The organism is Pseudoduganella sp. UC29_106, from assembly GCF_044055365.1.
In the GTDB taxonomy this organism is placed as follows: domain Bacteria; phylum Pseudomonadota; class Gammaproteobacteria; order Burkholderiales; family Burkholderiaceae_D; genus Rugamonas.
Genome location: NZ_CP171977.1, coordinates 5,506,929 through 5,561,545 on the forward strand (window position 1 = coordinate 5,506,929; position 54,617 = coordinate 5,561,545).

The 54,617-nt window shown below is 62.8% G+C and carries 52 protein-coding genes, 1 tRNA gene and 7 pseudogenes (2 of these 60 cut by a window edge); 30 read left to right on the plus strand and 30 right to left on the minus strand.

The features are described 5' to 3' along the window. The 11 genes from ACHMW6_RS27545 to ACHMW6_RS27595 all read left to right on the plus strand — a co-directional run. Positions 1-442: the 3' end of a bifunctional riboflavin kinase/FAD synthetase gene (locus ACHMW6_RS27545; RefSeq protein ID WP_395401689.1), read on the plus strand. It extends 515 nt beyond the left edge of the window; 442 of the gene's 957 nt are visible here — the last part of the coding sequence; its start codon lies off the left edge, out of view; its stop codon occupies positions 440-442. Between the two features lie 11 nt (positions 443-453). Next, on the plus strand, positions 454-3,318 hold the full coding sequence (ileS, locus tag ACHMW6_RS27550; protein WP_395401691.1) for an isoleucine--tRNA ligase: 2,865 nt from the start codon (positions 454-456) through the stop codon (positions 3,316-3,318). Between the two features lie 85 nt (positions 3,319-3,403). After that, entirely contained in the window at positions 3,404-3,916 is a 513-nt protein-coding gene (gene lspA / locus ACHMW6_RS27555) for a signal peptidase II (RefSeq protein WP_395401693.1), read from the plus strand. A 10-nt stretch (positions 3,917-3,926) separates the two neighbouring features. Continuing rightward, positions 3,927-5,147: a bifunctional phosphopantothenoylcysteine decarboxylase/phosphopantothenate--cysteine ligase CoaBC gene (coaBC, locus tag ACHMW6_RS27560; protein ID WP_395401695.1), complete on the plus strand. Its 1,221-nt coding sequence runs from the start codon at positions 3,927-3,929 to the stop codon at positions 5,145-5,147. After that, a complete protein-coding gene (dut, locus tag ACHMW6_RS27565; protein WP_395401697.1) occupies positions 5,144-5,593 on the plus strand; it encodes a dUTP diphosphatase in 450 nt (149 codons plus the stop codon). The genes coaBC and dut overlap by 4 nt, the downstream gene beginning before the upstream one ends. 12 nt (positions 5,594-5,605) lie before the next feature. After that, positions 5,606-6,706, plus strand: a complete 1,101-nt coding sequence (locus tag ACHMW6_RS27570) for a M48 family metalloprotease (protein ID WP_395401699.1) — start codon at positions 5,606-5,608, stop codon at positions 6,704-6,706. A 3-nt stretch (positions 6,707-6,709) separates the two neighbouring features. Beyond that, the gene (locus ACHMW6_RS27575; protein WP_395401701.1) at positions 6,710-7,123 is read left to right on the plus strand and encodes a surface-adhesin E family protein; all 414 of its coding nucleotides are present in this window, start codon (positions 6,710-6,712) and stop codon (positions 7,121-7,123) included. Positions 7,124-7,143: 20 nt separating this feature from the next. Continuing rightward, the gene (locus tag ACHMW6_RS27580; protein WP_395401703.1) at positions 7,144-8,142 is read left to right on the plus strand and encodes an XdhC family protein; all 999 of its coding nucleotides are present in this window, start codon (positions 7,144-7,146) and stop codon (positions 8,140-8,142) included. A gap of 33 nt (positions 8,143-8,175) precedes the next feature. Further along, on the plus strand, positions 8,176-9,066 hold the full coding sequence (locus ACHMW6_RS27585) for a DMT family transporter (protein WP_395401705.1): 891 nt from the start codon (positions 8,176-8,178) through the stop codon (positions 9,064-9,066). Then, positions 9,063-9,983, plus strand: coding sequence for a DNA-3-methyladenine glycosylase 2 (locus ACHMW6_RS27590; protein ID WP_395401707.1), 921 nt, complete (start codon positions 9,063-9,065; stop codon positions 9,981-9,983). The genes ACHMW6_RS27585 and ACHMW6_RS27590 overlap by 4 nt, the downstream gene beginning before the upstream one ends. A 58-nt stretch (positions 9,984-10,041) precedes the next feature. After that, positions 10,042-11,034: a MerR family transcriptional regulator gene (locus ACHMW6_RS27595; protein WP_395401709.1), complete on the plus strand. Its 993-nt coding sequence runs from the start codon at positions 10,042-10,044 to the stop codon at positions 11,032-11,034. Between the two features lie 115 nt (positions 11,035-11,149). On the opposite strand, the gene ACHMW6_RS27600 is transcribed toward ACHMW6_RS27595, so the two are convergent. Next, positions 11,150-11,226, minus strand: a tRNA-Met gene (locus tag ACHMW6_RS27600). A 182-nt stretch (positions 11,227-11,408) separates the two neighbouring features. Between ACHMW6_RS27600 and ACHMW6_RS27605 the strand changes: the two genes are divergently transcribed. The 5 genes from ACHMW6_RS27605 to ACHMW6_RS27625 are packed head-to-tail and all read left to right on the plus strand — an operon-like array spanning position 11,409 to position 15,609. Then, positions 11,409-11,993, plus strand: a complete 585-nt coding sequence (locus ACHMW6_RS27605; RefSeq protein ID WP_395401711.1) for an NUDIX hydrolase — start codon at positions 11,409-11,411, stop codon at positions 11,991-11,993. Then, positions 11,990-12,718, plus strand: a complete 729-nt coding sequence (gene aat, locus ACHMW6_RS27610) for a leucyl/phenylalanyl-tRNA--protein transferase (RefSeq protein ID WP_395401713.1) — start codon at positions 11,990-11,992, stop codon at positions 12,716-12,718. The genes ACHMW6_RS27605 and aat overlap by 4 nt, the downstream gene beginning before the upstream one ends. Before the next feature lie 38 nt (positions 12,719-12,756). Next, positions 12,757-13,485, plus strand: coding sequence for an arginyltransferase (locus tag ACHMW6_RS27615; RefSeq protein WP_395401715.1), 729 nt, complete (start codon positions 12,757-12,759; stop codon positions 13,483-13,485). Positions 13,486-13,515: 30 nt separating this feature from the next. Further along, positions 13,516-14,559, plus strand: a complete 1,044-nt coding sequence (locus ACHMW6_RS27620; RefSeq protein WP_395401717.1) for a quinone-dependent dihydroorotate dehydrogenase — start codon at positions 13,516-13,518, stop codon at positions 14,557-14,559. 3 nt (positions 14,560-14,562) lie between these two features. Further along, positions 14,563-15,609 (plus strand): aldo/keto reductase, encoded by a 1,047-nt coding sequence (locus ACHMW6_RS27625; protein WP_395401718.1) that lies wholly within the window; start codon positions 14,563-14,565, stop codon positions 15,607-15,609. Here ACHMW6_RS27625 and ACHMW6_RS27630 read toward each other — a convergent pair. Genes ACHMW6_RS27630 through cysT form a run of 5 tightly spaced genes read right to left on the minus strand, consistent with a single transcriptional unit; the run spans position 15,593 to position 20,923 of the window. Continuing rightward, on the minus strand, positions 15,593-17,188 hold the full coding sequence (locus tag ACHMW6_RS27630; protein WP_395401720.1) for a methyl-accepting chemotaxis protein: 1,596 nt from the start codon (positions 17,186-17,188) through the stop codon (positions 15,593-15,595). The two genes, ACHMW6_RS27625 and ACHMW6_RS27630, sit on opposite strands and share 17 nt — an antisense overlap. A gap of 52 nt (positions 17,189-17,240) precedes the next feature. Next, complete coding sequence (locus ACHMW6_RS27635; RefSeq protein ID WP_395401722.1) at positions 17,241-18,173, minus strand: CysB family HTH-type transcriptional regulator; 933 nt, start codon at positions 18,171-18,173, stop codon at positions 17,241-17,243. Continuing rightward, positions 18,170-19,243 carry a sulfate/molybdate ABC transporter ATP-binding protein gene (locus ACHMW6_RS27640; protein ID WP_395401724.1) on the minus strand — a complete coding sequence of 358 codons (1,074 nt, stop codon included), beginning with the start codon at positions 19,241-19,243 and terminating at the stop codon, positions 18,170-18,172. The genes ACHMW6_RS27635 and ACHMW6_RS27640 overlap by 4 nt, the downstream gene beginning before the upstream one ends. A gap of 1 nt (position 19,244) precedes the next feature. Continuing rightward, on the minus strand, positions 19,245-20,120 hold the full coding sequence (cysW, locus tag ACHMW6_RS27645) for a sulfate ABC transporter permease subunit CysW (protein ID WP_395401726.1): 876 nt from the start codon (positions 20,118-20,120) through the stop codon (positions 19,245-19,247). Next, a complete protein-coding gene (gene cysT / locus ACHMW6_RS27650) occupies positions 20,117-20,923 on the minus strand; it encodes a sulfate ABC transporter permease subunit CysT (RefSeq protein ID WP_395408726.1) in 807 nt (268 codons plus the stop codon). Before cysT ends, cysW begins: the two co-directional genes overlap by 4 nt. A 235-nt stretch (positions 20,924-21,158) precedes the next feature. Here cysT and ACHMW6_RS27655 point away from each other — a divergent pair, with 235 nt between their 5' ends. Next, complete coding sequence (locus ACHMW6_RS27655) at positions 21,159-21,503, plus strand: hypothetical protein (RefSeq protein ID WP_395401728.1); 345 nt, start codon at positions 21,159-21,161, stop codon at positions 21,501-21,503. 162 nt (positions 21,504-21,665) lie between these two features. Here the strand turns inward: ACHMW6_RS27655 and ACHMW6_RS27660 are convergent, their stop codons facing one another. From ACHMW6_RS27660 to ACHMW6_RS27685, 6 genes are all read right to left on the minus strand, one after another. Then, entirely contained in the window at positions 21,666-22,517 is an 852-nt protein-coding gene (locus tag ACHMW6_RS27660; RefSeq protein ID WP_395401730.1) for a hypothetical protein, read from the minus strand. Further along, positions 22,517-23,221: a prolyl oligopeptidase family serine peptidase gene (locus ACHMW6_RS27665; protein WP_395401732.1), complete on the minus strand. Its 705-nt coding sequence runs from the start codon at positions 23,219-23,221 to the stop codon at positions 22,517-22,519. The genes ACHMW6_RS27660 and ACHMW6_RS27665 overlap by 1 nt, the downstream gene beginning before the upstream one ends. 173 nt (positions 23,222-23,394) lie before the next feature. Further along, a complete protein-coding gene (locus tag ACHMW6_RS27670; protein WP_395401734.1) occupies positions 23,395-24,033 on the minus strand; it encodes a peroxiredoxin in 639 nt (212 codons plus the stop codon). Between the two features lie 18 nt (positions 24,034-24,051). Beyond that, the gene (locus ACHMW6_RS27675) at positions 24,052-24,618 is read right to left on the minus strand and encodes an RBBP9/YdeN family alpha/beta hydrolase (RefSeq protein ID WP_395401736.1); all 567 of its coding nucleotides are present in this window, start codon (positions 24,616-24,618) and stop codon (positions 24,052-24,054) included. A gap of 22 nt (positions 24,619-24,640) precedes the next feature. Then, entirely contained in the window at positions 24,641-25,657 is a 1,017-nt protein-coding gene (locus ACHMW6_RS27680; RefSeq protein ID WP_395401738.1) for a sulfate ABC transporter substrate-binding protein, read from the minus strand. A gap of 99 nt (positions 25,658-25,756) precedes the next feature. Then, entirely contained in the window at positions 25,757-26,158 is a 402-nt protein-coding gene (locus ACHMW6_RS27685; RefSeq protein ID WP_395401740.1) for a diacylglycerol kinase, read from the minus strand. A 167-nt stretch (positions 26,159-26,325) separates the two neighbouring features. Between ACHMW6_RS27685 and ACHMW6_RS27690 the strand changes: the two genes are divergently transcribed. Continuing rightward, on the plus strand, positions 26,326-27,057 hold the full coding sequence (locus ACHMW6_RS27690; protein WP_395401742.1) for an IclR family transcriptional regulator: 732 nt from the start codon (positions 26,326-26,328) through the stop codon (positions 27,055-27,057). A 79-nt stretch (positions 27,058-27,136) separates the two neighbouring features. On the opposite strand, the gene ACHMW6_RS27695 is transcribed toward ACHMW6_RS27690, so the two are convergent. The 3 genes from ACHMW6_RS27695 to ACHMW6_RS27705 form a co-directional block, all read right to left on the minus strand. Beyond that, the gene (locus ACHMW6_RS27695; RefSeq protein ID WP_395401744.1) at positions 27,137-28,198 is read right to left on the minus strand and encodes a serine hydrolase; all 1,062 of its coding nucleotides are present in this window, start codon (positions 28,196-28,198) and stop codon (positions 27,137-27,139) included. A gap of 144 nt (positions 28,199-28,342) precedes the next feature. Then, complete coding sequence (locus tag ACHMW6_RS27700; protein ID WP_395401746.1) at positions 28,343-29,038, minus strand: nitroreductase; 696 nt, start codon at positions 29,036-29,038, stop codon at positions 28,343-28,345. Positions 29,039-29,045: 7 nt separating this feature from the next. Beyond that, positions 29,046-29,912, minus strand: coding sequence for a DMT family transporter (locus ACHMW6_RS27705; RefSeq protein ID WP_395401748.1), 867 nt, complete (start codon positions 29,910-29,912; stop codon positions 29,046-29,048). 259 nt (positions 29,913-30,171) lie between these two features. On the opposite strand from ACHMW6_RS27705, the gene phaP reads away from it, so the two are divergent. From phaP to ACHMW6_RS27725, 4 genes and pseudogenes are all read left to right on the plus strand, one after another. Continuing rightward, positions 30,172-30,720, plus strand: a complete 549-nt coding sequence (phaP, locus tag ACHMW6_RS27710; protein ID WP_395401750.1) for a TIGR01841 family phasin — start codon at positions 30,172-30,174, stop codon at positions 30,718-30,720. A gap of 247 nt (positions 30,721-30,967) precedes the next feature. Then, entirely contained in the window at positions 30,968-31,594 is a 627-nt protein-coding gene (locus ACHMW6_RS27715) for a transcriptional regulator (protein ID WP_395401752.1), read from the plus strand. Then, on the plus strand, positions 31,584-32,555 hold the full coding sequence (locus tag ACHMW6_RS27720) for an ornithine cyclodeaminase family protein (RefSeq protein WP_395401754.1): 972 nt from the start codon (positions 31,584-31,586) through the stop codon (positions 32,553-32,555). The genes ACHMW6_RS27715 and ACHMW6_RS27720 overlap by 11 nt, the downstream gene beginning before the upstream one ends. Positions 32,556-32,570: 15 nt before the next feature. Next, positions 32,571-33,526: pseudogene (locus tag ACHMW6_RS27725) on the plus strand (threo-3-hydroxy-L-aspartate ammonia-lyase). Between the two features lie 68 nt (positions 33,527-33,594). On the opposite strand, the gene ACHMW6_RS27730 reads toward ACHMW6_RS27725, so the two are convergent. From ACHMW6_RS27730 to ACHMW6_RS27755, 6 genes and pseudogenes are all read right to left on the minus strand, one after another. Beyond that, entirely contained in the window at positions 33,595-34,317 is a 723-nt protein-coding gene (locus ACHMW6_RS27730) for an ABC transporter ATP-binding protein (protein ID WP_395401756.1), read from the minus strand. Continuing rightward, a complete protein-coding gene (locus tag ACHMW6_RS27735; RefSeq protein WP_395401758.1) occupies positions 34,317-35,087 on the minus strand; it encodes an ABC transporter ATP-binding protein in 771 nt (256 codons plus the stop codon). Before ACHMW6_RS27735 ends, ACHMW6_RS27730 begins: the two co-directional genes overlap by 1 nt. 11 nt (positions 35,088-35,098) lie before the next feature. Next, positions 35,099-36,317 (minus strand): annotated as a pseudogene (locus ACHMW6_RS27740) (ABC transporter ATP-binding protein). Between the two features lie 12 nt (positions 36,318-36,329). Continuing rightward, positions 36,330-37,260 (minus strand): annotated as a pseudogene (locus ACHMW6_RS27745) (branched-chain amino acid ABC transporter permease). A gap of 188 nt (positions 37,261-37,448) precedes the next feature. Further along, positions 37,449-38,395 (minus strand): annotated as a pseudogene (ispH, locus tag ACHMW6_RS27750) (4-hydroxy-3-methylbut-2-enyl diphosphate reductase). 6 nt (positions 38,396-38,401) lie between these two features. Next, a complete protein-coding gene (locus tag ACHMW6_RS27755) occupies positions 38,402-38,845 on the minus strand; it encodes a peptidylprolyl isomerase (protein ID WP_395401760.1) in 444 nt (147 codons plus the stop codon). Positions 38,846-38,998: 153 nt separating this feature from the next. On the opposite strand from ACHMW6_RS27755, the pseudogene ACHMW6_RS27760 reads away from it, so the two are divergent. The 4 genes and pseudogenes from ACHMW6_RS27760 to rpmG form a co-directional block, all read left to right on the plus strand. Beyond that, positions 38,999-39,178, plus strand: a pseudogene (locus tag ACHMW6_RS27760) (UPF0758 domain-containing protein); the annotation flags it as partial. Between the two features lie 23 nt (positions 39,179-39,201). Beyond that, positions 39,202-39,672, plus strand: a complete 471-nt coding sequence (radC, locus tag ACHMW6_RS27765) for a DNA repair protein RadC (RefSeq protein ID WP_395408727.1) — start codon at positions 39,202-39,204, stop codon at positions 39,670-39,672. 128 nt (positions 39,673-39,800) lie between these two features. Next, the gene (rpmB, locus tag ACHMW6_RS27770; RefSeq protein ID WP_008451488.1) at positions 39,801-40,037 is read left to right on the plus strand and encodes a 50S ribosomal protein L28; all 237 of its coding nucleotides are present in this window, start codon (positions 39,801-39,803) and stop codon (positions 40,035-40,037) included. Positions 40,038-40,049: 12 nt separating this feature from the next. After that, entirely contained in the window at positions 40,050-40,217 is a 168-nt protein-coding gene (gene rpmG / locus ACHMW6_RS27775) for a 50S ribosomal protein L33 (protein ID WP_050411857.1), read from the plus strand. A gap of 153 nt (positions 40,218-40,370) precedes the next feature. Here the strand turns inward: rpmG and ACHMW6_RS27780 are convergent, their stop codons facing one another. Continuing rightward, positions 40,371-40,973: a cysteine hydrolase family protein gene (locus tag ACHMW6_RS27780; protein WP_395401764.1), complete on the minus strand. Its 603-nt coding sequence runs from the start codon at positions 40,971-40,973 to the stop codon at positions 40,371-40,373. A gap of 96 nt (positions 40,974-41,069) precedes the next feature. On the opposite strand from ACHMW6_RS27780, the gene ACHMW6_RS27785 reads away from it, so the two are divergent. Then, complete coding sequence (locus ACHMW6_RS27785) at positions 41,070-42,026, plus strand: GlxA family transcriptional regulator (RefSeq protein WP_395401766.1); 957 nt, start codon at positions 41,070-41,072, stop codon at positions 42,024-42,026. On the opposite strand, the gene ACHMW6_RS27790 is transcribed toward ACHMW6_RS27785, so the two are convergent. The 8 genes from ACHMW6_RS27790 to ACHMW6_RS27825 all read right to left on the minus strand — a co-directional run bounded on the left by ACHMW6_RS27790 (position 42,019) and on the right by ACHMW6_RS27825 (position 52,087). After that, on the minus strand, positions 42,019-43,671 hold the full coding sequence (locus ACHMW6_RS27790) for a DUF5597 domain-containing protein (RefSeq protein WP_395401768.1): 1,653 nt from the start codon (positions 43,669-43,671) through the stop codon (positions 42,019-42,021). The two genes, ACHMW6_RS27785 and ACHMW6_RS27790, sit on opposite strands and share 8 nt — an antisense overlap. A gap of 93 nt (positions 43,672-43,764) precedes the next feature. After that, positions 43,765-44,385 carry a hypothetical protein gene (locus ACHMW6_RS27795; protein ID WP_395401770.1) on the minus strand — a complete coding sequence of 207 codons (621 nt, stop codon included), beginning with the start codon at positions 44,383-44,385 and terminating at the stop codon, positions 43,765-43,767. Next, positions 44,294-46,831, minus strand: a complete 2,538-nt coding sequence (locus tag ACHMW6_RS27800) for a TonB-dependent receptor (RefSeq protein ID WP_395401772.1) — start codon at positions 46,829-46,831, stop codon at positions 44,294-44,296. The genes ACHMW6_RS27795 and ACHMW6_RS27800 overlap by 92 nt, the downstream gene beginning before the upstream one ends. Positions 46,832-47,088: 257 nt before the next feature. Continuing rightward, positions 47,089-48,285, minus strand: coding sequence for a fatty acid desaturase (locus tag ACHMW6_RS27805; protein WP_395401774.1), 1,197 nt, complete (start codon positions 48,283-48,285; stop codon positions 47,089-47,091). A gap of 95 nt (positions 48,286-48,380) precedes the next feature. Further along, positions 48,381-49,688: a mechanosensitive ion channel family protein gene (locus ACHMW6_RS27810; RefSeq protein ID WP_395401776.1), complete on the minus strand. Its 1,308-nt coding sequence runs from the start codon at positions 49,686-49,688 to the stop codon at positions 48,381-48,383. Positions 49,689-49,691: 3 nt separating this feature from the next. After that, the gene (locus ACHMW6_RS27815) at positions 49,692-50,969 is read right to left on the minus strand and encodes an RsmB/NOP family class I SAM-dependent RNA methyltransferase (protein WP_395401778.1); all 1,278 of its coding nucleotides are present in this window, start codon (positions 50,967-50,969) and stop codon (positions 49,692-49,694) included. A gap of 16 nt (positions 50,970-50,985) precedes the next feature. Further along, positions 50,986-51,594, minus strand: coding sequence for a phosphoribosylglycinamide formyltransferase (gene purN, locus ACHMW6_RS27820; RefSeq protein ID WP_395408728.1), 609 nt, complete (start codon positions 51,592-51,594; stop codon positions 50,986-50,988). Positions 51,595-51,688: 94 nt separating this feature from the next. Continuing rightward, the gene (locus ACHMW6_RS27825; protein ID WP_395401780.1) at positions 51,689-52,087 is read right to left on the minus strand and encodes a barstar family protein; all 399 of its coding nucleotides are present in this window, start codon (positions 52,085-52,087) and stop codon (positions 51,689-51,691) included. 357 nt (positions 52,088-52,444) lie between these two features. Between ACHMW6_RS27825 and ACHMW6_RS27830 the strand changes: the two genes are divergently transcribed. From ACHMW6_RS27830 to ACHMW6_RS27840, 3 genes and pseudogenes are all read left to right on the plus strand, one after another. Next, a complete protein-coding gene (locus tag ACHMW6_RS27830; protein ID WP_395401782.1) occupies positions 52,445-52,954 on the plus strand; it encodes a glycine zipper 2TM domain-containing protein in 510 nt (169 codons plus the stop codon). 136 nt (positions 52,955-53,090) lie between these two features. After that, positions 53,091-53,892, plus strand: a pseudogene (locus tag ACHMW6_RS27835) (spermidine synthase). Positions 53,893-53,901: 9 nt separating this feature from the next. Further along, positions 53,902-54,617, plus strand: a pseudogene (locus ACHMW6_RS27840) (GspE/PulE family protein); it runs 1,056 nt beyond the window's last position.

Here is a 54,617-nt window from a genome sequence, read left to right on the forward strand (position 1 = left end):
CGCCGTACGTGCGGCGCTGGCCGAGGGCGACTTCCCGCACGCCGAAGAGCTGCTGGGACACGCCTACTCCATTTCCGGCCACGTAATCCATGGCCAGAAACTGGGGCGCGACATCGGCTTCCCCACGCTGAACCTGCGTGTGCCGCACCGCCCTGCCCTGGGCGGCATCTTCGTGGTCCAGGTGCACGGCCTGGGGCCTGATCCGCTGCCGGCCGTGGCCAGCCTGGGCGTACGCCCCACCGTGGAAGACGCCGGCCGCGTGCTGCTGGAAGTGCATATCTTCGACTTTGCCCAGCACTGCTACGGCAAGCTGGTACGCGTCGAATTCCTGAAGAAATTACGTGACGAAGAAAAGTTCATCGACCTGCCCACGCTGGTCACCGCCATCGAGCGCGACGCCGCGCAGGCGCGCGACTTCTTCGCCACCCGAAACTCGAACTAAAAGCACCCATCATGTCCGAAAACAAAGCAAAGAAGCCTGAATCCAAGTACCCGGTCAATATGACCGAAACGCCCTTCCCCATGCGCGGCGACCTCTCCAAGCGCGAGCCGGGCTGGGTGAAGCAGTGGCAGGACAAGAAGATCTATGAACGCGTGCGCAAGGCTGCCGCCGGCCGTCCGAAATTCGTGCTGCACGATGGTCCTCCCTATGCCAACGGCGACATCCACATCGGCCACGCCGTCAACAAGATCCTGAAGGACGTGGTGGTCAAGTCGCGCACCATGGCAGGCTTCGATGCGCCCTATGTGCCGGGCTGGGACTGCCACGGCATGCCGATCGAGATCCAGATCGAAAAGCAGTTCGGCAAGAACCTGCCGACCGCCGAAGTGCTGACCAAGGCGCGCGCCTACGCCTACGAGCAGATCGAGCGCCAGAAGAAGGACTTCATCCGCCTGGGCGTACTGGGCGAGTGGGACAACCCTTACCTGACGATGAACTTCCGCAATGAAGCGGATGAACTGCGCTCGCTCGGCAAGCTGCTGGAAAAAGGCTATGTCTACCGCGGCCTGAAGCCGGTCAACTGGTGCTTCGATTGCCAGTCCGCGCTGGCCGAAGCGGAAGTGGAGTACAAGGACAAGCGCGACCCGGCCATCGACGTCGGCTTCGCCTTCCACGAGTTCGACAAGATCGCCGCCGCCTTCGGCCTGGCCAAACTGCCGACCGAAAATGGTTTCATCGTGATCTGGACCACCACCCCGTGGACCATCCCGGCCAACCAGGCCCTGAACGCCAACCACGAAGTCGAGTATGCGCTGGTGCAGACCGAGCGTGACGGCCAGCCGCTGCTGCTGATCCTGGCGCAGGAGCTGGTCGAATCCTGCCTGCAGCGCTACAAGCTGGAAGGCAAGGTCATCGGCACTGCCCACGGCGACAAGCTGGGCGGCATCAAGTTCAAGCACCCGCTGCACAAGCGCGATCCGTTCTACGACCGCGAATCGCCGGTCTATATCGCCGACTACGTGACCACCGACAGCGGTACCGGCATCGTCCACTCCGCGCCCGCCTACGGCCAGGACGACTTCGTTTCCTGCAAATCGCACGGCATGAAGGACGACGACATCCTGAAGCCGGTGATGGGCGACGGCAAGTACGTGCCTTCCCTGCCCCTGTTCGGCGGCATGACGATCTGGGAAGCGTCCAAGCCGATCTGCGAAGCGCTGCGCGAAGCGGGCGCCCTGTTCGAGCTGAAGATGTTCGACCACAGCTATATGCACTGCTGGCGCCACAAGACACCGATCGTCTACCGCGCCACCTCGCAGTGGTTCGCCGGCATGGACATCCAGCCGATCGACGGCGGCCCGACCCTGCGCGAAACGGCGCTGGAAGGCATCGACGCCACCGAGTTCTTCCCCGACTGGGGCCAGGCGCGCCTGCACGGCATGATCGCCAACCGTCCGGACTGGACCCTGTCGCGCCAGCGCCAGTGGGGCGTGCCGATGGCCGTCTTCGTGCACAAGGAAACGGGTGAACTGCACCCGCGCACCGCAGAATTGCTGGAAGCAGTGGCCAAGCGCATCGAAGCCGGCGGCATCGACGCCTGGCAGGCGCTCGACCCGAAAGAGCTGCTGGGCGATGAAGCGGACATGTACCTGAAGAACAAGGACACCCTGGACGTGTGGTTCGACTCCGGCTGCACCCACCAGACCGTGCTGCGCGGCTCGCACGAGCAGCAGTCGCACTTCCCGGCCGACCTGTACCTGGAAGGCTCGGACCAGCACCGCGGCTGGTTCCACTCCTCCCTGCTGACGTCCTCCATGCTGAACGGCGTGCCGCCCTACAAGGCGCTGCTGACGCACGGCTTCGTGGTGGACGGCGAGGGCAAGAAGATGTCCAAGTCCATCGGCAATACCGTGGCGCCGCAAAAGGTGTCCGACACGCTGGGCGCCGACATCCTGCGCCTGTGGGTGGCCGCCACCGACTACACCAGCGAGCTGTCGATCTCGGACGAGATCCTGAAGCGCGTGACCGAGTCCTACCGCCGTATCCGCAACACGCTGCGCTTCCTGCTGGCGAACACCTCGGACTTCGATCCGAAGGCGAACGCCGTGCCGGTGGCCGAGCTGCTGGAAATCGACCGCTACGCGATCGCCAACACGGCCGCGCTGCAGGCCGAACTGACCGCCCACTATGAGCGCTACGAGTTCCACCCGGTGGTCTCCAAGCTGCAAAACTTCTGCTCGGAAGACCTGGGCGGCTTCTACCTGGACATCCTGAAGGACCGCCTGTACACCAGCGCCGTCGATTCGAAGGCCCGCCGCTCGGCGCAGACCGCGCTGTGGCACATCACGCAAAGCCTGCTGCGCCTGATGGCGCCGATCCTCTGCTTCACCGCCGAGGAAGCGTGGGGCTTCTTCGCCGGCGAGGAAGCATTCAAGGCCAGCGATGAAACCATCTACACCCAGACCTGGTGGCAGCTGCCGGCGCTGGACGATGCGCAAGCGCTGATGGCCAAGTACGCCACCGTCCGCGCCGTGCGCGCCGACGTGACCAAGCAGCTGGAAGACCTGCGCACTTCGGGCGCCATCGGTTCCTCGCTGCAGGCGGAGCTGGAAATCAAGGCCTCCGGCGACAAGTTCAAGGCGCTGGCCAGCTTCGACGACGACCTGAAGTTCGTCTTCATCACCTCGCTGGCCAAGGCGATCGAGGTTGCGAGCGAAGCCGAGGAAGCCGTGGCCGTGGCCGCATCGACCAACGCCAAGTGCGAGCGCTGCTGGCACTACCGCGCCGACGTGGGCAGCCACGCCGAGCACGCCGGCCTGTGCGGCCGCTGCTACGACAATCTGTTCGGCGCCGGCGAGCCGCGCAAGTACGCCTAAACCAAGGGCATAAAACAGGTGTCTGCCACATCGTGGCAGACACCAGCTTCACGCCTTGGGTTCTAAAAGCATAACAACACACTAAATGGCCACCAATAAAAAGCCCGCAAGCAAGTCCTCCTCCTCCTCCGGCAGCATGACCCCGTGGCTGGGCATCGCCGCCATCGTCATCCTGCTGGACCAGCTGTCCAAGATCACGATCACCAAGCTTTTCCGCTATGGCGAAGAGATGTATGTGACCTCGTACTTCAACCTGGTCCTGGCCTACAACAAGGGCGCCGCCTTCAGCTTCCTGTCCAACGAAAGCGGCTGGCAGCGCTATATGTTCACCGGCATCGGCATTGCCGCCGCGGGCTACATCCTCTGGCTGCTGCGCAAGCACTCCGGCCAGCGCCTGTTCTGCTGGGCGCTGGCGCTGATCCTGGGCGGCGCCATCGGCAATGTGATCGACCGCCTGATGTACGGCCACGTGGTGGACTTCCTGGACTTCCACTGGAGGGGCCTCGGCCACTTCCCCGCTTTCAATGTCGCCGATTCGGCGATCTGTGTCGGCGCCGCGCTGTTCGTGCTGGACGAACTGCGCCGCGTGAATAGGTAGGAGCAGCATCATGGAACTGACTGGCAAAAAAATCGTGCTTGGCCTGTCCGGCGGCGTCGCCTGCTACAAGGCCGCTGAACTGTGCCGCGCGCTGAGCAAGGAAGGCGCGTCCGTGCAGGTGGTGATGACCGACGCGGCCACCCACTTCATTACGGCCGTGACGATGCAGGCGCTGTCCGGCAAGCCGGTCTTCACCAGCCAGTGGGACCCGCGCGTCAACAACAATATGGCCCACATCGACGTCACCCGCGATGCGGACGCCATCATCATCGCCCCCTGCTCGGCGGACTTCATCTACAAGCTCGCCCACGGCGTATGCGACGACCTGCTGTCCACCATGTGCCTGGCCCGCCCCAGCCGCGTGCCGCTGCTGGTGGCGCCGGCGATGAACGTGGAAATGTGGACCAATCCGGCCACCCAGCGCAACGTGCAGCAGCTGCGCGACGATGGCCTGTGTGTCCTCGGCCCGGCGCCGGGCGACCAGGCCTGCGGCGAAGTGGGCATGGGCCGCATGCTGGAACCCGAGCAGCTGCTGGCTGAAATGATCGCCGCCTTCCAGCCCAAAGTCCTGGCCGGCAAGCGCATCCTCGTCACGGCAGGCCCCACTTTCGAAGCGATCGACCCGGTGCGCGGCATCACCAATCTTTCGTCCGGCAAGATGGGTTATGCGGTGGCGCGCGCCGCCCGTGAAATGGGCGCCGAAGTGACGCTGATCTCCGGCCCCACTGCACTGGAAACGCCGTTCGGCGTGAACCGCCACAATGTGCAGAGCGCGCAGCAGATGTTCGACGCCGTGATGGACGCCCTGGGCGGCCAGCACGTGTTCATTTCCGTGGCCGCCGTGGCCGACTGGCGCGTGGCCAATCCGAGCACGCAGAAGGTCAAGAAAACGGCTGACGGCAGCGTGCCGCAGCTGAAGTTCGAGCAGAACCCGGACATCCTGGCCAGCGCGGCCGCCCGCACCTCCCTGGCTGGCTGGCCTTACTGCGTGGGCTTCGCCGCCGAATCGGAAAACCTGCTCGAATACGGCGCCAGCAAGCGCGAAAAGAAAGGCGTCCCTCTCCTGGTGGGCAATATCGGCCACCATACCTTCGGCCAGGACGACAACACCATCATCCTCTTCGACGAACACGGACATACCATCCTGCCCCGCGCCGACAAGCTCACGCTGGCGCGCCAGCTGGTTTCCGAAATCGCCAAACGCATCGACAAGAACTCGCTATTCCAATGAAAACCATCGACGTCAAAATCCTCGACCCGCGCATGAAAGACCAGATGCCGGCCTATGCAACCCCCGGCAGCGCAGGCCTGGACCTGCGCGCCTGCATCGACGCGCCCCTGGTCATCGAGCCTGGCCAGACCGTGCTGGTGCCCACCGGCCTCGCCATCCACATCGCCGATCCTGGCTATGCGGCCATGATCCTGCCTCGTTCAGGCATGGGCCATAAGAACGGCATCGTTTTGGGGAATCTGGTAGGCTTGATTGACTCGGATTACCAGGGACAACTGATGGTGTCGACCTGGAACCGGGGCCACAACACGTTTACACTGAATCCGATGGAACGCCTGGCGCAGCTGATTATCGTGCCGGTGCTGCAGGTAGGATTCAACGTTGTCGAGGAATTCGGCGCCAGCGATCGCGGTGAAGGAGGCTTCGGCAGCACCGGCAAGCATTAAGAGGAAAGGACTATGACCGCAGGGCAACAATTCGCAAACCGGGCAAACTGCCCCCGACTGGCCGCCGTAGCGGCCGCCCTGCTGCTTACAGCCTGCGGCACGACAGCGCCGCCCCCCTCGCCTTCCCATGCCCCCGTCGAAGCCACCCAGCCGCCACCGGCGCCGGTGGTCACGCCGCAGCAGCTGGCGGCGCGGGAGTCGCTGAAGACCATGTCCAATCTGCAGGACCGCCTGTACCGCGTCGGCGGTCCGCTGCTGATCCAGAATGCGGACCTGTGCAAGTCGGCGGCGCGCAACCTGCTGGGCTTTACCGCCAAGAACCGCTATTCCTACCCGGGCGAGTACAGCGACGCCTCGGTCGCCGTGCTTGGTTATGACGACATGCTGCAGGTATCGAATGTGCTGGCCGGCAGCGGCGCCCAGCGCGCCGGCCTGCGCAAGGGCGACGACCTGGTGGCCGCCGACGGCAAAACCCTGCCCAAGGGACGCGATGCCGAAAGCAAGGCGGCCGGCGTGCTTGGTCCGCTGGCCTCCAGCCGCGCCACCCTGCCCCTGACCGTGGCGCGCAACGGCAGCAGCCACACGCTGAACGTGCCCGTCACGCGCGCCTGCGCCTATCGCCTGGAGCTGGGCAACTCGGACAATGTGAATTCCTATGCCGACGGCAGCCGCGTGATGCTCACGCGCGGCATGATCAATTTCGCCCAGAGCGATGAGGCGCTGGCCTATGTGATGGCCAAGGATATCGCGCACAATGTGCTGGGCCACCCGGCAACGCTGCGCAACACGTCCACCATCGGCAGCATCATCGATAACCTGCAATCGGTGCGCCCCGACCTGTCCATGCTGGTCGGCAGCGCGGGCATCAGGCCGATGCCGCAGGACATGGACATCGCAGCCGATAACCTGTCGCTGTACATGCTGGCGCGCGCCGGTTACAACATCGACCACGCGAAATCCTTCTGGCAGCGCCTGTCCGCGCAATACCCGGCATCGACGCTGAACGGCTATACGGCCAACCACCCGGCCATTGCGGCCCGCCTGGCGGCGATGGACCGCTCGGTGAACGAAGTCAAGGCCAAGCAGGCTTCCAAGCGCCCGCTGGTCCCCTGAGCCATGCGCCGCCTCCTTCTGCCCCTGCTGCTGGCCCCCGCCCTGGCAGCCGCCGGCTCCTGGTCCAAAATCGGCGGCGACGACGACGCGGTGCTGCTGCTGGACCGCGCCTCGGTGCACGCCTCGGGCGCCGGCTACAAGGCGGCCACCATGCAGAGCTACCGTCGCCCGCAGAGCACGCCGGATGGCAAGCCTTACCTGTCCGTGCGCTCGCAGCATCTCTACAACTGCCTGGAAAATACGGCCACCCTGCTGTCGCAGGACTATTTCTCCGGTGTGCTGGGGCGGGGCGAGCCCGTCGGCACCTACAAATACGAATCCTATGACCCTGAGCAGATTGGCCCGGGCGCCGCGCTGGAAAGCGCTCTGAAAGTCGTCTGCAAGGCGAAAAGAAGGGCCTCCGGCAAAGGCGGCTGAGGCTTGCTATAGTACAGGCCATGGATAGCATCGACCTCGAAGTACTCAAGACCAGCTCCGCCTGGATCGCGGCGGGACACCGCTGCCAGCTCGTCACCGTCATCAAGACCTGGGGCTCCAGCCCGCGCCCGGTCGGCGCCACGCTCGCCATCTGCGACGATGGCCGCGTGGTCGGTTCCGTTTCCGGCGGCTGCATCGAGGATGACCTGATCGAGCGCGTGCGCAAGGAAGGCATCATGCGCGAATTGCCGGAAATCGTCAGCTATGGCATCACGGCCGACGAAGCCCACCGTTTCGGCCTGCCCTGCGGCGGCACCATCGAACTGGCGCTCGAACCCCTGGGCCCGGACAGCCGTATCGACGAGCTGCTGCACCGCCTGGAGCGGCACGAGCTGGTGGCCCGCACCGTGGACCTGAAGACCGGCGCCGTGGCGCTGGAAAGCACCAGCCCCGGTTCCGTGCTCGAACTGCACGGCGACAAACTGGTGACCCAGCACGGTCCGCGCTGGCGCCTGCTGATCATCGGCGCCGGCCAGCTGTCGCGCTTCCTGGCGCAGATTGCGACCGCGATGGACTACAACGTGACCGTGTGCGACCCGCGCGAGGAATACCGCTCCGGCTGGACCCTGCCCGAAGTGCGCCTGGTGCACGGCATGCCGGACGACCTGGTCATCGAAATGAAGCTGGACAGCCGCTGCGCCGTGGTAGCCCTGACCCACGATCCCAAGCTGGACGACCTGGCCATCATGGAAGCGCTGAAGTCGGACGCCTTCTACGTCGGCGCCATCGGCTCACGACTGAACAACGCCAAGCGCCGCGAGCGGCTGGTGGAATTCGATCTCACGCCAGAGCAGCTGGCGAAGCTGCACGGCCCGATCGGACTTTACATCGGCAGCAAGACGCCGTCCGAGATCGCGATCTCCATCCTGGCCGAGATGACGGCCGTGAAGAACGGCGTGCCGCAGTCGCTGCAGCTGAACCACGCCGACGCCATGAATTCAAACGCAAGAATCAGCTAGCGCCAGCGCGCTTCCGCTGCCACAATCCGGCCGATGAATACCGCCAACCTGATCAGACTCGTCACCCTGGCCGCCATCTGGGGCGGCTCCTTCCTCTTCATGCGCATTGCCGCCCCGGTGCTGGGGCCGGCGGTGCTGATCGAATACCGCGTGACGTTCGCGGCGCTGTTCCTGGCTGCGATCGCACTGCTGCTGCGCAAGCCGCTGCACCTGCGCCAGCACTGGAAGCATTACCTGATCCTGGGCCTGTTCAATTCCGCCCTGCCCTTCCTGCTGTTCGCCTTCGCGGCGCGTACCCTGTCCGCCTCCGTGCTGTCGGTGCTGAATGCGACGGCGCCGATGTGGGGCGCGCTGATCGGCGCCGTGTGGCAGCGCCAGATGGTCAGCGCGCGCGTGATGCTGGGCCTCGCCCTCGGCACCGTCGGCGTGGCGCTGCTGGTCGGTTTCGACCATGTGAGCTCGCGCGAAGGCGCGGGCATCGCGATTGCGGCCGGCGTGTTCGCGGCCTTCAACTACGGCATCGCCAGCACCTACGCCAAGTCGGCCAAGGCAGTCGAGCCTTTCGCCAACGCGCACGGCAGCATGCTGGGCGGCCGCTCTCCTTACCCTGCCATCGCTTGCGCTGTTCCCGCAGCCCGGCGAGCCTACCGTCGGCATCATGGGCGCCGCGCTCGCGCTGGGCATCCTGTGCAGCGGCATCGCCTACCTGCTTTACTTTGGCCTGATCCGCGACGTGGGGCCAACGTCTCGCTTACCGTAACCTTCCTCAATCCCCTGTTCGGCATCCTGTGGGGCACGCTCTTCCTGCATGAAGTGGTGGGCTGGTACACCATCGTCGGCGCCGCCATCGTCATTTCGGGCACCATGCTGGTCACCGGCTACAAGCCGCCGCTGCCCTGGCTGCGCAAGACGGAAACCGCATGAAGCACAGCTTTACCCTGGCGCTGCCCGCCAATTTCCGGGTGGACGACGTGCTCAAGTTCCACAGCCGCGATGCGGAAAGCGTGGCCGAGGAAGTCAGCGACAAGCGCATTCGCAAGGGCATGCTGCTGGACGGCGCGCCCGTGGTGCTCACCGTCGACCTGCCTGCCGCCCGCCGCCGCAGCGTGAGCTGCGAGGCGGACATCGACGCGCCGGCCGCCAGCGTCCCGCCCCTGCTGGCCGCGCACATCGAAGCGGCCGCCCGCAACATTCTCGGTCTGCACATCGACCCGGCCGACTTCGTCGCCTTCGCCCGCGACGACGCCCTGCTGGGCGCCCTCGTCCAGCGCCAGCCCGGCCTGCGCATTGTGCAGTCGGCGACGGTCTTCGAGGCGCTGACCTGGGCCATCATCGGCCAGCAAATCAACCTGCAGTTCGCGATCTCGCTGCGCCGCACCTTCATCCTGCAAGCCGGGCGCCAGCACAGCAGCGGCCTGTGGTGCTATCCCGAAGCGGCCGACGTGGCGAAACTCGACGTGGAAGAACTGCTGACCCGCAAATTCTCCCGCGCCAAGGCCGAAACCCTGCTGCGCTTCGCCCAGCTGGTCGCGGGGGGCGAGCTGGACCTGACGCCGGCGCCGGGCAACGAAATCGAACAGATCAGCGCAAAGCTGCTGGCCGTCAAAGGCATTGGCCCCTGGACCGTCAACTACGGCCTGCTGCGCGGCTATGGCTATGCAGACTGCTCGCTGCACGGCGACGTGGCCGTGCGCGCCGCCCTGCAACGCCTGCTGGGCGAGGAAACGAAGCCGGACATGGCCCGCGCCGAGCGCATCTTGCAGCAATACCAGCCCCACCGTACGATGGCGGCAGCCCATTTGTGGGCCAGCCTCGCCGACAGGCCTGACGAAAGCGCTTGACCCTCACGCCACGTCAGGCTCCAGCATGGCGCCACGCACGATGACAGGAGCACAGCCCATGCTGAAAGTAGGAGAACTCGCCAGCCGTTCGGGCCTCACGGTCCGCACCCTGCACCATTACGACAGCATCGGCCTGCTCACGCCCTCGGCGCGCAGCGACGCCGGCTACCGGCTCTACAACCGAAACGACATCGCCCGGCTTCACCGGATCCAGGCGTTGCGCCGCTTCGGCATGGCCCTGGCCGACATCGCTGCCTTCCTGGACAGTCCCGACGCCTCGCCGGCAGCCATCATCGGCCGCCAGATCGCCGCGCTCGACCAGCAGATCGCCGACGCCGCCGCCCTGCGCGCGCAGCTGGCGCAGATGCAGGACCAGCTGCAGCGCGGCGAGGAACCGGAATTGTCTGCCTGGCTGACCTCACTGGAGCACATGACCATGCACGACAAATATTTCACGAAAGCGGAACAGCAGCAAATGCCCATCCTGAACGGCAGTCCCGAATGGGCTGCACTGGCCGAGGAACTGCGCGCGCTGATTGCCGCCGGCACGGCGCCCGCCGCCCCGGCCGCGCAAGACCTGGCCCGGCGCTGGATGGCCGCCCTGGCGCGCGACACGGGCAACGACCCGGCCCTGGCCGCCCGGCTGGATGCAATGTGGGTGCGCGAACCGGCCGTGCGCGAGCATACGGGCATCACGGCCGACATGCGCCAGTACATCATGGCCGCGGCCAACGAACCCAAACTGGCGCTGTACGCCAGACATATGTTGCCGGCTGAAGTGGAAATCTTGCGCAGGCACTTCCAGGGCCGCGTGGCGGAATGGCCGGGGCTGATTGCCGAGGTGCAAGCTCAGATGGACGCCGATCCTTCGCCGCGCGCACCCAAGGCGCGCGAGCTGGCGCAGCGCTGGATGGAACTGTTCGTGAACATGGTCGGCCCCGATCCGGCTACGCGTCAGCGTTTCCGTGCGGCACATGAAGCCGAGCCGGGATTGCAGGAAGGGCGCCAGATGACGGAAAAACTGCTGAATTTCCTGATGCAGGCGCTGTAAGAACCCAAGGCATAAACCAGGTGTCTGCCACATCGTGGCAGACACCAGTTTTAAGCCGTTGGTTTAAAAAAAAACCGTCATCGCGCGAGCGTATGACGGTTTTTCATAAGAATTCTGGTTGCGGGGACAGGATTTGAACCTGTGACCTTCGGGTTATGAGCCCGACGAGCTGCCAGACTGCTCCACCCCGCGTCTGATGCGAGTATTATAGGGCACCTGGCCACTTTAGGCAATCTTAATCCCACCGGTTTGCACGATAGATCGAATTTATTTTGCCGAATCCACCAGGAAACCCGTCTCTTTGACGCACGAGCTACGCGGCTCGCCGTCAATCGGTGTAAAGTAAGCATTGAACCAGACCTGATCTTATTTCCATGAAATTCTGCTCCGAATGCGCCAGCCCCGTTGAACTGATGGTCCCGGCCGGCGACAACCGCCCGCGCTATGTCTGCGTCAATTGCGAGACTATTCATTATCAAAATCCCAAGATGGTGATCGGCTCGATTCCCGTCTGGGAACGCGACGGCGAGCTGAAGATACTGCTGTGCAAACGCGCCATCGAACCACGCCGCGGCTTCTGGACCCTGCCGGCCGGCTTTATGGAAAACAACGAAACCACGTCCGACGCGGCGCGCCGCGAGACGGCCGAGGAAGCGGGCGCCAATATCGAACTGGGTAAATTATTTACCCTCCTGAACGTGGCGCGGGTGCACCAGGTCCATATGTTCTACCTGGCCGAGCTGAAAGACCTCAACTTCGCGCCGGGCGAGGAAAGCCTGGATGTGAAGCTGTTCACCCAGCAGGAAATCCCCTGGGACGACCTGGCCTTTCCCACCATCACCACCACGCTGGAATTCTTCTTCTCCGACCGCGACCGCGTGCGTGAAGGCGGCAATTACGGCTTCCACGAAATGGACATCACGCGCCCCATGCGCCTGCCCACCGCCGACGCACCATGATCCCCTGGCTGGACGCCAACACGCCCTTTCCCGACGTGTCCGAGGCGTTGACCACGGATGCCCCCGGCCTGCTGGCCGCGGGCGCCGACCTGTCGCCAACGCGGCTGCTGGCCGCCTACCAGCGCGGCATCTTTCCCTGGTTTTCCGAAGGCCAGCCCATCCTGTGGTGGAGCACCGATCCGCGCATGGTGCTGTGCACGGCCGACTTCAAGATCTCGGACAGCCTGCGCAAGACACTGAAGAAAATCGAGAAAAGCAGCCGCACCGACGGCCGCTGGCAGGTGCGTTTCGACTCCGCCTTCGAACAGGTGATGCGCGCCTGCGCCGCGCCGCGGCGCGATGGTCCCGGCACCTGGATTTCGGAAGACATCATCAGCGGCTATACCGGGCTGCACAAGCTGGGTTACGCCCACTCCGCCGAGCTTTGGCTGAACGGTGAACTGGTGGGCGGCGCCTACGGAGTTTCCATCGGCACAATGTTCTACGGCGAGTCCATGTTCGCGCGCGTGACCGACGGTTCCAAAGTGGCCCTGGCCTATCTGGTACATTTCCTGCGCCGCCATGGCGTGGAACTGATCGACTGCCAGCAGGAGACGGGCCACCTGCATTCCCTGGGCGCGCGGCCCATCCCGCGCAGTGTTTTTGTCGAGCATCTGCAGAAATGCATCGTCAAGCCACAGATCCGCGACTGGCAGCCGGAACCGCTCTACACTGCTGCCGCCTGAGGCTGTACGCGCGCGCGGAACGCGCTATGATATGTTCCATGACCCAGCTTAACGATCTACCCTTTGCCACCCTGCAGTTCTACACGACTGCGCCGTATCCGTGCAGCTACCTGGACGCACGGCAGGCGCGCTCGCAGGTAGCCACGCCTTCGCACCTGATCAATGCGGACGTGTACTCGGAGCTGGTCAAGAACGGTTTCCGCCGCAGCGGCATCTTTACCTATCGTCCATATTGCGACGGTTGCCAGGCCTGCATTCCAGTGCGCGTGGTGGCCGGCGAATACATGCCCACACGCGCCCAGCGCCGCACGTGGGAACGCCACAAGCAGCTGCAGGCCGGCGTGGCCACGCTGTCCTTCTCGGACGAGCACTACGCCCTCTACCTGCGCTACCAGAGCACCCGCCACGCCGGCGGCGGCATGGACCAGGATTCGCGCGACCAGTATGCGCAATTCCTGCTGCAAAGCCGGGTCAATACGCGGCTGGTGGAATTCCGCGAGCCGGACGGCACGCTGCGCATGGTGTCCATCATCGATGTGCTGTCGGATGGGCTATCTTCCGTCTACACTTTCTTCGATCCGGATGTGCCGGGCGCCAGCTTCGGCACCTATAACGTGATGTGGCAGATCGGCCAGGCGCAGGAGCTGGCCCTGCCCTACGTCTACCTGGGCTACTGGATCGAAGAGAGCCCGAAAATGAACTACAAGATCAAGTTCCAGCCCCTGCAGGCCCGGATCAAAGGGGTTTGGAGCCTGCTGCCAAGGTAAAATGTCGGCAATTTCATCCTAAGTTGCCCCATGTCCGACAAATTCCTGTATTCCCTGGCCCGTCCCATGCTGTTCTCGATGGACGCCGAAGAAGCCCACCATTTCACCCTCCCCGCCCTGAAACGCCTGTCGAAAATCGGCCTGACCCGCGCCATGGTGCGCCAGCCGCTGCCCGATCCGCGCACCGTGATGGGCCTGACGTTCAAGAACCCCGTCGGCCTGGCTGCAGGCCTGGACAAGGACGGCGCCTTCATCGACGCGCTGGCCGACCTGGGTTTCGGCTCCATCGAAGTGGGCACCGTCACGCCGCGCGCCCAGCCGGGCAATCCGAAGCCGCGCATGTTCCGCATCCCGGCGGCGCACGGCATCATCAACCGCATGGGCTTCAATAACGGCGGCGTGGACGCTTTCGTGGCCAACGTGCAGTCCTCGCGCTTCTACCAGAACAAGGAAGGCATCCTGGGCCTGAACATCGGCAAGAACGCCGATACGCCGATCGAGCGCGCGGCGGACGATTACCTGCATTGCCTGGAGAAGGTCTACCCGTACGCCAGCTATGTGACGGTGAATATCTCCTCCCCGAACACCAAGAACCTGCGCCAGCTGCAGGGCGCATCGGAAGTGGACGGCCTGCTGTCGCAATTGAAGGATGCCCAGCTGCGCCTGGCCGACCAGCACAAGCGCTATGTGCCGATGACGCTGAAGATCGCGCCGGACATGGATGCCGACCAGGTCAGGAACATTGCCGACGCGCTGATCCGCCACAAGATCGATGGCGTGATCGCCACCAACACGACCCTGAGCCGCACGGCGGTGGAAGGCATGCAGCACGGCGGCGAAGCGGGCGGCCTGTCCGGCGCGCCGGTGTTCGAACTGTCCAACAAGGTGATCCGCCTGCTGAAGGCGGAAGTGGGCGATGGGCTGCCCATCATCGGCGTGGGCGGCATTATGCAGGGCGCGGACGCAAAAGCCAAGATCGCGGCAGGCGCCCAGCTGGTGCAGCTGTACAGCGGCCTGATTTACGCCGGCCCCGCCCTGGTACGCGACTGCGCGGACGCCCTGCGCGGCAAATAAGCCATGGACAAGGTCCCCCTCGGCCAGAGCGATTTGCAGGTCAGCCGCATCTGCCTTGGCACGATGACCTTCGGCCAGCAGAATTTCGAGGCCGAGGCGCACGCCCAGATCGACTTCGCGCTGGAACGCGGCATCAACTTCCTCGACACCGCCGAACTGTATCCGGTGATGCCGTCACCCGCCACGCAAGGCGACACGGAGCGCATCATCGGCACCTGGCTGAAGAAATCCGGCCGCCGTGCGAACGTGGTGATCGCCACCAAGGCCGCCGGGCCGAATCCCAACATCCACTGGATCCGCGGCGGCCGCCATAACCACGATGCGGCCAATCTGCGCGCCGCCGTGGAAGCGAGCCTGAAGCGCCTGCAGACCGACTACATCGACCTGTACCAGCTGCACTGGCCCAGCCGCAACCTGCCGGTGTTCGGCGCCAATGCCTTCGATCCCGTGCGCGAGCGGCCCGCCGTGGCGGTGGAGGAAACGCTGGCGGCGCTGGGCAAGCTGGTGGACGAAGGCAAGATCCGCCACATCGGCCTGTCCAATGAAAGCAGCTGGGGCGTGTGCGAGTTCGTCAAGCAAGCCGAGCGCCATGGCCTGCCGCGCATCGCGTCCGTGCAGAACCTGTACAACCTGACGGCGCGCGCCTTCGAAACCAGCCTGCTGGATGAAACCTGCTACCGCGAGAATGTCAGCCTGCTGGCCTATAGCCCGCTGGCGTTCGGCCAGCTGACGGCCAAGTACTACGACAATCCCAAGGCGCACGGCCGCCTGACGATCTTCCCGCCGACTTGGAGCCCACGCTACCTGCGCCCCGCCGTGCTGGAAGCAGCCGGCGAGTACGCAAAGCTGGCGCGCGCCAACGGCATGACGCCAACGCAGCTCGCGCTGGCATGGTGCTACTCGCGCTGGTTCGTCGCCTCCACCCTCGTTGGCGCCACCACGCTGGCCCAGCTGAAAGAAAACATCGACGCCTACACGATGCGCCTGGCGCCGGACATCGCCGCCGCCGTCGACGCCATCCACGCCCGCATCACTAACCCGGGGCAATAAGTGCGCGCGGCGCCAGCCGGTGCTCGGCCAGCCGGAACACGCTGACCGCTTCGGCCAGCATCTGGGCCTGGTCGCGCATCGACTGCGCCGCGGCCGCGGCCTCCTCGACCAGGGCCGCGTTCTGCTGCGTCACGTCGTCGATCTGCACGATGGCCTGATTCACCTGCGCGATGCCCGAGCTCTGTTCCTGGCTGGCCGAGCTGATCTGGTTCATGATGTCCTCGACCTGCTGCACCGCCTTGACGATGCCCTGCATGGTCACGCCGGCTTCGTCGACAAGGCGCGCGCCGGCATCGACCGTAGCCACCGAATGCCCGATCAGCTCCTTGATTTCGCGCGCCGCGGCGGCCGAACGCGCGGCAAGGTTGCGTACTTCGCTCGCCACCACGGCAAAACCCCTCCCCTGCTCGCCGGCGCGCGCCGCTTCGACAGCGGCGTTCAGCGCCAGGATATTGGTCTGGAAAGCGATGCCGTCGATGACACCGATGATGTCCTGGATGCGCGCCGAACTCTCCTTGATGGCGCCCATGGTGCTGACCACCTCGCCCACCACGCGTCCGCCGCGCAGGGCGAACTCCGACGCGGCAACCACCAGCTGCGTAGCCTGGCGCGCGTTCTCTGCATTCTGCTGCACCGTCGACGTGAGTTCCTCCATCGAGGACGCCGTCTCTTCAAGACTGGAAGCCTGCTGCTCCGTGCGCGAGGACAGATCCAGGTTGCCGCTGGCGATTTCGTTGGAAGCGGTAGTGATCGTATCCGAGCCTGAACGCACCTTGCCGACGGTGCGCGCCAGCGACTCGTTCATGTGCTGCAGGGCGCGCAGCAGCTGGCCCGTTTCATCGCGCGTGTCGCACTCGATGCGTTGCGTGAGGTCGCCGCCAGCCACCGCCTCGGCCACGCCCACGGCGCGGTTCAGGGGACGCGTGATGCTGCGCGTGATCCGCCATAGCACGGCGGCAGCCAGCAGGGCCGCGGCTACCGTGAGCGCGACCATCATATTGCGCGAGCTGGTGTAAGCCTGGTGCGCTTCCTGGCTGGCGGTGCTGACGGCCTCGCCCTGGTATTTCGCCAGCTCCGTGAGTGAGTTCAGGTAAGCCGTCTGCTCCTTGCGCACGGCGCTCAGGAGGTAGGCCACCACGGCATCGCGCTGCGCGGCATCGGCCGACCGATCGAGGAAATTCTGCTGGACGACGAGATAGCGTTCGCGCGCTTCCAGCACGGCCTTCAGGCGCGTGCGGCTGCCTTCGTCCACATCGTCGGCAATCAGTTTGGAGAGCTTGTCCAGCTGGACGGCGATGTCGGCCTTGCGGTCTTCCACGCGCTGCAGCTCCTTCTTCACCGTGGCGGGATCGGTACTGAGCATGGCATTGCGCATGGCGCGGGCGATGTCGTTGACGCCGCCGATGGCTTCGTAGGCGGCGATGACCTTGGGTACCTTGTCGGATGCAATGTCCCCGGTGCCGTCATCGAGCTTGCCGAGGTTGGCGATGCCGATCGCCGAGATGCCTATCATGAAAGCCAGTGCCAGCCCGAGTCCGGCCGCCAGCCGGATACCGATCTTCCAGTTGCCAATACCCATAGGACTCCCCCTTTGAATACAACGCGAACCGGAATTCAGTATAGGCGAGTTTTTACTCGGCGCTGTCTCCAGCCAATGCCTGCTCGATATCGCTGCGCTGCAGCTCCGGTGCGAACTGGCGGATGAATTCGTAGGTATAGGAGCGCAAGTAAGCACCGCGGCGCAGCGCCAGGCGCGTGGTGTTGGCGGCGAACAGGTGCGAGGCTTCGATGGCGCGCAGGCCCTTGTCGCGGCCATGGTCGAATGCCATCGATGCCACCAGGCCGACACCGAGGCCAAGCGAGACATACTGCTTGATCACGTCCGAATCCATCGCGGTCAGCACGATATCCGGGCGCACATCGGCCTTGCCGAAGGCGGCGTCGATGTGGCCGCGGCCCGTGAAGCCCACGTCGTAGGTAATCAGGGGGAATTCGGCCAGGTCCTGCAGACGGATCGGCGTGCGCGTGAGCAGCGGGTGACCGTCCGGCACCACGATCAGGTGGCTCCAGCGATAGCAGGGGAAGGATACGAGATCCGGGAACTGAACCAGGCCCTCGGTCGCAATGCCGATATCCGCCTTGCCGGACAGGACCCACTCCGCGATATGGTCAGGCGCGCTTTGCTGGAGCGCGATGCGCACATTCGGGAACTCGTTGCGGAAGTGCTGCACGGCCTTGGGCAGCGCATAGCGCGCCTGCGTGTGGGTTGCGGCGATGGTCAGCGTGCCGCTCGAGGTGCCGGTGAACTCCTGGCTCGCCTGCTGCAGGTTTTCCGCTTCGACCAGAAGGCGGTCGATGATCTTCAGGATGCCTTTGCCCGGCTCGGTGAGGCCGGTCAGGCGCTTGCCGTTGCGCTCGAAGATGACCACGCCCAGCTCGTCCTCCAGCTCGCGGATCTGGCGGCTTACGCCCGGCTGGGACGTGAACAGCGCATTGGCCACTTCGGTCAGGTTGTAATTGCGGCGGGCCGCCTCGCGAATCGATCGCAGCTGCTGGAAATTCATATGGCGGCGCCCTCGTCAACGAATACGTGCAGCTTCTTGGGACGCACCACCAGCGTTTCGCCATCCTTCAGCGCCAGCTGCGAATAGCGATCGTTGGATATGGTCGCTTCGATCAGCTGCGCATTGTCGGCGCGCTCCAGGTCCAGCTGGGCCAGCGGGCCAATCGCGTGGGCGCGGCGCAGCTTGACGACGATGCCGTCCGCATCCGGCGTGTAGCGGTCGATTTCCAGGTCATGCGGACGCACATAAGCCGTGCCCTTGCCGTGCTGGGTTGCGTCGTGGCCCTGCACATCGAACTGGATGCCGTCGCTGGCCATCACGCCTTCGTGCACGCGGCCGTGGAATACGTTCACATTGCCCAGGAAGCCATAGACGAAAGGCGATGCGGGCTGGTTGTACACCTCGTCCGGCGCGCCCAGCTGCTCCACGCGGCCCTTGTTCATCAGCACCACCTGGTCAGCCACTTCCAGCGCCTCTTCCTGGTCATGGGTCACGAAGATCGAGGTCACGTGCAGGTCGTCGTGCAGGCGGCGCAGCCAGCGGCGCAGTTCCTTGCGCACTTTGGCGTCCAGCGCGCCGAAAGGTTCATCCAGCAGCAGCACGCGCGGCTCCACGGCCAGGGCACGGGCCAGGGCGATACGCTGACGCTGGCCGCCGGAGAGCTGCGGCGGATAGCGGTCGGCCAGCCAGTCCAGCTGCACCAGCTCCAGCAGGTCCTTCACCTTGCGGCGGATCTGGTCTTCCGACGGGCGCTCGCTGCGCGGCTTCACACGCAGGCCGAATGCCACGTTCTCGAACACGGTCATGTGCTTGAACAGCGCGTAGTGCTGGAACACGAAGCCCACCTGGCGCTCGCGCACGTGGCGGTCGGAGGCATCCTGGCCATCGAGCAGCACCTGGCCCGAGTCCGGATGTTCCAGGCCGGCGATGCAGCGCAGCAGCGTGGTCTTGCCGCAGCCCGATGGGCCCAGCAGCGCGGTCAGCTCGCCCGACGGGAAGTCCAGCGATACATTATTCAGGGCGACGAAATCGCCAAAGCGCTTGTTGATGTTCTTGACTGCGATTGTCATATCAGTGCTCCTGTGCGTCGTCGGCCGTGTTTTCGTGCAGACGCCACTCGATAAAGGTTTTCAGCGCCAGCGTGACCAGGGCCAGCAGCGCCAGCAGCGAGGCCACGGCAAAGGCGGCCGCGAAGTTGTATTCGTTGTAGAGGATCTCGACCTGCAGCGGCATGGTGTTGGTCTCGCCCCGAATATGGCCGGACACCACGGATACGGCGCCGAACTCGCCCATCGCGCGGGCATTACACAGGATCACGCCATACAGCAGGCCCCACTTGATGTTTGGCAGCGTCACGCGGAAGAAGGTCTGCCAGCCGTTCGCTCCCAGCACCACGGCCGCTTCCTCTTCCTCGCTGCCCTGCGCCTGCATCAGCGGAATCAGTTCGCGCGCCACGAACGGGAAGGTGATGAACACGGTGGCGATCACGATGCCCGGCACGGCGAACAGGATCTTGATGTCGTGCTCGGCCAGCCACGGGCCGAACCAGCCCTGGGCGCCGAACAGCAGCACGTAGATCAGGCCCGAAATCACAGGCGACACCGAGAACGGCAGGTCGATCAGGGTAAGCAGGATGCTCTTGCCGCGGAATTCGAACTTGGTGATGCACCATGATGCAGCCACGCCGAACACCAGGTTCAATGGCACGGCGATGCCAGCGGTGATCAGGGTCAGCTTGATGGCCGAGATCGCGTCTTCATCGACGATGGCGGCAGCGTATGCATCCCAGCCCTTCTTCAGCGCCTCGGTAAAGACGGCGATCAGGGGTACAAACAGGAACAGCGTGAGGAAGGCCAGCGCGGCAAAAATCAGGACGCGGCGCACCCAGGCCGGTTCCAGCACTTCATGACGGGTCGGCAGTTCGCCGCGGCGGGTGGTTGCGCTCATTTGCCGTTCCTTCCGCGTGCCCAGGCCTGCAGCAGGTTAATCGCCAGCAGCAGAATGAAGGACACAATCAGCATCACGACAGCGATGGCGGTGGCGCCCGCGTAGTCGTACTGTTCCAGCTTGGTGATGATGAACAGCGGAGTGATTTCGGAAACCATCGGCATGTTGCCGGCGATGAAGATCACCGAACCGTATTCGCCGGTGGCGCGGGCAAAGGCCAGCGCGAAGCCGGTCAGCAGCGAGGGCACGATGGTGGGGAATACCACGCGGCGGAACGTCTGGAAGGCCGAGGCGCCCAGGCTGGCGGCGGCTTCCTCCAGTTCGCGCTCGGCGTCTTCCAGCACGGGCTGCACGGTGCGCACGACGAAGGGCAGGCCGATGAAAGTCAGTGCGACCACCACGCCCAGTGGTGTGAAGGCAACTTTCACGCCCAGCACGCCCTCGAGATAGCGGCCGATCCAGCCATTGGACGAGTACAGCGCGGTCAGCGTGATGCCGGCCACCGCCGTCGGCAGCGCGAAAGGCAGGTCGACCAGCGCGTCGACGATGCGCTTGCCAGGGAACTTGTAACGCACCAGCACCCAGGCAACCACACCGCCAAACAATACATTAAACGTTGCGCCGATCAGGGAGGCGCCGAAAGTCAGGCGATAGGAAGCCATAACGCGCTCGTTGGTCACGGCGTTCCAGAAACCGTCCCAGGTCAGCGTGAAGGTCTTCAGGAAGACGGCAGACAACGGGATCAGCACGATCAGCGTCAGGTAGAAGATCGTGAATCCCAGGGACAAGTTGAAGCCAGGCATCACCCTGTAGGGCGCCTTCCTCGCTTTCACCGCTTCCGCCGGTGTGGAAACCGGCAACGCTACTGCTGACATGTTATTCCTCTTATTACATTTCCGACTAATAGGGTCGAATAATCGCATTGCGCTGTTATAAACCAAACTAACCTTTCGTCATTTGCTTAGATGCTAAAGACGGGGTGGCGTGCTACATTGGCGCTAAGTGTCTTGTTTTGGATTCTCTTGGAGGAGACTTGCAATGAACGATGCACTGTTACTGACCGACCGCCTGTGCGACCTGACCGAAATGGCGCTCCAGGCCCACTCCATGCTCGAGAAAGCCGCCGTTTTCGCTGCGGCCAAGGCCATCGAGGGCGAATTCTCCACCTGCGAACGCACGCTGGACGAGGCGGCGGCCCACAAGGTCTCGTCGATCTGCGCCACCATCTGCGCGGCCATCGGCTACGCCCCGGCAAATGGCAAGACCAATCCCCAGCTGATCGTCTGCGCCCGCACCGACATCGCCACGCTGCGCGAGCTGCTCAAGCAACAAGCCGCCTTCGCGCCCCCCGGCGTCGTCGTCACCGCCGCAGTCACCCACTGACTTCCCGCCGCATTCGCGGCTGCGGCTCCTCTGTGCCCGAAATAACCGTGCGGCGTAGGGCGGATCATTGATCCGCCATGCATGAGACGCCGCGCGGCGTCCCCGATCGGCGCCTAACGTCTCCCCATCGCCCGACGCCCTGTGCCGGCCAGCGCGCGCAAACTAGCGCTCCTGGTGATGGAAGAAGTACTTGGGCGGCATCCTGCGAAACTCAGGTGTCAGCGACGGGTTGTCGAGGCGGAGGATAGTGCGGTGAGCCAGCGCTGAGAGGTCGGTGCTGGGGAAATAGTATTTGCTGAGAAGCGCCATGAAGGACCCGTCCTCGAAGGCCGCCTCCAGGCCGCGAAGGATCGCCTCGCGCAAGCGTTCATTGCCCTTCTGCACGAAGAACAGCCGCCCGAAGGGATAGATGATCAGCAGATTGCTGTCGACGACTGCGTGCGGCGCTGCGGCGCGATACTTATCAAGCAGGAAGTGCACTTCGTTGGCGCCGAGCGGCACGAAGTCGATGCGCTTACGCTCCAGCAAGCGAAATAAGCCGTCCAGCGGCGCAGTAGCAACCTTGATGCCCGCGCGCTCCAGGATAGCAATATCCGACCAGCGCACGCCCTGCCCCGCCGTCTTGTCGCGCAGCTGCATAAGCGAGCGCATGCGCTCATACTCGTCCGCATTATCCTTGTGCACCACGAGCAGGCGATAGCCATTCAGCCCGCGGTCGATCGGAAAATACACGGGCAGGAAGCGATGCTCGAATTCCGCGCTGGTGCCGAAGTCCACCACATTGACTTCGCCGCTATCCATCATGATCCGTGCCCGCTCCTGGTTCACATTCAGCGGATGCAGGCTCAGTTCAAAATCGACTCCCGACTTGCGCAAGGCCAGGTTCAGCACCCGATAGCCATAGGCATTCACTTCCAGCCCGTCAAGGTTCGGATACTTCACCTGCAGCGTTGGCTCGGCCTGCACGAACCCGCAGAGCAGGAAGGCCACGAGCAGGATCGACGCCGCGAACATTATTGCTTGCGCTGCTGCAGGAACCAGTCGAAGAGGCCAGTCTTGGAGTCGTAGGCGTAGACCCAGGAGTCGGTGTGGCCGCCCTCGGGGAGCACGGTGTACTTCACATTGCCGCCGGCGGCCTTGAGCGCGTCGACCAGGATGGCGGAGGCGGCTTCGGGGACGGCTGTGTCCTTGGCGCCGTGGAAGACCCAGGTCGGGATGTTCTTCAGCTTGCCCACATTGCGCGGATTGCCACCGCCGCAGATCGGCGCGATAGCGGCGAAATACTCGGGGTAGCGCATCGCCAGTTCCCAGGCGCCATATCCGCCCATGCTCAAGCCCGTCAGATAAACCCGCGAACGGTCCACGTTATATTTCGACAGCACATCATCGATCATGCCCTTCAGCAGCGGCACATTCCAGCCATTCGGCTCGGGCGCCTGCGGCGACACCACCATGAACGGGAAGTCCGGATTCGACTCCACGATCGCCGGCGGCCCCCATTTCTTCACCCGCTCCAGGTCGTTGCCGCTCTCCCCCGAACCGTGCAGGAAAACGATCAGCGGCACGGGCTTGCCTTTGTCGGAGTACGACTTCGGCTGGAACAGCAGGTAATCGACGGAGAGTTGCATGGTCGTGGACTTGGCCACTTGCGCCGTCTGGGCTGATGCGGAGGCGCAGGAAACTGCGAGCAGGGCAAAGCTGAGGAGGCGTTTGATCATGGTCGTCAAAGGGTGGGGATGATGCCTTGATGATACCCCCGTCCGCGCGCCGCACAAGCAAAAATACCAGAGTCATGAACCTGGTGTCAGGCACATCATGCCTGACACCTGCTTTGGGCCGTGGGTTCAAAAAAAAGCCCCCGAACGGGGGCTGGAAGAGATAGAAACCAGGATTACTTGTTAGGCTGCGGCGTGATGCGCAGGTAAGGGCGCGGCGCAGTGAAGCCCTTCGGATACTTGGCCTTGAGGATTTCCGGATCCTGCACCGTCAGCGGGATGATCACATCGTCGCCATCGGTCCAGTTGCCCGGCGTAGCCACGGTGTGCTTATCGGTCAGCTGCAGGGCGTCGATCACGCGCAGCACTTCATTGAAGTTGCGGCCGGTACTCATCGGGTAAGTAATGGTCAGGCGCACCTTCTTGGCCGGGTCGATCACGAACAGCGAGCGAACGGTCGCGGTGGCGGACTGGTTCGGATGGATCATGTCGTACAGCTCGGAGACCTTGCGGTCGGAATCTGCAACGATCGGGAAGCCGACCACGGTATCCTGGGTCTCTTCGATATCCTTGATCCACTCCTTGTGCGCATCGGCCGGGTCAACCGACAGCGCGATCGCCTTCACATTGCGCTGCTCGAATTCCGGCTTCAGCTTGGCGGTCAGGCCCAGTTCCGTGGTGCAGACCGGCGTGAAGTCAGCCGGGTGCGAAAACAGCACGACCCAGGAATCGCCCGCCCAGTCATGGAACTTGATGCGGCCGATAGTGGAATCCTGCTCGAAATCCGGGGCGGTGTCGCCAAGGCGTAAAGTCATAGAAAATCTCCAAAATAGTTAAACAGACAACAAACGCTCATTGTGCGCCTGCTCTGCCAGTTTGTGCAACAGCCGCTGCCCGAAAACCCAGTCGCCCAGGCCGGACTCGGCGTTGATGTGTCCCAGCGCGCCCCCGTTGACGAATTCGCTGCCCCAGCGCTTTGCCCAGCGCTCGGCCTTCTCGACCGTCATCCAGGGATCGTTGGTGCTGGCCACCATGATCGATGGCACGGGCAATTCATCTTGCGGCAGCAGTTCGGAAACGCCGAACTTGTCGGGATCGGCCGGTCCCACCAGGAGCACGCCCGCCACAGTCGAGGGGGAGAGGTCATGCGCCAGGCTGTGCGCCGTGGTGAGGCAGCCGAAACTGTGAGCCACGATCAGGGTCGGGCGGGTGTCCTGCGCCAGCACCGCATCCAGCCGCGCCGACCAGCGCGACAGTACCGGCTGGTCCCAGCGCGCCTGCTCGACCCGCTCGAAGGCCGGGTACAGGCGCTGCCAGCGGCTTTGCCAGTGCGCCGGCCCGCTGTTGTGCAAGCCTGGCGCGACCAGGACACGGAACTGCGATAGCAAGTGTGCGGCCATGACGCCCTCCCCTTTGGCGTAATTACTTGCCGGCGAGCTTGCCGCCCGGCTGGTAGATCTGGTCGAACACGCCGCCGTCGGCGAAGTGCGTCTTCTGGGCCTTGGTCCAGTCGCCTGCCACATCAGCCAGCTTGAACAGCTTCACGTTCGGGAACTGGGAGGCATACTTCTTCGCTTCCTTTTCCACACCCGGGCGGTAGTAATTTTTGGCGATCAGTTCCTGCGCCTGGTCGGTGTACAGGAAGTTCAGGTAAGCCTCGGCCACTTTGCGGGTGCCGCGCTTATCTACCACCTTGTCGACTACCGCCACGGGCGGCTCAGCCAGGATGGAAACGGATGGCGCCACGATTTCAACCTTGTCCGGACCCAGTTCCTTGATCGCCAGCAGCGCCTCGTTTTCCCAGGCGATCAGCACGTCGCCAATGCCGCGCTCGACGAAGGTCGTGGTGGCGCCGCGCGCGCCGGAATCGAGCACCGGCACGTTCTTGTACAGTTTCTTCAGGTATTCACGGGCCGTCGCATCGCTGCCGCCCGGCTGGCGCAGTGCGTAACCGTAGGCTGCCAGGTGGTTCCAGCGGGCGCCGCCGGAAGTCTTCGGATTCGGCGTGATCACGGCCACGCCTGGCTTGACGAGGTCGCCCCAGTCCTTGATGCCCTTGGGGTTGCCCTTTCGCACCAGGAACACGATGGTCGAACTGTAAGGGGAAGCGTTCAGGCCCAGGCGCTTCTGCCAGTCCCTGTGCAGCAAGCCTTTTTCAGCCACTGCATCGATGTCGTAGGCCAGGGCCAGGGTCACCACATCGGCTTCCAGGCCGTCGATCACGGCGCGCGCCTGCTTGCCGGAACCACCGTGGGACTGCTTGATCTTGACGTTGTCGCCGGTCTTGGCCTTCCAGTCCTTGGCGAAGGCAGCGTTCACATCCGCGTAGAGCTCGCGGGTGGGGTCGTAGGAGACGTTCAGTAGCGTAATATCGGCCGCGTGGGCAATGGCGGTGCTGGCGAAAAGTGCAGCGGCAGCAATCAGTTTCTTGGACAGCATCTGTATTCCCCCTTGTGTTTGGAGACGCCAGATTAACCGCCCGGGCTTAGATTACGAACGAATACTTTCTCAGTTTTATATACCGCGATGTAATATGCGCTACCAGAAGCGGTTGAACAGCACTACCGCCCAAGTGGCGCCGGCCAGCACGCAGCTGAGCAGGACTGCTGCACTGCCGAAATCCTTGGCATTTTTGGACAGAGGATGTCTTTCCAGGGAAACCCGGTCAACCACAGCCTCGATTGCCGAGTTAATAAGTTCGACGATCAGGACGAAAATAAGCACCGCGATCAGCGCCAGCTTCTGGAAGGCCGAAATCGGCAGCAGCATGGCAATCACGCCAGCAGGGACGAACAAGGTCAGCTCCTGGCGGAAGGCGTGCTCATTGCGCCAGGCGGACTTGAAACCGTCCACCGAGTAGAAAAACGCGGAGAGGACGCGCTTCAGGCCGCTTTTGCTCTTGAATTCGCTGACTGGCTGTTCCATGCGATAACGGTTCATTCGTAAATCAACGCGCCATTATAGCCGCACGCGCACGGTAGATTTCCCATTTTTTTCACATCATGGTATAAAGAGAGCAGACATACTGCACTGCACCAACCACATCATGAAAATCGAACCTGTTCCCTCCCCCGGAGCAAAAGACAACCATCCAGGTGATCGAACGCATGGTGGCCCTGCTGGACGCCCTTGCCAAGTATCCTGACCCTGTCAGCCTGAAGGAATTGTCGAAAGTCTCCGGACTGCACCCTTCCACCGCCCACCGCATCCTCAACGATCTGGTGCTGACCCGCTTCGTCGACCGCATCGAGCCCGGTACCTACCGCCTCGGCATGCGCCTGCTGGAGCTGGGCAACGTGGTGAAAAGCCGCCTCTCCGTGCGCGAAGCGGCGCTGGACTTCATGCGCTCGCTGCACAAGAAGACCCAGCAGACCATCAACCTGTCCGTCCGCCAGGGCGACGAAATCGTTTATATCGATCGCGCGTTTTCCGAGCGCTCCGGCATGCAGGTCGTGCGCGCCATCGGCGGCCGCGGGCCGCTGCACCTGACTTCCACCGGCAAGCTGTTCCTGTCGGTCGATGAACCGAAAGCCATCCGCGCCTATGCCACCCGCACCGGGCTGGCCGGCCACAACAAGAATTCCATCACCGACCTGGCCCGCCTCGAACGCGAGCTGAGCCTGGTCCGCGCGCGGGGCTATGCGCGTGACAATGAGGAACTGGAACTGGGCGTGCGCTGCATGGCGGCAGGCATTCGGGACGATTCTGGAAAGCTGGTGGCGGGCCTGTCGATTTCGGCGCCGGCGGACCGGTTGCAGGAGGATTGGCTGGAGGATCTGGTTAATACCGCGAACCAGATTTCGGCGACGTTGGGTTATACGGCGACCGCCACGGAGTGATCACGCACGGCGGATCAATGATCCGCCCTACGCCTGTGTTGGTCGTTTTCGATTATTTGCGGCGCGCATGCGCCGCCGCTTACATGCCTGCCGCGGAATATGGCGACGCGCCGCTGGCGCCGCTGATCGTGCCCGGGAAATCCGGCTTCAACGCCGCCAACCACTTCTTCATGCGCGTCGCATCCGCCGCGCGCGCCGCCGACCCCTTGGCGTCCAGCAGCACCATAATCACGGCGCGTCCCTCAACCACCGCCTGCATGATCATGCAACGGCCGGCTTCGTTGATGAAACCCGTCTTCTGCAAGCCAATTTCCCACCCCGAATTCGGCGCCAGCAGGCGGTTGGTCGTGCCGAACATGGCCAGACGTCCATTCTTCTCCACCATTGCCTTCGGATCAGTGGAAAACTCACGCAGCATAGGATGCTCATACGCCGCCTGCACCAGCTTGGCCAGGTCGCGCGCGCTCGCCACATTCAGCTTGGACAGGCCGCTCGAATCGACATAGTGGGTGTCGTTCATGCCCAGATCCTGCGCCTTGGCATTCATCGCCTGCACGAAGGCGGACAAGCCGCCCGGATAACTGCGTCCCAGCGCCGACGCGGCGCGGTTTTCCGAGCTCATCAGCGCGATATGCAGCATATTGCGGCGGGTCAGGCGGTCGCCCACGCGCAGGCGTGAGCTGCTGAATTTCTCGCGGTCCACGTCTTCGTCGGTGACGGTGAGCACTTCTTCCATGTCCTGGTTCGCTTCGACCACCACGAGACCAGTCATCATCTTGGTGATGGACGCGATCGGCAAGGCCACACCGGCATTCTTTTCGAACAGCACTTCAGAATTGGCCTGATCCAGCACCAGCGCCACATTGGATTTGAGGTCCAGCGGATCGCGCACCAGGTTCAGGCCGGCCAGGTCGCCCATGGTGGGACGGCCGCCGGCATCGCCGACATTAGTGACCTTCTGATAAACGACCTTGCGCTTGCCTTTGACATTGACCACGCGCTTGACCATCCGTTCCCGGGGCTGCACCGATTCGGCAGCCGGCCGGCGCACGCCGGCCTTTTTCACCGCAGCACTTGCCGTATCAGCCAACACTGTGGCGCAAAGTACGGTCATTAGTGCGCTGACAGCAAGTTTCTTCATAGCAATTTCCCCGGAAACGAATCTGAACCATTACTGTTGCAGTGTAGCAAAACCACGTGCTTGTGCAAGCAAATTCAGCCCCTTGTTTCAGATAGTGATAGTACACAATTCACACTCTGAGGCAGTCGTGCAACGGAAGATTGTTCACTCCATAAATTTAACAAAATTCGACACTGGCTCGCGCTCGGTTACAAGACTATTTTCAACCTTGCCACGGTCGGCATAACCCAGCGACATCCCGCACACCACAGTCTCGCTTTCCGGCAGTTCCAGCTCGTCCGCAATAATGCGGTGGAACTGCGTGAAAGCGGCCTGCGGACAAGTGTCCAAACCCCGCCCGCGCGCCGCCACCATGATGTTTTGCAGGAACATGCCGTAGTCCAGCCACGAGCCTTGTTCCATGATACGGTCAATCGTGAAAATGAGGCCCACTGGAGCGCCGAAGAAGGTGTAGTTGCGGCCATGCTGCGCCGCCATGCCCACCTTGTTCTCCCGCGTGAGTCCAAGCAGCGAATACAGGTCCCAACCCACCTTGCGGCGGCGGTCGATATAGGGCGACTTCCACTCGCGCGGGTAGTAGGCGTATTCCTCGGTGTGCTGCTTGTTCTGGTCCGGATCGGCATATGCGGCCAGGATGCGCGAAGACAAGTGCTCGCGCCGCTCGCCGGTCAGCACATAGACTTTCCAGGGCTGCGTATTGGTGCCGGACGGCGCCCGCGCCGCTACCTGCAGGATCGCTTCGATGTCCTCGCGCGCCACTTCCTGCGGCAGGAAGGCGCGGATCGAACGGCGCGATGTGATGGCGGTGTCGACGGCTTGCTGGTCGGGGGTCGAAATCATGGTTCGCTCACTTTGGGTTCTTGACAACAAATACTACCCCAACAACGGCCAATACCATACCGGCCACGCCCATCCAGTTCAGGGCTTCGCCAAACGCCAGCCAGGCCATGATCGCCGTGGTTGGCGGCGTCAGGTAAAGCAGGCTGGTAACCTGGGTCGCATTGCCGCGCCGGATCAGGGTGAACAGCAGGAAGATTGCGCCGATCGATAACGCAAGCACAGACCAGGCCAGCGCGCCGACGAAGTTCGCCGTCCACTGCACCGAGTGCACATCTTCCAGCAGGAAGGCAAAGGGCAGCACCACCAGCACCGACGCACCAAACTGGATCACCGTGCCGGTGCGCAGGTCGAAACTTGGGCAGTGATGTTTTTGATACAAGGTTCCCACCGTGATCGTCAGCAGCGCAAACACGCACAGCGCGATCGCCTGCCAACTGAGGCCAACCAGCGTGATCTTCGCATAAACCACCAGCGTGACTCCCGCCAGTCCAAAGGCCAGGCCCAGCCACTGGCGCGGTCGCACCTTTTCGCCAATCAGCGGCGCCGCAAACGCGGTCAGGATAGGCTGCATGCCTACAATCAGGGCGGACAGGCCGGCCGGCATGCCAATCTTGATCGCACACCAGACGCCGCTCAGGTAACCGGCCTGCAGCAGGACGCCGGCGACGGCCACGTGCAACGGCTTGTCCGGCCAGGGCGCGCGCAGCAGCAGCACGGCCGGGACCAGCAGCGCCAGCACGCCGGCAAAACGCAGCAGCAGGAAGGTCAGCGGCGGCGCATACGGCAGCCCGAATTTCGCCACGATGAAGCCCGTGCTCCACAAGAACACGAAAAACAAAGGTACGGGCGAGAGGAAGGTGGCGTGGCGCGACATGGTGGCGGGAAATAATTACATTGGTGAAACAGTCTAACATCTTGCTGCTCAGCTTGCAGGCAGCCAATCAGCAGCACTTAAACATCCATTTCCACTCAGAAATCCTTTATATACAAGGGGTTGATACCTTTGTGCAACGCACAAAAAATGCTTGACTTTGTTTTTTTAACCCGGATAATTGGCTTTGTTGCGTTGCACAATATGTTGTGAAGTACCCGAGCAGCATCTTTCAACGACTATTTCTAAACTGGAGAGTCCAATGTTTTCGATTCCTGAGCAATTTTCCAATGCGACCAAAGCCAACCTGGAGAGCCAGTTCGCGCTGTTTTCCTCGCTGACCAACAAAGCCTTCGAAGGCGTGGAAAAGGTTGTTGACCTGAACCTGACCGCCGCCAAGGCATCGCTGGAAGAGTCCTCCGCGGCCGCCAAGCAACTGCTGGCCGCCAAGGATCCTCAAGAATTCTTCACCCTGAGCGCTGCCCAGGCTCAACCGACCGCCGAAAAAGCTATCGCTTACGGCCGTCACCTGGCATCGATCGCTTCCGGCACCACCGCTGAATTCAGCAAGGCCGCTGAAGTACAAATCGCCGAAACCAACCGCAAAGTGATCTCGCTGGTTGACGAAGTGAGCAAGAACGCCCCTGCCGGCACCGAAAACGCTGTTGCCCTGTTCAAGTCCGCCCTGAACAACGCCAACGCCGGCTACGAGCAGTTCACCAAAAGCGCCAAGGCTGCTGCTGAAACCCTGGAAGCCAACGTGAACGCTGCAGTGAACCAATTCGCTTCGGCTGCAACCGTAAAGAAGTAATTGACTCCTCTGCCGGCCCGCACGGGCCGGCAACATGAAGCATCGCTGTATTAGGTCTCCTCGGCATCCGTGGTTTCCTCTCCAGCGGATGTCCTTCCCCAGCCCCGGTTTCGACCGGGCTGCTTTTTCCGGCATACCTCCCCCGCCCCATCAATTCCTGCGTACACGCCAGGTGGCGTCATTACGTCTTAGCCGAGGGCGACGGAAAGCAATTTACATATTATCTAAAACAAGATAATCTGTATAAATGCGTACAACCGACCAACAGCATCTGCTGCAGCAGATGCGCCACGTTGCCGAAGGCCTGGGCCAGACCCTGGCGCCCTTCTGCGAAGTGGTGCTGCACGACTTGCTCGATCCCGAGCACGCCATCCTGGCCATCCACAACAACCTGTCCGGCCGCGCGGTGGGCGATCCGGCCACGGAACTGGGCCTGGCGCGCATCGCCGATCCTGAATTCGCCCAGGTGCTGGCCAATTACCCGAACCAGTTCCCGGACGGCCGCCCCGCCAAGAGCACGTCCATCGGCATCAAGGACGCCAACCAGGAATACATTGCAGCGCTTTGCCTGAACGTGGACCTCACTCTGTTCCGCAGCCTGCACGCCATGCTCGGCCAGTTCAGCAATGTCGATCCGGCCGCTGTGCTGCATGAATCCCTGGCGCCGCCGGCCGGATCGGACGCCATCCGCGACCACATCGAACGCTTCGCCGCCCGCCATGCGACCACGCCGCGCGCGCTGAAGGCCGACGAGCGCCGCCAGCTGATGCGCGAGCTGCAGGAGGCGGGCCTGCTCGACATGCGCCGCTCCATGGAAACCATCGCTTCCCATCTCGGCGTTTCGCGCGCCACGGTCTACAACTATGCCAAATGACGCCAAGCTCCTGCTGATCGACCGCGACCAGGCCGCCGCCCTGCTCACGCCGGATGCCGTGATGGCCGCCGTGCGCGACTCTTTCCTGCTGCATGCGTCGCGCGAAGGCCACGTTTTCCCGGTCGTTCGCGAATTCCTGCCCGACGGCGCAGTCTTCGGCATCAAGTCCGGCGGCGCCGCCAGCGACAAGCTGCTCGGCTTCAAAGCCGCCGGCTTCTGGCCCGCCAACCGCAGCCACGGCGCGGACGCGCACCAGGCCACCATCATGCTGTTCGACCAGGCGACCGGCCGCCCGCAATGCCTCATCGACGGCAACGCCATCACCACGGCGCGCACCGCCGCCGCCGGGGCGCTTGGCCTCCTGTCCCTCGCCCGCCGCGACAGCGCCCGCCTGCACGTCTTTGGCACTGGCGTGCAAGCGGCCGCCCACATCGACTACGCCTTGCGCGCTCTGCCCTCGCTGAAGTCAGTCCGCTACACCGCCTCCGATGGCCGCCGCGTGGCCGAACTCGAAACGCAATTCGCCGGCCGCTGCGATATCGCACCCGCCGCGCCGGATGCCATCGCGCTGGCGGACATCGTCATCACCGCCACGCCGGCCCGCGCCCCGCTGTTCGAGACGCGCGACATCCAGCCCGGCACCCACATCAACGCAGTGGGCGCCGATACGCAAGGCAAGCGCGAGTTGCCCGAAGGCCTGCTGCCGCTGGCCCGCATCTGGGCGGACGATCTTACGCAATCGCGCACCATCGGCGAGCTGCAATGGGCGCCCGACACGCAGGCCGCCGAACTGGGCGTGCTGCTGGCCAACGGCATGCACGCGCGCAGCCACGCGCTCGCGTCGGACATCACGATTTTTGATATGACGGGGCTTGCCCTGCAAGACCTCACGGTGGCGCGCATGCTGATGCAGCGCGCCTTGGAAAACGGCACGGGCACCAGCATTGGCTGGCCGTGGTAAACAAAGGAAGAGCAAATGACCGAACCGACTTATGCAGACGTGGTGGCCGCCGCAGGCCGCATCGAAGGACACGCCCACCGCACGCCGGTGCTGACTTCGCGCACCGCCAACGAGGAACTGGGCGCGGAAGTCTTCTTCAAGGCCGAGAACCTGCAGCGCATGGGCGCCTTCAAGTTCCGCGGCGCCTTCAATGCGCTGTCGAAGTTCACGCCGGAGCAGAAGAAGGCAGGCGTGGTCGCTTTCTCGTCCGGCAATCACGCCCAGGCGATCGCGCTGTCGGCAAAGCTGATGGGCATCCCGGCGACGATCATCATGCCGCACGACGCGCCCGCCGCGAAAGTGGCCGCCACCAAGGGCTATGGCGGCAACGTGGTGATCTATGACCGCTACAAGGAAGACCGCGAACAGATCGGCCGCGAACTGGCGCAGAAGCACGGCCTCACGCTGATCCCGCCCTACGACCATGCGGACGTGCTGGCCGGCCAGGGCACGGCGGCGAAAGAGTTGTTCGAGGAAGTGGGCGAGCTGGATTACTTCTTTTTGCCGCTGGGCGGCGGCGGCCTGCTGTCCGGCAGCGCACTGGCCACGCGCGCGCTGTCGCCGAAGTGCAAGCTGTACGGCGTGGAACCGGAAGCGGGCAACGACGGCCAGCAATCCTTCGCAGCGGTTCGATCGTGCACATCGACACGCCGAAGACCATCGCCGATGGCGCCCAGACCCAGCACCTCGGCAACATCACCTTCCCCATCATCAGGCGCGATGCGGACGATATCCTGACCGCGACCGACGCCCAGCTGGTAGAAGCGATGCGCTTCTTCGCTTCGCGCATGAAGATCATGGTGGAGCCGACCGGCTGCCTCGGCTTCGCCGCCGCGCGCGCCATGAAGGAGCAGCTGCGCGGCAAGCGCGTGGGGGTGTTGATCAGCGGCGGTAATGTGGACATCGAACGCTTCGCCGCGCTGATGTCTTAAAACAAAATCCGAGGCCCAAAGCAAGTGTCAGCCACGATGTGGCTGACACTAGGGTTACGCCGTGGGTTTTACTCACCCAGGTAGGCAGCCTTCACCCTCGGATCATGCAGCATATCGTCGGCGTTACCGGTCATGGTAATCGCCCCCGAATCCATCACATACCCCCGGTCCGCCGCCTCCAGCGCCAGCTTCGCATTCTGCTCGACGAGCAGCACGGTAATCCCCTGCTTGTGCACATCGCGGATCACCTCGAAGATCTTGTCGACCATGATCGGCGACAGGCCCATCGAAGGTTCATCCAGCAGCAGCAAATGCGGGTGGCACATCAGAGCTCGCGCCATGGCCAGCATCTGCTGCTCGCCGCCGGACAACGTCCCCGCCAGTTGCCCAGCGCGCTCCTTCAGGCGCGGGAACACGGAGAACCACTTCTCGATATCGGCCGCGATGCCCGCTTTGTCGTCGCGGGTATAAGCGCCCATCATCAGGTTCTCGGTGATGGTCATGCGCGTGAACACGCCGCGTCCCTCGGGCACCATGGCCAGCTTCTTCTCGACCAGGTGGAAGGACTGTGCGCCCTTCAGCGAATTGCCCATGTAGGAAATCGTACCCTCGACCTTGCACGAAGGCAGAGTGCCCGTGATCGCCTTCAGCGTCGTCGTCTTGCCCGCGCCGTTGGCGCCGATCAGCGTAACCAGTTCGCCTTCATTCACTTCCAGGTCAATGCCCTTGACTGCCTTGATGCCGCCATAGGCCACCTTCAGGCCCGAAATCTTCAGAACATTGGCACCCATCAGTGCGATCCTCCCAGGTAGGCCTCGATCACGGCCTTATTGCTTTGAATTTCAGCCGGCACGCCTTCGGCGATCAACTTGCCATACTCCAGCACGGAGATGCGGTCGCACAGGCCCATCATCAGCTTCACATCGTGTTCGATCAGCAGCACGGTAATGCCGGCCGCCTTGATCTTCACCAGCAGCTCGCGCAGCGCCAGCTTTTCGGTCGCGTTCATGCCGGCCGCCGGTTCGTCCAGCGCCAGCAGCTGCGGATCGGTGGCCAGTGCGCGCGCGATTTCCAGGCGGCGCTGATCGCCATAGGACAGGTACTTCGACGTGCGCGAAGCAAACTGGCCGATGCCCACGAAGTCCAGCAGCTCCTGCGCACGGTGGCGGATCGAAGCCTCTTCCTCGCGCGCCGCCTTGTGGCGGAACACGGCGCCGAACACGCCCTGGTGCGAGCGCACATGGCGGCCCACCATCACGTTCTCAAGCGCCGTCATCTCGCCGAACAGACGGATGTTCTGGAAGGTGCGCGCAATGCCGGCCTTGGCCACCGCATGCGGCGCGGACGGCGAATACGGCTTGCCCGCCAGTTCGAAAGTGCCGGTATCCGGCTGATACAGGCCGGTGATCACATTGAAGAAGGTCGTTTTGCCCGCGCCGTTGGGACCGATCAGCCCATAGATCTGGCCCTTGCGGATCTTGATGCCCACATCGGTCAGTGCCTGCAGGCCGCCGAAACGCTTGTTCACGCCGGCGATGTTCAGAATGATTTGTTCGCTCATCTCCACCACTTTCATGCTGCAATCACGCCCGACGATTGGCCCTTGGTATCCGCATCGGAATCCGGGCGGTCCCTCACGTCTGGGCGCAGGCCACAGGCCCGCAGGGCGATTCAGCATGATCAGCACCATGGCCAGGCCGTACAGCAACTGGCGCAGCACTTCCGCTTCGATGACCACGTGGCCGAACAGCTTCTCCTGCAGCGGCTCCACCACGTGGCGCAGGATTTCCGGCAGCGCCGCCAGCAGCGCGCCGCCCAGCACGACGCCAGGGATATGGCCGATACCGCCCAGCACCACCATCGCCAGCACGGCGATCGACTCGGTCAGCGAGAACGATTCCGGCGACACGAAGCCCTGGAAGGCGGCGAACATCGAGCCGGCAACGCCGCCGAAAGTGGCGCCCATCGAGAACGCCAGCAGCTTCACGTTGCGGGTATTGATGCCCATCGCCTTCGCAGCGATTTCATCTTCGCGGATCGCCACCCAGGCGCGGCCCAGGCGGGAATGCTGCAGGCGGGTGGTGATGAACACCGTCGCAATCGTCAGCAGCAGGAACAGGAAGTAGTAGGCGTTCACGGACGGCATGGAGAAGCCGCCCACCACCACGGTGGCGCGCGAACCCGCTTCGCCGGCCAGGTTCACGCCGAACACCTTGATCGGGTCGATCAGGTTGATGCCCTGCGGACCGTTGGTGATGTTGATCGGGTCGTTCAGGTTGTTCATGAAGATGCGGATGATCTCACCGAAGCCCAGGGTCACGATGGCCAGGTAGTCGCCGCGCAGCTTCAGGGTCGGCGCACCGAGCAGCGCACCGGCCACGCCCGCCAGTGCAGCGGCCATCGGCACGATGAACCACACCGACAGGTGGATGCCGTTGGTGCGGATCTCCTCGCCCATCACGGCCGCCAGCGCATCGCCCAGTGTCGGATTCAGGTTGATCAGCGATTCGATGACGGTGGCAAACTGCGGCGACGCCAGCAGGCCCGTCATGTAGGCGCCCAGCGCATAAAAGGCGATATAGCCCAGGTCCAGCAGGCCGGCGAAGCCGACCACGATGTTCAGGCCCACGGCCAGCATGATATAGAGCAGCGCCAGGTCGGCGATGCGCACCCAGGAATTGCCGAACGGTGCGGCGGCAAACGGGAATACCAGCAGCACGGCCAGCACGACGGCCATGCTGGCAAATGCTTTCTTCGGATCTTTTTGAGTGTCGAAAGTCAGGAGTGCCATATTCTTGTCCTTTTACGCACGGTCCGCCACGCGCTCGCCCATGATGCCGGACGGACGCACCGTCAGCACCAGGATCAGCACGATGAAGGCGAAGATGTCCTGGTAGTGGGGAACCGAGGAAGCCGCCGGTCAGGTCGCCGATATAGCCGGCGCCCAGCGATTCGATAATGCCCAGCACGATGCCGCCGATCATGGCGCCGTAGATATTGCCGATACCGCCCAGCACCGCGGCGGAGAAAGCCTTCAGGCCGGGCACGAAGCCCATGGCGAACTGGATGGACGCATAGTTCGCACCCCACATCACGCCCGCCACGCCGGCCAGCGCCGCGCCGATGGCGAAGGTGGCGACGATGATCCTGTTGGAGTCCACGCCCATCAGGCCCGCGACGCGCGGGTTCTCGGCCACGGCGCGCATTGCGCGGCCCATGCGGGTCTTCTCGACCAGCATCACCAGGCCGAACATCGAGAGCGCGGCCAGCACCAGCAACAGCACCTGGGTCACGCTGATCACCGCGCCGCCCACCATGATCGGTTCGGTCGGCAGCAGCTGCGGGAACGGCAGCGGGTTGCGGCCCCAGATCATCATGGCGAAGGTCTGCAGCAGGTAGGACACGCCGATCGCCGTGATCAGCGGTGCCAGGCGGGGCGCATTGCGCAGGCGGCGGTAAGCCACGCGCTCGATGATGATGTTGACGATCATGCAGGCCGGGATGGCGCCGAGGATAGCGATAGCCAGCTTCAGATAGCCCGGCAGGTCGGGAGCGTAGACGCCCAGCAGGTTGAGGATCGAAAGACCGATCATCGCGCCGATCATCAGCACGTCGCCGTGGGCGAAGTTGATCAGGTTCAGGACCCCGTACACCATCGTGTAACCGAGGGCGACCAGCGCATACATGCTGCCCAGGACCAGGCCATTGAGAATTTGTTGGATGAAGGTATCCATCGGGTGTGATTTGCCTTATTCAGTAATAAAAACGGCACCCGAGGTGGCCCTCGCAGTGCCGTCGTTTGGCGCCGCATCTCCTGCTCGCAAAAAGCGTGCCGGTCCGCATCCAACTTTACAAGCTTCGCAATAATAGCGAAGGTTTGAAAAAACTAAACGCGGAAAATGCGGAAAATGCTGAATTTAATTTACATCGTTGCCGTTTTGTTCCCGTCCAGGCCTTTGGGCAGGGGGAAGGTCACCGCTTCTTCCACGCCGTCCAGCGGACGCACGCTCTTCGCGCCCAGTTCCTTCAGGCGCGCGATCACCGCTTCCACCAACACTTCCGGGGCCGAGGCGCCGGCGGTCACGCCCACGCGCTGTTTGCCTTCCAGCCAGCTGGGGTCGATCTGGGTAGCGTTATCCACCATATAGGCCGGGTGCCCTTCTTCTCCGCCACTTCGCGCAGGCGGTTCGAGTTCGAGCTGTTCGGGCTGCCGACCACGATCACCACTTCCACCTGCGGCGCCATGAACTTCACGGCTTCCTGGCGGTTGGTGGTGGCGTAGCAGATGTCGCCCTTCTTTGGTTCGATAATGTTCGGGAAGCGCTGTTTCAGTGCATCGATGATTTCCGCCGTGTCGTCGATCGACAGCGTGGTCTGCGAAACATAGGCCAGCTGGTCCGGATTATTCACCTGCAGCTTCTGCACATCGTCCACGGTTTCGACCAGGTACATGCCCTCCTCGGTCTGGCCCATCGTGCCTTCCACTTCCGGGTGGCCGTCGTGGCCGATCATCACGATCTCGCAGCCCTGCTTGCGCATCTTGGCCACTTCCACGTGCACCTTGGTCACCAACGGGCAGGTGGCGTCGAAGATCGACAGGCCGCGCGCTTCCGCTTCCGCGCGCACAGCCCTGGAAACGCCGTGGGCCGAGAACACCAGCGTATTGCCGGCCGGGACATCGTCGAGTTCCTCGATGAAGATGGCGCCCTTGGCGCGCAGGTCCGCGACCACATAGGCGTTATGCACGATCTCGTGACGCACGTAGATGGGTGCGCCAAACTGCTTCAGCGCGCGCTCGACGATTTCGATGGCGCGGTCCACGCCGGCGCAGAAGCCGCGGGGCTGAGCGAGGAGAATTTCTTTTTCCATGGTCCTTTACAGCACAGAAATGAGGTTCACTTCGAACTTCACCGGCTGGCCTGCCAGCGGATGATTGAAGTCGAAGATGGCCGAATCGTCGCGCAGTTCGCGCAGCACGCCGGCAAAGCGGCCGCCGCCCGGCGCCGCGAAGTCCACCAGGTCGCCCACCTTGTATTCGTTGCCCGGCACCGAGTTCTCTTCCAGTGTAGCGAGCGAAACCGCCTGGATCAGGTCCGGATTGCGCGGGCCGAAGCCCTGCTCCGCTTCCAGTTCGAAGACTTTATGCGTGCCTTCCGGCAGGCCGATCAGCAATGCTTCCAGGTGCGGCGCAAGCTGGCCCTGGCCCAGCATCAGCGTGGCGGGATTCCCGTCGAAAGTTGACACGATATCCGTCCCGTCCAGCGTGGCGAGACGGTAGTGCAAGGTAAGGTAAGCCGAAGCAGTAACAACGTTGGACATGGCAATTCTTTGTACAAGCAAACCGATATTGTAAGCCAGAGTGCCTTCCACTGCGCGTTTCCCGGCGGGACTGACATTAATCAAAGGGCAATGCTATTAAAAAGTTAATAATATGAGCTTCACGCCGGACTGCCCGGCATTGGGAGGTCCGACATGGGTATTTCCGACTGGCCGCAGGATCAGCGTCCGCGTGAACGGTTGATCCGGGAAGGCGCCCGCGCCCTGTCCGACGCGGAACTGCTGGCCATCTTCCTGCGCGTAGGCGTGCGGGGAAAAAATGCGGTGGAGCTGGCGGGCGAAATGGTGCGGAATTTCGGTTCCCTTCAGGGCCTGTTCCGGGCGAGCCTGCCCGAATTCTGCGCCGTTCCGGGTTTGGGCGCCGCAAAGTACGCACAGCTGCAGGCCGTGCTGGAGCTGGCGCGGCGCGCGATCGGCGAACAGCTGCAGGCGGGCCAGCCCTCAGTTCACCGGACGCCGTCAAGGAATATCTGCAGCTTTCAATGGCCGGACGGCCATATGAATCCTTCCACGTGTTGTTTTTGGACGTCAGGAATCGCCTGATCGAAGCCTGCGAATTGTTTCGCGGGACGCTGACACATACCAGCGTTTATCCGCGCGAAGTGGTGCGCGAGGCGCTGGCCCGCAATGCGGCGGCCGTCATGCTGGCTCATAACCACCCCTCCGGCAATCCCGACCCCAGCGAGTCGGATCTCCTGCTGACACGGGCTTTGGCGCAGGCGCTGGCCCTGGTGGATATCCGCATTCTCGACCACTTTGTCGTCGCCGGCCACCGCGTTCACTCCTTCGCCGAACATGGTCAAATCTGAGGAATCTAAAATGTTAAATTTCACTCTTTTGTGTGACACAATTGTTTTTCGCAAGTAATTGAAAAAGCTAAGTTTTTTCTATATACTCTTGTTTTTTCCAATTTCGGAATTTACTCAAGGAGTGCGCTATGGCACGTGTTTGCCAAGTTACCGGGAAGAAGCCGATGGTCGGCAACAACGTTTCCCACGCAAACAACAAAACCAAACGTCGTTTTCTGCCTAACCTGCAGAATCGCCGTATTTTTGTTGAATCTGAAAACCGCTGGGTCTCCCTGCGTCTGTCCAACGCCGGTCTGCGCGTAATCGACAAGGTCGGCATCGACGCCGTTCTGGCCGACATGCGTGCCCGCGGCGAAAAAGTTTAATAGGGAGCTATCATGGCAAAAACTGGCCGCGACAAAATCAAGCTGGAATCGACCGCAGGTACCGGTCACTTCTACACCACCACCAAGAACAAGCGCACGATGCCTGGCAAGATGGAGATCATGAAGTTCGATCCTAAAGCCCGCAAGCACGTGACCTACAAGGAAACCAAGATCAAGTGATCTTTGCTTCCCGATGAAAAGACCGCCCTTCCGGGCGGTTTTTTTTTTGAACCTGAAAAGCTGGTGGCAGCCACGATGTGGCAGCCACCTGGTCGACGCCGCGTGCCGGGTGGCTGCCACGCCGTGGCAGCCACCAGCATTTGCCTTGGGTTTTCAGGCAGCCCGCCGCACCGACAGATAGATATTATCCGTCTCCAGCGCCCTCCCCTCCTGCACCGCCGCCAGCCACGCCTCCGTGCTCGCCACCGCCGCAAAATTCGAATGGAAGATCGTGCAGTAGGTGCGATGGATCTCCTCCGCGCTCACCTTCCCCGCCTCATTCTCATACGACGGCGAGCCGGCCGCGTCCGCCAAAAACTCCGCCCTCAGATCACCTGCCTGATAGATCGTCGCTGCGCAGCAGTTATGCGTCATATAGCCCACCACCGTAATCGTATCGACGCCGCGTGCCGCAAGCCATTCACGCAATGCCGTCCCTTCGAAGGCGCTGGCCCTGGACTTGGGCAGCAGCAGATCCGCCGGCAAAGCTGCGACCTCCGGATGCAGCTGCCAGCTCTGCGCCCCCTGCGCAAAGATCGGCGAGGCCTGCGGCGCATCGTGGCGCACGACCACGATCGGAATCCCGGCCGCCTTCGCGGCGCGCATGGCGGTAGTGATGTTCGGCAGCGTAGCGGAGACCGGCGGATAAGCGATCTTCATCTGGCCGGTGAAGTATTCGTTCTGCACATCGATGACGATCAGGGCGCGGTTTGGCATGTGAGGCTCCTTAAGAATGAATTGGTGAATGCATTCTCGCGCCGGGCGCCGAAGCCCGACAGCGGCCCGCAGGACTATATTCGATATAATCGGGCCATGACCGCCACCTTCCCCACCTGCCAAGGCTACAAAGTCGCCGTCATCGCTTTCGACGGCATCACGCCGTTCCATCTTTCCGTACCCAGCCTGGTTTTTGGCCGACTGTACGAAGTGACCGTGTGCGCCGCCGATCCGCCGCCGCTACGGACCACGGCAGGATTCGACATTACGACCGCGCACGGCCTGGAAGCACTGGAGGGCGCGCACCTGGTCATCCTGCCCTCCTGGCACGACGACTGCCGCCCTGCCCCGCCCGCCCTGCTGGATGCACTGCGCGCTGCACACAGCCGCGGCGCGCGCGTCGTCGGCCTCTGCCTGGGCGCCTTCCCCCTGGCCGAAGCGGGCCTCTTGGACGGCAAGACCGCCACCACGCACTGGGAATCCGCCGACGAACTGGCAAGGCGCCACCCCGCCGTCACCGTGGACCGCGAAGTGCTGTATGTGGACGAAGGAGATGTGCTGACCTCAGGCGGCGTGGCCGCCGGCCTCGATTGCTGCCTGCATGTGCTGCGCCAGCTGAGCGGCGCGGAAGCGGCCAACAGCGCCGCACGCCGCATGCTGGTGGCGCCGCACCGCGAAGGCGGCCAGGCGCAATTCATCGAACGCCCCGTCCCAGTAAGCGGCAGCGACAACCGCTTCGCCCAGGTGCTGGACTGGGTCGCCCACCACCTTCAACACGAACACAGCCTGGACGCGCTGGCCGAGCGCGCCGCCATGAGCCGCCGCAATTTCACCCGTCACTTCCGCCAGGCGACGGGCACGTCGTTCAAGCAATGGCTGCTGAACCAGCGCGTGGCGCACGCCCAGCGCCTGCTGGAGCAAAGCGAGGCATCCATCGAAGTGATCGCCCAGGAAGCGGGCTTCGGCACGGCACTCTCGCTACGCCAGCACTTCCGGTCGGCCTTGCGCACTTCGCCATCGGCCTACCGGAAGCAGTTCAAGGGGCTTACCTGAACTTGTAGAGCGTGACCTTCTGGATGCCGAAGCTGTCTGCCGGCATCTGCACGTGGCGGCCCTGGTGGCTCTCGTCGCCATTCAGCCAGCGGCCCTCCTTCCATTTGCCATCAATGAAGCTTCCTTCGCCCAGCTTCTCGATGCCCACGGCCGCGTTGCCATCAGCATCCTTGAAGACGGTCACGATGCCGCGACCGGCGACGATGAACTCGTTCTCTCCAGTCTGGATTACCAGCCCGCCGCGCACGTCGGCTTCTGATTCTTTCAGCTCCTTCTCCCACGGCGCATTGAAGCTCACCTCGATGGAGTAAGCGCCCAGACGGGCGACCTGAGGCCGCGCGTCGACCTTGCCCTCATACGTCGCCGGCGCCTTGAAGCCGCGCATCTGGCCCTTGCCCTGGGCGGACAGGATCAGCGGCGAGAGCTGCTTCAGCACGCGGAAGGCGGCGGGCAGCGTGTCCTTGCTGTAGTCTTTCGGGCCATCGATGCCGAACGGCGAATAACCGATCGCATCCAGCTCGCCGATCGAGAAGAAGGCGTTGGCGCCGATATCCGGACGGCCCGCATAATTCGCTTCCGGCACGAACAGCGGGTTATCCGGACGCTTGAACTTGCGCGCCCATTCCACATAGTTGGGGAAGTAGGTATCGATGCCGATGAAGTCCACCACCGGCGCGCCCGCCTTCCAGATATCGAACAGGTGCGGCAGCGGACCGGCGCTCGGATACTCGCCCGGCTTCTTGCCAGGCCGGTTCAGCGCCACGTTCACATACATGGGCAAGCCATAGGCCGCCTTGCCTGCCGCCGTCAGCGCATTGGTGAACTGCGCGTAATGCCAGGCCTGGAACACTTCCTCCGCTTCCACCGACGTGCCGAACACCTCGGCCCAGGTGCCGCTGCTGCGCGCCCCCTGCGCTTCCCACAGCGACTTCACGTAAGGATTGAGCGACTCGCGGTGCGCCTTCAGGTAGGCCGTGAGCTGCGCCGGCACCTGCTGCTTCAGCGCCGCATTGGCCAGCGGGCCGAAGTCCCGCACGTCCGGCAGCATGCCGATCTCGTTTTCGACCTGCACCATGAGCACGGTGCGCTGGCCGTCCACATCCTTCAGGTGGCGCAGCAGGGCCGAGAACGCGGCCTTGTCGGACGCCAGCAGCTTATCGCTGAATGGCGTGAGGATGTCCTGCGGCTCGCCGGCGCGGTTGCGCGCACGTGGGAAGCGCTGGTCATCGTGCTTGACCCAGGCCGGTGCATAGCTGGACATCGAATTCTTCCACGCGCCAAACCACAGCAGCACGATGCGCATATTGTGCTCGCGCGCCTGCTTCAGCATGCCGTCCAGCACCGTGAAATCGGAGTGGCCTTCCCTCGGCTCGATCTGGTCCCACTCAACGGGCGCGATGACGGTATTCAGCTCGGCCGATTTGAGCAGCGGCCACACGCCGTTCAGGTAATCGAGGTTGGAAGCCGAGGAGTTATGCAGTTCGCCGCCCAGCAGCAGGAAGGGCTTGCCGTCGACGATCAATTGGGTGGTGGTGCCCTGCTTGCGCAATTGCGGCAGCGGCGTGTCGGCCAGTGCGGGCGCCGCGGCACTGGCCAGGCAAAGGGCGAGCGCCGACCAACGCAGGAAGATGCGTGATGCTTTCATTACTACCCCTGAAGAAAAAATCCCGCCGCAGCTTGCGCGGCGACGGGACGGGAAAGGACCACCAGGGCCAACCGGCGGTCGGGAGAGGCTTACTTAAAACTTCATGCGCAGGCCCAGCGCATAGCTGCGGCCCGGCTTGTACTCGGACATGGTGGCGTTCGGGAACTGGAAGTACGAGCGGCGGGTGCCGTCGTTCAGGTTCACGATATCGAAGGTCAGGGTTGGCCAGCCTTCCTTGTCCAGCACGTGTTCCAGATCCACGCTGGACGAGAAGTCCAGCTGCTTGTAGTCGTCGCCGAACAGCGCGGCCTGGGTGATGCCGTTCTGGTTGGCGTTCGCCACCTGGCTGCCCTTCGAGAAGGTGTGCGACAGGCGGGCCTGGTAGCCGTGGTTCTCGTAGTAGACCGAGAGGTTGTTGGTACGCTTCGGCACGCCCAGGGCCACGAAGCCGTTGGAACCTTCACCCGATGCACGCTGGTTGATGAAGGTCGCGGTTTCGCTGATGCCGAAGCCCTTCCATGGCAGCCACTTGTCCAGAGGCTGGACCCAGCCCAGCTCCAGGCCGCGGATGCGCAGTTCGCCGGAAGCGTTGCGGGAGCGGGTCATCACCACGGTAGCGGCGTCAGGACCGCCACGCGAATTGATCGCCACCTGCTGGTTCGGGATCAGGGTGTTGTAGGTCACGCCGTACTGAGCCAGGTCGTTGAACGGCATCGTGATCGTTTTCCTGCACCGTGAAGCCGGCGACCTTCTTCTGGAAGACGGTCAGGCTTACGTAGCCTTCACGGCCGGTGTACCAGTCCAGGCCCAGGTCGATGTTATCCGAGATGTATGGCTTCAGCGTCGGGTTGCCGATGGTGCCTACGTCGGCGGACACGGACGAGAAGTTAATACCCGGACGCAGGTCGTTCGGATTGGCGCGGGTCATGGTGCGCGATGCCGCGGCACGGGCCACCAGGTTCTCACGCAGGCTCAGGGCCACGGTACCGGATGGCAGCGTGTTGCTGTAATCCTGGTCCACGTACACCCACTGGTCGATGTTGGGGTACTTGCTGCCGTTCAGGGTCAGCGTAGCATTGCGCGGATCGCCCACGGAGTTGCGCGAACCCACCGACTGGCTGGTGCGGACATAACGGACACCGCCGTTGTAGCGCAGCGGCATGCCGGCCAGCGAGTATTCGCCGTTGGCTTCCAGGTAGATGCCTTTCGACTTCTCGCGGATATAACCTGCGCTGGCGCCGGTCGAGGAAGCGCCGGAATCAGGCGCGGTGCTGTTGTAGAAGTCGTACTTCGAATCGGTACGGAAGCGGTCCCAGTCCACCACCAGGCGGTTGTAAGGACCCTGCACCAGGTAGCTCTGGAAGGTGCTGGCCGGGATCAGGGAGCCCTGGTACACCAGCGGCGTGGTCTGGCCCGCGGTGTAGCCGGTGCCGTAGCCCGGATACAGTGCGGCAGCGCTGGCGCCTGGGGTGTTCGCGCCATCGCAGGTCGGCGCGCCGTTCGGGCCTTGCAGGAACACATTAGGATTATTGCCGCAGACGGCAGCCTGCCATGCAGCGGAGTTATCCTGTGCGCGGATACGGCGGTTGATATCGTCGTATGCCAGGCCGCCCTTCACGCTGAACTGCTTGTCGCCCCAGCTCAGGTCGGTGTGGAAGCCCTTGTTGGTGGTCTCACGCAGTTCGTTCTGGATGTTGACACGGCCGCCGGCCCATACATAGCTGGCCGGGTTGTTCAGGTCCAGGCTGGAGGTGATGCTCGGCACGCCGCCGTTGTTCTCGTAGGTGACCGTGTTGCCGCTGTTGACGGCGGTGATCGGCATGACGGTCGGCGCTTCGTGCGAGAAGGTCGACTTGTTGTAGTTGGCCTGGGCTTCCAGCTTCAGCTTGTCGCTGAGCTTCCATTCCATGCCGGGGTTGATGCCCTTCAGGTCCACCTTGTCGCGGCGCGGGCCGAACTCGATGAAGTTGATGGCGTTGGCAAAGGTGCCGCCGGTAACGGTACAGCCGTTAGCGCAGTCGGCCTTGTCGACCTTCATGTTCAGCGGGATTTCGAAGTTGTTACGCACGGCCCAGGTATAGGCGATGCGCTGCATATCGTCGTCCTTCTTGCTGTACATCGTGTCGACGTAGAAGTGCAGGTCCTTGGTCGGACGGTATTCCGCGCTGAAGATGGCGGAGATCTTGTCCTTGGTACCGAAGTAATCCATGCTGCGGCCCAGGCGCGGCAGGATCGCATTGTCGATCTGCTGGATGGTCAGGCCAGGGTTTTTCGCCAGCAGGAAGCTCTGGTCGATCGGGGTGCCGGCCACCAGGCCGTTGCCGGCGTTGGCTGGCACGGTTGCCGGGATGGTCCAGTTGCCGCCGCCGGTGTTGTTGCGGTTCGAAGCAGGGTTCTGCGCTGCGGACAGGTTGGCGTTGGTCCAGCCCACGGTTTCAAAGCCGGTGGTGCGGGCCTGCTGGCGCGACCACGAGATGCCGCCCAGGATACCCCAGGTGTCGCCGAAGGTCTGGCTGGCCAGGATGGAGCCGCGGTGGCCTGCATCCTTCGCCTGCTGCTGCTTGGTGCCGGTCACGTTGACGGCAACATAGCGGCCTTCCTTGTCGAATGGACGCGCGCTGCGCAGGTTGACCACGCCAGCCGCGCCGCCTTCGATCATGTCGGCCGTCGGGCTCTTGGACACGGTCAGCTTGGTGAACAGGTCGGTCGGCAGCAGGTCAAGGTCGACTTCGCGGTTGGTGTTGGCGCCGTCGATAGGGCCGGAGGATGCCACCGCGATCTGCGCATTGTTCAGCAGGATCTTGGTGAAGCTGGAACCGAGGCCACGGATCTGGATGTTCATGCCCTCGCCGGTCACGTCACGCGACACACCCACGCCCGGAATGCGGGCCACGGATTCGGCGATGTTCTTGTCCGGGAATTTGCCGAGATCTTCGGCATTGATGGAATCCTGGAAGCCGATGGCTTCCTTCTTGTCTTTGGCCGAGGAAATCAGGGAATTGCGGAAACCGGTCACTTTCACGGTTTGCATCGCTGCATCTGCTGCTGGTACTTCCGCTGCTTCCTGGGCGTAAGCTTGCGAGATCAGGCCGGCCATAACGGTCAGGCTGAGCACAACTTGCCGGCGGGCACCCAGCCCCGGCTTCTTCTGCTTCAACATCTGTGTCTCCTTTTATTGTGTCGTAGTGGTTGCGCGACCATGTCAGTTTATGACCGTCCAATTGTTATTGTCAACAAAATCTAACAAGAAATGTTATGCGCAACCATTTGAGAGTTACATAGCTACAACGGTGCTGCCCGTGGAGGCGTCACAGCATTTCATCTTTGCATCATGAGAAATGAATAACGCTAACATTCTGAAACAATACAAAAAAAAACGGCCCCGAAGGGCCGTTTTTTTGTCGGATGTTTACCGAATCAGGCGTAGCTGCGCAGACGCTGCGAGAAATCCTGCAGGGACTTGATGCCGGAAGCTTCGGCGCGTTCGCACCAGTCCTGCAGCTTGTGCACCAGCTCATCGCGGCTGAAGTGCGAGCGTTCCCAGATCACGCCCAGTTCCACGCGCATATTGTGCATGGTTTCCAGGGCCTTCGAGTGCTGGAACAGCTCAACCAGCTGCTGCTTCTGCGGCGCCGCCAGCTTGGTCGGCTCCTGCTGCATCAGCTTGCGCGAGGACTTAAGGAAGCGCGCTTCCAGCTCGGCCTTGTGCTTCAGGTGCTCGACCTCTTCCTTCCATGCATGCTTGATGGACTTGGCATACTTGGCCATCACATCGTAGCGGTTGGCGATGACGGACTGCAGGGTTTCCAGGTCGGCCTTGACCTTTTCCTTGTCGAATTTCGGCTTTGGCGGCACCTTCTTCACCTTGGCCAGGCCCACCATTTCCATGGCGCGGATATAGCCCCAGCCGATGTCGAACTCATACCACTTGGACGACAGCTTGGCCGAAGTCGCATACGTGTGGTGGTTGTTGTGCAGTTCTTCACCACCGATGATGATGCCCCATGGAATGATATTGGTGGCAGCGTCGGAGCAGTCATAGTTGCGGTAGCCCCAGTAGTGGCCGATGCCGTTGATGACGCCGGCGGCGGTCACCGGAATCCACAGCATCTGCACGGCCCACACGGTGATGCCCTTGGCGCCGAACAGGATCACGTCCAGGATCAGCATCAGGGCAACGCCCTGCCAGCTGAACTTCGAGTAGATATTCTTCTCGATCCAGTCGTTCGGGGTGCCATGGCCATACTTCTCCATGGTTTCCTTGTTCTTCGCTTCAGCGCGGTACAGCTCGGCGCCCTCCCAGAAGACTTTCTTGATGCCTTTGGTGACCGGGCTGTGCGGATCTTCCTCGGTATCGCACTTGGCGTGGTGCTTGCGGTGGATCGCAGCCCATTCCTTGGTAACCTGGCCCGTGGTCATCCACAGCCAGAAACGGAAGAAGTGCGACGGGATCGCGTGCAGCTCCAGGGCGCGGTGCGCCTGATGGCGATGCAGGTAGATCGTCACGCCGGCGATGGTGATGTGCGTCAGCAGTAGCGTTACGAAGAACGTCTGCCAGCCGGACAGGCCAGTGATGCCGTTGGTCAAGAAATCAAGTACTGCTGAAAAATCCATTACTACTCCAAAGTGAAGGGAGAGGTGCTTCTCATCAAACGCAATTGTACGTCCAATCCGCTCCGATTTGAGGGCGAATTGCCCGTCGTAACTGACTATTTTTGAGGCAAAGGCTCAGGCAGAGGGCCGAGCAGCCTTACTTCGCGTTGCGGGAACGGTACAGAAATCCCGTTTTGTTTCAAGGACTTCCAGATTGCGCGGTTGACATCCGAGGTTACATTGCCTCTACCGTTCTCCGGGTCCTGGATCCAGAAGGTCACCGCCAGGTCCAGGCCATCGGCGCCGAAGTTCTGCAGCGACCCGCCCGGCTTTTTCTCTTTTGACACGCGCTCGATCGAAGCCGCCGCCTCTTCCATCAGGCGCAGCACCTGGTCCACATCGCTGTCATAAGCCACCGACACCTTGGACTGCAGCGCCACCCAGCGGTTGGACAGCGACGAGTTCTGCACCGCGCTGGAAATCAGCATCTCGTTCGGCACGATGGATTCCACGCCGTCGCCGCTCATCAGCACGGTGTAGCGGGTATTGATGTGCGTGACCTGGCCGCTGAACTTGTCCACGGTGATGACATCGCCGATGGTAAGGCTGCGGTCCAGCAGGATGATGAAGCCGGACACATAATTGCTGGCAATCTTCTGCAAACCCAGGCCCAGGCCCACGCCCAGCGCGCCGCCGAAGACGGACAGCACCGTCAGGTCGATGCCCACCAGCGAAAGGCTGAGCAGCACCGCCACCACGATCAGCACCGCGCGGCCCAGGCGGGCAAACACCACGCGCAGGTTGGAGCTGACCGTCTGCATATTCATCAGGCGCTCTTCCAGCGCCGCGCCGGCCCACATGGCGAGGATCAGCAGCACCACCACCGACACGGCGCCCTGCAGGATGGCCGCGATCGACACGCGGTGCTTGCCGATCGGGATCACCGTCTCGTCGAGGAAGACGAAGATCTCGTCCCAGATGCCCGTGATATAGAGCGCAAAGCCCAGCCACACCAGCAGCTGGAACACTTTCTCGAAGGTCAGCAGGGTCTTGCCCACTTCGCCGCCGCGGGCAAACACGCGCCGCAGCAGGAAGAAGGCAATGCGGATCACGGCCAGCGACCCGAAAATCGGCAGCGCCACCTTGATCAGGTTCACATGCTGCCATTTGCGCAGCACCGCTTCGCACACGGCCAGCAGGCAGACGATGGCCAGCGGCCCGACCACGCGGCCGAAGCTCTCGACGCCGAAACGCACCACGCCCTGCGAGTCGCGCTGCTCCAGCCGCTTGCGCAGGTAGAGCGACAGGGTCCAGCCGAGGAAGATCGACAACACGATCGCCGCCACCTGCCACATCAGGCCAGGATCGCGGACGTCGCCGATCAGGTCATTAATGAGATTCGTCAGCGGGACCGTTTGCGCCATCGTTTATTCTTCCGCCTTCTTGGCCATGGGCTTGCGTTCGAAGACCGCCGCGAAGAAGCCGTCGGTCTGGTGCTTGTGCGGCAGCAGCTTCAGGTAGTCGCCCATTTCCAGGTCGATCTTTTGCTCGGCCAGCACCTGGGACATCGGCACCAGCTGGAAATCCGGATGGGTTTCGATGAACTGGGCGGCGACGGCGTCGTTTTCCTCGTTCAGCAGCGAGCAGGTGGCATAGACCAGGCGGCCGCCGCTCTTCACCAGGCGCGAAGCGCCGTCCAGGATGGAAACCTGCTTGGCGTGCATCTCGGCGATGGCCTCCGGCGGTTGGCGCCATTTCACGTCCGGATTGCGGCGCAGCGTACCCATGCCGGAGCACGGGGCATCGACCAGCACGCGGTCGATCTTGCCGGCCAGGCGCTTGATCTTGGCGTCGCGCTCGTGGGCAATCGCCACCGGGTGCACATTGGACAGGCCGGAGCGCGCCAGGCGCGGCTTCAGCTTGGACAGACGCTTCTCGGAGACATCGAAGGCGTAAAGGCGGCCGGTATTGCGCATCTGAGCGCCCAGCGCCAGCGTCTTGCCGCCGGCGCCGGCGCAGAAGTCCACCACCATTTCACCGCGCTTGGCGCCGAGGATCTGGGCCAGCACCTGGCTGCCCTCGTCCTGCACTTCGATAGCGCCATTCTTGAACAGCGGCAGGTTCTGCAGCGCAGGCTTCTTGTGTACGCGCAGGCCCAGCGGGGCGAACGGTGTCGGATCGGCGGCGATCGGCGCCTGGGCCAGTTCGGCGATCACTTCATCGCGGTTCGCCTTCAGCGCGTTGACGCGCAGGTCCAGCGGCGCCGGCGTATTCAGCGCATCGGCCAGCACCAGGGTTTCCTCTTCGCCGTACTGCTCGACCAGTTTGTCGAACAGCCACTTCGGCATATTGGCGCGCATCGACTTGTGCAGCAGCGAGCGGTCGATTTCCAGCTGGCGCTTCAGCCACTCCGACTCGTCTTCCGACAGGCCGCCCAACGCATCAAAGCCGACGGCGTCGGCCATGCCCAGCAGGACCAGGCGGCGCATGGTGGCGCCGCCGCCCGCTTCCGCGCGGTCGGTGAAGAAGGCCTTGTTGCGCAGTACGGCGTAGATGCACTCGGCAATGGCGCCGCGCTCACGGCCGCCAAGGCGCGGATGGTCCTTGAAATAGCGGGACAGTGTGGTGTCGGCCGGCGCGGCGAAGCGCAGGATCTCGCGCAGCACTTCTTCAGCGCTGGAAATGATAAACGGGGGCAAACGCATAATGATTCTTTCTTGTTCAGGTGTGGTCCACGTGGACCTTGCCATCCTCGATCCGCAGCCGGTCTTCAATAAACCAGCGGATGGCGCGCGGGTACAGCTCATGTTCCTGCTCCAGCACGCGGGCAGCCAGCACTTCCGGCGTATCGCCCGGCAGGACGGGAACGGTAGCCTGGTCCACCATCGGACCGTGGTCCAGGTCGGCCGTCACGAAGTGCACGGTGGCGCCGTGCGTGGCCAGGCCGGAGGCAATCGCCTGCTCGTGCGTGTGCAGGCCCGGGAACAGCGGCAGCAGCGACGGGTGGATGTTCAGCATGCGGCCCGCGTAGTGCTCGACAAAGCCCGGCGTCAGGATGCGCATGAAGCCGGCCAGCACGACCAGGTCGGGCTGGAAAGTGTCGATAGTCTCCTGCAACGCATCATCGAAGGCTTCGCGGCTGGGGAAATCCTTGTGCGAAACCACGGCGGTGGCAATACCGTGCTTGGCGGCAAATTCCAGGCCCTTGGCGTCGGCTTTATTGCTGATGACGGCGGCGATGCGGGCCGGCCACTGTTCGGCCTGCGCTGCACGGACCACGGCTTCCATATTGCTTCCGCGGCCCGAAATGAGGATGACGATATTTTTCATGGCCGCCATTGTACCTGCTACGGACGGGCAGCGCGATATTATGCTGCGATGCAGCAATCCTGGCAAGGGGGGAGGCGAAGCGGCGACTTCTGGGCTACTCGAAGGAGTAGAACACGCGGAAGGGAACTTTTTTCTCGGCCCAGTAATCGGCCGCATCACGGAAGACATCCAACAGGCACTCACGTGCTTCGCGATCAAATTTCTGGGTATTCGGCAGCTGCTCCAGCACAATCAGGAATCCGGGCTGCGGGCCGGCCTTATTCATCGTCTCGGTCAGGGTTTCGCGCAGGGCGTCGAAGTTTTTGCCGCACGGTTTCGGCAGGTAAAACGATTCCGCGATAATACCCAAAACTTGCTGCTTGGTTTGGCCATGGTGGCAATGCGCATACAAAAAATGCTGCCCCAGGCGGGCTGCCTCTTCCTGCAGCTCACCCACCCGAAAGGCGCGGATGGACTGCACTAAATTAGGCGGCACAGTGATCAACAAACTCATCTTTTCCTCAAATCGACCTATCTATGTACGGTACTTTTGGTGCCGGAGGCGGGTCAATGCGCCGGGCTTTCTCCCTGTCAATCTGATTCCATACGGGTATTAGGGTAACGTGTTGTATCCGTTGAATCAACTCGAATGTGAGTTCAAACGCAAGATTTGTTAAAAACAGAACATATTAAGCTAATTTTATGGCGTATTCTCGGACTCAGGCGCGAGCTTTAATTCAAGCCTAAGTCTGGCGTTACAATTTGTTGCCATCCCTGACAACCGCTTCACACCTTGCGGCGTTACCATATCTGGGTGCAATTCCCATTTCCCTGCGAACTGCTCACAATATGCCAAAACGAGGTAAACAATATGAAGCTGCCAACTAAACTGATGCTGTCTATCGCCTGCCTTGGCGCCCTGCCTCTGGCCCAGGCTCAAGCCACCGATTTCGAAGATTACGGCCGCGTGACCCGTGTCACGCCGCAGGTCGAACAAGTCAACCGCCCGCGCCAGGAGTGCCGCACCGAGTATGTCCAGGTGCAGCAGCCGGCCGAGCGCAGTGCCGGCGGCTCCATCGTCGGCGGTATCGCCGGCGCCCTGCTGGGCTCCCAGGTCGGCTCGGGTAACGGCCGCACGGCCGCCACCGCCGCCGGCGCGATTGCCGGCGCCGTGGTCGGTGACCGCGTCCAGAACCAGAATGCGCAGGGCGGCGTGCAGGAACAGGCCGTCAAGCAGTGCCGCACCGTGGACCATTGGGAATCGCGCACCAACGGTTATCAGGTCGAATATGATTACCGTGGCCGCAATTACACCAGTGTCATGAGCTATGATCCGGGGCAGCGCGTGCGCCTGCGCGTGTCGGTTGAGCCGATGCAGTAATAACATGGCGGGTCAATGATCCGCCATATACCGTGTGGCGACGCAATCGCCCACGAACCAGATCGCCGGCCAGTTTGGCCGGCGTTTTCATTTGTACGCTTGCCTCAGAGCAAAACATCGCGGGATAATGCCCACCATGCTGATTAAACGTAAATCCATCGAAAAAGAAGAATCCTCCCCGCCCCGCGCGTTCCGCGCCCGCCGTGCGCAAGCCGAAATTCGCGCCGGTGACCCTGTCCGAGCAGGATGGCGTGCGCTATCTCCATTTCGGTACCGAATGGGTGCAGGGCGCCATGCGCATCCGCAAGCCGGACTGGCCGGAGCTGGAGTACGCTCAGCAGATGATGTCCTGGATGCTGTGGATCGAACAGCCGCGCCAGATCGTCCAGCTCGGGCTGGGCACCGGCGCGCTGACCAAGTTCTGCTACAAGCACTTCCCGCGAGCCGCGGTGACGGCAATCGAGCTGAATCCGTCCGTGATCGGGATCTGCGCTTCCATGTTCAAGCTGCCGGAGAACGACGAACGCCTGCAGGTGCGCGAAATGGACGCGATGGATTATGTGACCGACCCGGCCCATTACGGCACGCTCGATGTGCTGCAGGTGGACCTGTACGACGCCACGGCGCGCGGCCCGGTACTGGACACGCCTGAGTTCTACCAGGCGTGTGCGGCCTGCCTGAACGACGAGGGCATCATGACCGTCAACCTGTTCGGCGACCACCCGAGCTACGCGAAGAACCTGAAAGCGATGAAATTCGCCTTCGCCCAGGTGGTGTCCCTGCCCCAGGTCCACGACGGCAATGTGGTGGCAATCGCCTTCAAGACCGAACGCAAGATCGACGTTGCCGCGCTGGCCGAACGCGCCGCGCAGATCGTCGCCGAAACGAAGCTGCCGGCCAAGTCCTGGCTCAAGGGCATCAAGGCCAGCCAAAGTTAAAGGATGCAAATGACCAAGGCACTCGATCTTCAACAAATCTTCACCTGGCTGCTGGCCGATGGCGTGGTCGAGAAAGCCGAAGTGAAGGCGCACTACGCGCAGGCGCAGGGCATCCTGCGCAACACGCCCGGGTCCATGCACCCGCTGAGTGCCGTCGCCCACTGCAAGCTGACCAGCGCGAAGACCGGCAAGCTGCTGACGCTCGATGCGCTGACCGAGTGGCTGGCCGACCGCTGCAAGCTTCCCCTTCTACCGCATCGATCCGCTGAAGATCGACTTCACCAAGGTGGCGGACGTGATGTCCGCCAGCTATGCGGCACGCTTCAATATCCTGCCGGTCGAAATCGAACCTGGACACGCTGGTCGTGGCCACCGCCGATCCTTTCGCGCTGGACTGGGAAGCGGAAATCTCGAAGATCTCGCGCCGCGTGATCAGGCGCGTGATCGCCAATCCGCTCGATATAGCGCAATACACCTCGCAATTCTTCTCGCTGGCCAAGTCGATCAAGAAGGCCAACAAGTCCACCGGCCAGGATGTCGCGCTGCGCAACAACTTCGAGCAACTGGTCGAAATGGGCAAGTCCAACAAGCAGGTGGACGCCAACGACCAGCACGTGATCAATATCGTCGACTGGCTGTGGCAGTACGCCTTCGAGCAGCGCGCCTCCGATATCCACCTCGAGCCGAAACGCGACCTCGGCACCATCCGCTTCCGCATCGATGGC

Excerpts from the sequence above, each read along its gene's own strand:
- ACHMW6_RS27800 (WP_395401772.1), bottom strand. The coding sequence starts at position 46,831 with ATGTTGAAGCAGAAGAAGCCGGGGCTGGGTGCCCGCCGGCAAGTTGTG.
- ACHMW6_RS27735 (WP_395401758.1), bottom strand. The coding sequence starts at position 35,087 with ATGAGCGAACAAATCATTCTGAACATCGCCGGCGTGAACAAGCGTTTC.
- ACHMW6_RS27805 (WP_395401774.1), bottom strand. The coding sequence starts at position 48,285 with ATGGATTTTTCAGCAGTACTTGATTTCTTGACCAACGGCATCACTGGC.
- ACHMW6_RS27620 (WP_395401717.1), top strand. The coding sequence starts at position 13,516 with ATGTCCGACAAATTCCTGTATTCCCTGGCCCGTCCCATGCTGTTCTCG.
- purN (WP_395408728.1), bottom strand. The coding sequence starts at position 51,594 with ATGAAAAATATCGTCATCCTCATTTCGGGCCGCGGAAGCAATATGGAA.
- cysT (WP_395408726.1), bottom strand. The coding sequence starts at position 20,923 with ATGCCTGGCTTCAACTTGTCCCTGGGATTCACGATCTTCTACCTGACG.
- ileS (WP_395401691.1), top strand. The coding sequence starts at position 454 with ATGTCCGAAAACAAAGCAAAGAAGCCTGAATCCAAGTACCCGGTCAAT.
- ACHMW6_RS27675 (WP_395401736.1), bottom strand. The coding sequence starts at position 24,618 with ATGGCCGCACACTTGCTATCGCAGTTCCGTGTCCTGGTCGCGCCAGGC.
- ACHMW6_RS27705 (WP_395401748.1), bottom strand. The coding sequence starts at position 29,912 with ATGTCGCGCCACGCCACCTTCCTCTCGCCCGTACCTTTGTTTTTCGTG.
- ACHMW6_RS27790 (WP_395401768.1), bottom strand. The coding sequence starts at position 43,671 with ATGAAAGCATCACGCATCTTCCTGCGTTGGTCGGCGCTCGCCCTTTGC.
- ACHMW6_RS27730 (WP_395401756.1), bottom strand. The coding sequence starts at position 34,317 with ATGGGTGCCAATGTTCTGAAGATTTCGGGCCTGAAGGTGGCCTATGGC.
- ACHMW6_RS27580 (WP_395401703.1), top strand. The coding sequence starts at position 7,144 with ATGGATAGCATCGACCTCGAAGTACTCAAGACCAGCTCCGCCTGGATC.
- ACHMW6_RS27755 (WP_395401760.1), bottom strand. The coding sequence starts at position 38,845 with ATGTCCAACGTTGTTACTGCTTCGGCTTACCTTACCTTGCACTACCGT.
- ACHMW6_RS27695 (WP_395401744.1), bottom strand. The coding sequence starts at position 28,198 with ATGAAGAAACTTGCTGTCAGCGCACTAATGACCGTACTTTGCGCCACA.
- rpmB (WP_008451488.1), top strand. The coding sequence starts at position 39,801 with ATGGCACGTGTTTGCCAAGTTACCGGGAAGAAGCCGATGGTCGGCAAC.
- ACHMW6_RS27785 (WP_395401766.1), top strand. The coding sequence starts at position 41,070 with ATGACCGCCACCTTCCCCACCTGCCAAGGCTACAAAGTCGCCGTCATC.
- ACHMW6_RS27795 (WP_395401770.1), bottom strand. The coding sequence starts at position 44,385 with ATGCCGTTCAACGACCTGGCTCAGTACGGCGTGACCTACAACACCCTG.
- ACHMW6_RS27640 (WP_395401724.1), bottom strand. The coding sequence starts at position 19,243 with ATGACAATCGCAGTCAAGAACATCAACAAGCGCTTTGGCGATTTCGTC.
- ACHMW6_RS27780 (WP_395401764.1), bottom strand. The coding sequence starts at position 40,973 with ATGCCAAACCGCGCCCTGATCGTCATCGATGTGCAGAACGAATACTTC.
- ACHMW6_RS27575 (WP_395401701.1), top strand. The coding sequence starts at position 6,710 with ATGCGCCGCCTCCTTCTGCCCCTGCTGCTGGCCCCCGCCCTGGCAGCC.
- ACHMW6_RS27715 (WP_395401752.1), top strand. The coding sequence starts at position 30,968 with ATGCGTACAACCGACCAACAGCATCTGCTGCAGCAGATGCGCCACGTT.
- ACHMW6_RS27590 (WP_395401707.1), top strand. The coding sequence starts at position 9,063 with ATGAAGCACAGCTTTACCCTGGCGCTGCCCGCCAATTTCCGGGTGGAC.
- phaP (WP_395401750.1), top strand. The coding sequence starts at position 30,172 with ATGTTTTCGATTCCTGAGCAATTTTCCAATGCGACCAAAGCCAACCTG.
- ACHMW6_RS27595 (WP_395401709.1), top strand. The coding sequence starts at position 10,042 with ATGCTGAAAGTAGGAGAACTCGCCAGCCGTTCGGGCCTCACGGTCCGC.
- ACHMW6_RS27665 (WP_395401732.1), bottom strand. The coding sequence starts at position 23,221 with ATGATCAAACGCCTCCTCAGCTTTGCCCTGCTCGCAGTTTCCTGCGCC.
- ACHMW6_RS27685 (WP_395401740.1), bottom strand. The coding sequence starts at position 26,158 with ATGAACCGTTATCGCATGGAACAGCCAGTCAGCGAATTCAAGAGCAAA.
- lspA (WP_395401693.1), top strand. The coding sequence starts at position 3,404 with ATGGCCACCAATAAAAAGCCCGCAAGCAAGTCCTCCTCCTCCTCCGGC.
- ACHMW6_RS27680 (WP_395401738.1), bottom strand. The coding sequence starts at position 25,657 with ATGCTGTCCAAGAAACTGATTGCTGCCGCTGCACTTTTCGCCAGCACC.
- ACHMW6_RS27670 (WP_395401734.1), bottom strand. The coding sequence starts at position 24,033 with ATGACTTTACGCCTTGGCGACACCGCCCCGGATTTCGAGCAGGATTCC.
- ACHMW6_RS27815 (WP_395401778.1), bottom strand. The coding sequence starts at position 50,969 with ATGCGTTTGCCCCCGTTTATCATTTCCAGCGCTGAAGAAGTGCTGCGC.
- ACHMW6_RS27615 (WP_395401715.1), top strand. The coding sequence starts at position 12,757 with ATGACCCAGCTTAACGATCTACCCTTTGCCACCCTGCAGTTCTACACG.
- ACHMW6_RS27605 (WP_395401711.1), top strand. The coding sequence starts at position 11,409 with ATGAAATTCTGCTCCGAATGCGCCAGCCCCGTTGAACTGATGGTCCCG.
- ACHMW6_RS27830 (WP_395401782.1), top strand. The coding sequence starts at position 52,445 with ATGAAGCTGCCAACTAAACTGATGCTGTCTATCGCCTGCCTTGGCGCC.
- ACHMW6_RS27635 (WP_395401722.1), bottom strand. The coding sequence starts at position 18,173 with ATGAATTTCCAGCAGCTGCGATCGATTCGCGAGGCGGCCCGCCGCAAT.
- rpmG (WP_050411857.1), top strand. The coding sequence starts at position 40,050 with ATGGCAAAAACTGGCCGCGACAAAATCAAGCTGGAATCGACCGCAGGT.
- ACHMW6_RS27810 (WP_395401776.1), bottom strand. The coding sequence starts at position 49,688 with ATGGCGCAAACGGTCCCGCTGACGAATCTCATTAATGACCTGATCGGC.
- ACHMW6_RS27660 (WP_395401730.1), bottom strand. The coding sequence starts at position 22,517 with ATGTTCGCGGCGTCGATCCTGCTCGTGGCCTTCCTGCTCTGCGGGTTC.
- ACHMW6_RS27570 (WP_395401699.1), top strand. The coding sequence starts at position 5,606 with ATGACCGCAGGGCAACAATTCGCAAACCGGGCAAACTGCCCCCGACTG.
- dut (WP_395401697.1), top strand. The coding sequence starts at position 5,144 with ATGAAAACCATCGACGTCAAAATCCTCGACCCGCGCATGAAAGACCAG.
- ACHMW6_RS27655 (WP_395401728.1), top strand. The coding sequence starts at position 21,159 with ATGAACGATGCACTGTTACTGACCGACCGCCTGTGCGACCTGACCGAA.
- ACHMW6_RS27690 (WP_395401742.1), top strand. The coding sequence starts at position 26,326 with ATGGTGGCCCTGCTGGACGCCCTTGCCAAGTATCCTGACCCTGTCAGC.
- ACHMW6_RS27720 (WP_395401754.1), top strand. The coding sequence starts at position 31,584 with ATGCCAAATGACGCCAAGCTCCTGCTGATCGACCGCGACCAGGCCGCC.
- ACHMW6_RS27630 (WP_395401720.1), bottom strand. The coding sequence starts at position 17,188 with ATGGGTATTGGCAACTGGAAGATCGGTATCCGGCTGGCGGCCGGACTC.
- aat (WP_395401713.1), top strand. The coding sequence starts at position 11,990 with ATGATCCCCTGGCTGGACGCCAACACGCCCTTTCCCGACGTGTCCGAG.
- coaBC (WP_395401695.1), top strand. The coding sequence starts at position 3,927 with ATGGAACTGACTGGCAAAAAAATCGTGCTTGGCCTGTCCGGCGGCGTC.
- ACHMW6_RS27825 (WP_395401780.1), bottom strand. The coding sequence starts at position 52,087 with ATGAGTTTGTTGATCACTGTGCCGCCTAATTTAGTGCAGTCCATCCGC.
- cysW (WP_395401726.1), bottom strand. The coding sequence starts at position 20,120 with ATGAGCGCAACCACCCGCCGCGGCGAACTGCCGACCCGTCATGAAGTG.
- ACHMW6_RS27625 (WP_395401718.1), top strand. The coding sequence starts at position 14,563 with ATGGACAAGGTCCCCCTCGGCCAGAGCGATTTGCAGGTCAGCCGCATC.
- ACHMW6_RS27585 (WP_395401705.1), top strand. The coding sequence starts at position 8,176 with ATGAATACCGCCAACCTGATCAGACTCGTCACCCTGGCCGCCATCTGG.
- ACHMW6_RS27700 (WP_395401746.1), bottom strand. The coding sequence starts at position 29,038 with ATGATTTCGACCCCCGACCAGCAAGCCGTCGACACCGCCATCACATCG.